At 37.9% G+C, this 57,671-nt stretch carries 52 protein-coding genes (1 of these 52 running past the window's edge); 35 read left to right on the top strand and 17 right to left on the bottom strand.

Features of this window, described 5'->3' with window-relative positions:
- Positions 1–154 precede the first annotated feature (154 nt).
- From ACVCDT_RS14230 to prsT, 3 genes are all read right to left on the bottom strand, one after another.
- Positions 155–844, bottom strand: coding sequence for a PEP-CTERM sorting domain-containing protein (locus tag ACVCDT_RS14230; RefSeq protein ID WP_447133456.1), 690 nt, complete (start codon positions 842–844; stop codon positions 155–157).
- A 363-nt stretch (positions 845–1,207) separates the two neighbouring features.
- Positions 1,208–1,897, bottom strand: a complete 690-nt coding sequence (locus tag ACVCDT_RS14235) for a PEP-CTERM sorting domain-containing protein (RefSeq protein ID WP_447133457.1) — start codon at positions 1,895–1,897, stop codon at positions 1,208–1,210.
- Positions 1,898–2,139: 242 nt separating this feature from the next.
- Positions 2,140–4,893, bottom strand: coding sequence for an XrtA/PEP-CTERM system TPR-repeat protein PrsT (gene prsT, locus ACVCDT_RS14240; protein WP_447133458.1), 2,754 nt, complete (start codon positions 4,891–4,893; stop codon positions 2,140–2,142).
- A gap of 263 nt (positions 4,894–5,156) precedes the next feature.
- Between prsT and ACVCDT_RS14245 the strand changes: the two genes are divergently transcribed.
- Genes ACVCDT_RS14245 through ACVCDT_RS14295 form a run of 11 tightly spaced genes read left to right on the top strand, consistent with a single transcriptional unit; the run spans position 5,157 to position 19,761 of the window.
- A complete protein-coding gene (locus ACVCDT_RS14245; protein WP_447133459.1) occupies positions 5,157–6,305 on the top strand; it encodes a GNAT family N-acetyltransferase in 1,149 nt (382 codons plus the stop codon).
- The gene (locus ACVCDT_RS14250; RefSeq protein ID WP_447133460.1) at positions 6,298–8,886 is read left to right on the top strand and encodes a hypothetical protein; all 2,589 of its coding nucleotides are present in this window, start codon (positions 6,298–6,300) and stop codon (positions 8,884–8,886) included. Before ACVCDT_RS14245 ends, ACVCDT_RS14250 begins: the two co-directional genes overlap by 8 nt.
- Before the next feature lie 29 nt (positions 8,887–8,915).
- Positions 8,916–9,872 carry a glycosyltransferase family 2 protein gene (locus ACVCDT_RS14255; RefSeq protein ID WP_447133461.1) on the top strand — a complete coding sequence of 319 codons (957 nt, stop codon included), beginning with the start codon at positions 8,916–8,918 and terminating at the stop codon, positions 9,870–9,872.
- Between the two features lie 8 nt (positions 9,873–9,880).
- Positions 9,881–10,999: a glycosyltransferase gene (locus ACVCDT_RS14260; RefSeq protein WP_447133462.1), complete on the top strand. Its 1,119-nt coding sequence runs from the start codon at positions 9,881–9,883 to the stop codon at positions 10,997–10,999.
- Complete coding sequence (locus tag ACVCDT_RS14265; protein WP_447133463.1) at positions 10,996–12,003, top strand: polysaccharide deacetylase family protein; 1,008 nt, start codon at positions 10,996–10,998, stop codon at positions 12,001–12,003. The genes ACVCDT_RS14260 and ACVCDT_RS14265 overlap by 4 nt, the downstream gene beginning before the upstream one ends.
- Positions 12,003–13,043: a FemAB family XrtA/PEP-CTERM system-associated protein gene (locus ACVCDT_RS14270; RefSeq protein WP_447133464.1), complete on the top strand. Its 1,041-nt coding sequence runs from the start codon at positions 12,003–12,005 to the stop codon at positions 13,041–13,043. Before ACVCDT_RS14265 ends, ACVCDT_RS14270 begins: the two co-directional genes overlap by 1 nt.
- 50 nt (positions 13,044–13,093) lie before the next feature.
- Positions 13,094–14,974, top strand: coding sequence for an asparagine synthase (glutamine-hydrolyzing) (gene asnB / locus ACVCDT_RS14275; protein WP_447133465.1), 1,881 nt, complete (start codon positions 13,094–13,096; stop codon positions 14,972–14,974).
- A gap of 24 nt (positions 14,975–14,998) precedes the next feature.
- Positions 14,999–16,075: an acyltransferase family protein gene (locus tag ACVCDT_RS14280; protein WP_447133466.1), complete on the top strand. Its 1,077-nt coding sequence runs from the start codon at positions 14,999–15,001 to the stop codon at positions 16,073–16,075.
- Position 16,076: 1 nt separating this feature from the next.
- Positions 16,077–17,240: a glycosyltransferase gene (locus tag ACVCDT_RS14285; RefSeq protein WP_447133467.1), complete on the top strand. Its 1,164-nt coding sequence runs from the start codon at positions 16,077–16,079 to the stop codon at positions 17,238–17,240.
- A gap of 6 nt (positions 17,241–17,246) precedes the next feature.
- A complete protein-coding gene (locus tag ACVCDT_RS14290) occupies positions 17,247–18,296 on the top strand; it encodes a sulfotransferase family protein (RefSeq protein ID WP_447133468.1) in 1,050 nt (349 codons plus the stop codon).
- 1 nt (position 18,297) lies between these two features.
- The gene (locus ACVCDT_RS14295; RefSeq protein WP_447133469.1) at positions 18,298–19,761 is read left to right on the top strand and encodes a lipopolysaccharide biosynthesis protein; all 1,464 of its coding nucleotides are present in this window, start codon (positions 18,298–18,300) and stop codon (positions 19,759–19,761) included.
- Positions 19,762–19,776: 15 nt separating this feature from the next.
- Here the strand turns inward: ACVCDT_RS14295 and ACVCDT_RS14300 are convergent, their stop codons facing one another.
- Positions 19,777–21,108 (bottom strand): O-antigen ligase family protein, encoded by a 1,332-nt coding sequence (locus tag ACVCDT_RS14300; RefSeq protein WP_447133470.1) that lies wholly within the window; start codon positions 21,106–21,108, stop codon positions 19,777–19,779.
- Positions 21,109–21,269: 161 nt separating this feature from the next.
- Between ACVCDT_RS14300 and ACVCDT_RS14305 the strand changes: the two genes are divergently transcribed.
- Positions 21,270–22,484 (top strand): hypothetical protein, encoded by a 1,215-nt coding sequence (locus ACVCDT_RS14305; RefSeq protein WP_447133471.1) that lies wholly within the window; start codon positions 21,270–21,272, stop codon positions 22,482–22,484.
- 4 nt (positions 22,485–22,488) lie between these two features.
- Here the strand turns inward: ACVCDT_RS14305 and ACVCDT_RS14310 are convergent, their stop codons facing one another.
- Positions 22,489–24,027 carry a hypothetical protein gene (locus ACVCDT_RS14310; protein ID WP_447133472.1) on the bottom strand — a complete coding sequence of 513 codons (1,539 nt, stop codon included), beginning with the start codon at positions 24,025–24,027 and terminating at the stop codon, positions 22,489–22,491.
- 157 nt (positions 24,028–24,184) lie between these two features.
- Between ACVCDT_RS14310 and ACVCDT_RS14315 the strand changes: the two genes are divergently transcribed.
- From ACVCDT_RS14315 to ACVCDT_RS14410, 20 genes are all read left to right on the top strand, one after another.
- Positions 24,185–25,204 (top strand): glycosyltransferase family 4 protein, encoded by a 1,020-nt coding sequence (locus ACVCDT_RS14315; protein ID WP_447133473.1) that lies wholly within the window; start codon positions 24,185–24,187, stop codon positions 25,202–25,204.
- Positions 25,205–25,350: 146 nt separating this feature from the next.
- On the top strand, positions 25,351–25,647 hold the full coding sequence (locus ACVCDT_RS14320; RefSeq protein ID WP_447133474.1) for a hypothetical protein: 297 nt from the start codon (positions 25,351–25,353) through the stop codon (positions 25,645–25,647).
- A gap of 1 nt (position 25,648) precedes the next feature.
- Positions 25,649–26,350 carry an SDR family NAD(P)-dependent oxidoreductase gene (locus tag ACVCDT_RS14325; RefSeq protein ID WP_447133475.1) on the top strand — a complete coding sequence of 234 codons (702 nt, stop codon included), beginning with the start codon at positions 25,649–25,651 and terminating at the stop codon, positions 26,348–26,350.
- Positions 26,347–27,693 carry an ANL family adenylate-forming protein gene (locus tag ACVCDT_RS14330; protein ID WP_447133476.1) on the top strand — a complete coding sequence of 449 codons (1,347 nt, stop codon included), beginning with the start codon at positions 26,347–26,349 and terminating at the stop codon, positions 27,691–27,693. Before ACVCDT_RS14325 ends, ACVCDT_RS14330 begins: the two co-directional genes overlap by 4 nt.
- A gap of 36 nt (positions 27,694–27,729) precedes the next feature.
- Positions 27,730–28,392, top strand: a complete 663-nt coding sequence (locus ACVCDT_RS14335) for an acyltransferase (protein ID WP_447133477.1) — start codon at positions 27,730–27,732, stop codon at positions 28,390–28,392.
- Positions 28,376–29,416, top strand: a complete 1,041-nt coding sequence (locus ACVCDT_RS14340; RefSeq protein WP_447133478.1) for an acyltransferase family protein — start codon at positions 28,376–28,378, stop codon at positions 29,414–29,416. Before ACVCDT_RS14335 ends, ACVCDT_RS14340 begins: the two co-directional genes overlap by 17 nt.
- Before the next feature lie 169 nt (positions 29,417–29,585).
- Complete coding sequence (locus ACVCDT_RS14345) at positions 29,586–30,179, top strand: DUF8692 domain-containing protein (RefSeq protein ID WP_447133479.1); 594 nt, start codon at positions 29,586–29,588, stop codon at positions 30,177–30,179.
- A gap of 144 nt (positions 30,180–30,323) precedes the next feature.
- Complete coding sequence (gene rfbA / locus ACVCDT_RS14350) at positions 30,324–31,205, top strand: glucose-1-phosphate thymidylyltransferase RfbA (RefSeq protein ID WP_447133480.1); 882 nt, start codon at positions 30,324–30,326, stop codon at positions 31,203–31,205.
- 433 nt (positions 31,206–31,638) lie between these two features.
- Complete coding sequence (locus ACVCDT_RS14355) at positions 31,639–32,169, top strand: dTDP-4-dehydrorhamnose 3,5-epimerase family protein (protein ID WP_447133481.1); 531 nt, start codon at positions 31,639–31,641, stop codon at positions 32,167–32,169.
- Positions 32,162–33,094, top strand: a complete 933-nt coding sequence (locus tag ACVCDT_RS14360; protein ID WP_447133482.1) for a Gfo/Idh/MocA family protein — start codon at positions 32,162–32,164, stop codon at positions 33,092–33,094. Before ACVCDT_RS14355 ends, ACVCDT_RS14360 begins: the two co-directional genes overlap by 8 nt.
- Positions 33,095–33,100: 6 nt before the next feature.
- On the top strand, positions 33,101–33,925 hold the full coding sequence (locus ACVCDT_RS14365; RefSeq protein WP_447133483.1) for a glycosyltransferase family 2 protein: 825 nt from the start codon (positions 33,101–33,103) through the stop codon (positions 33,923–33,925).
- A 174-nt stretch (positions 33,926–34,099) separates the two neighbouring features.
- The gene (locus ACVCDT_RS14370) at positions 34,100–34,525 is read left to right on the top strand and encodes a sugar 3,4-ketoisomerase (RefSeq protein WP_447133484.1); all 426 of its coding nucleotides are present in this window, start codon (positions 34,100–34,102) and stop codon (positions 34,523–34,525) included.
- The gene (locus ACVCDT_RS14375; RefSeq protein WP_447133485.1) at positions 34,506–34,955 is read left to right on the top strand and encodes an acyltransferase; all 450 of its coding nucleotides are present in this window, start codon (positions 34,506–34,508) and stop codon (positions 34,953–34,955) included. The genes ACVCDT_RS14370 and ACVCDT_RS14375 overlap by 20 nt, the downstream gene beginning before the upstream one ends.
- Complete coding sequence (locus ACVCDT_RS14380; protein WP_447133486.1) at positions 34,952–36,055, top strand: DegT/DnrJ/EryC1/StrS family aminotransferase; 1,104 nt, start codon at positions 34,952–34,954, stop codon at positions 36,053–36,055. The genes ACVCDT_RS14375 and ACVCDT_RS14380 overlap by 4 nt, the downstream gene beginning before the upstream one ends.
- A 138-nt stretch (positions 36,056–36,193) precedes the next feature.
- On the top strand, positions 36,194–37,417 hold the full coding sequence (locus ACVCDT_RS14385) for an O-antigen translocase (protein ID WP_447133487.1): 1,224 nt from the start codon (positions 36,194–36,196) through the stop codon (positions 37,415–37,417).
- A gap of 76 nt (positions 37,418–37,493) precedes the next feature.
- Positions 37,494–37,913 carry a glycosyltransferase family A protein gene (locus ACVCDT_RS14390; RefSeq protein ID WP_447133550.1) on the top strand — a complete coding sequence of 140 codons (420 nt, stop codon included), beginning with the start codon at positions 37,494–37,496 and terminating at the stop codon, positions 37,911–37,913.
- Between the two features lie 31 nt (positions 37,914–37,944).
- Positions 37,945–38,151, top strand: a complete 207-nt coding sequence (locus tag ACVCDT_RS14395; protein ID WP_447133488.1) for a hypothetical protein — start codon at positions 37,945–37,947, stop codon at positions 38,149–38,151.
- Positions 38,141–39,586, top strand: coding sequence for a lipopolysaccharide biosynthesis protein (locus tag ACVCDT_RS14400; RefSeq protein ID WP_447133489.1), 1,446 nt, complete (start codon positions 38,141–38,143; stop codon positions 39,584–39,586). Before ACVCDT_RS14395 ends, ACVCDT_RS14400 begins: the two co-directional genes overlap by 11 nt.
- 168 nt (positions 39,587–39,754) lie before the next feature.
- A complete protein-coding gene (locus tag ACVCDT_RS14405) occupies positions 39,755–40,537 on the top strand; it encodes a glycosyltransferase (RefSeq protein ID WP_447133490.1) in 783 nt (260 codons plus the stop codon).
- Positions 40,538–40,599: 62 nt separating this feature from the next.
- On the top strand, positions 40,600–41,520 hold the full coding sequence (locus ACVCDT_RS14410; protein ID WP_447133491.1) for a sulfotransferase: 921 nt from the start codon (positions 40,600–40,602) through the stop codon (positions 41,518–41,520).
- A 73-nt stretch (positions 41,521–41,593) separates the two neighbouring features.
- On the opposite strand, the gene ACVCDT_RS14415 is transcribed toward ACVCDT_RS14410, so the two are convergent.
- From ACVCDT_RS14415 to ACVCDT_RS14445, 7 genes are all read right to left on the bottom strand, one after another.
- Positions 41,594–42,382 (bottom strand): glycosyltransferase family 2 protein, encoded by a 789-nt coding sequence (locus ACVCDT_RS14415; RefSeq protein ID WP_447133492.1) that lies wholly within the window; start codon positions 42,380–42,382, stop codon positions 41,594–41,596.
- On the bottom strand, positions 42,369–43,262 hold the full coding sequence (locus ACVCDT_RS14420) for a polysaccharide pyruvyl transferase family protein (protein ID WP_447133493.1): 894 nt from the start codon (positions 43,260–43,262) through the stop codon (positions 42,369–42,371). Before ACVCDT_RS14420 ends, ACVCDT_RS14415 begins: the two co-directional genes overlap by 14 nt.
- Before the next feature lie 76 nt (positions 43,263–43,338).
- Complete coding sequence (locus ACVCDT_RS14425; RefSeq protein WP_447133494.1) at positions 43,339–44,271, bottom strand: glycosyltransferase family 2 protein; 933 nt, start codon at positions 44,269–44,271, stop codon at positions 43,339–43,341.
- Complete coding sequence (locus tag ACVCDT_RS14430; protein ID WP_447133495.1) at positions 44,271–45,377, bottom strand: glycosyltransferase family 4 protein; 1,107 nt, start codon at positions 45,375–45,377, stop codon at positions 44,271–44,273. Before ACVCDT_RS14430 ends, ACVCDT_RS14425 begins: the two co-directional genes overlap by 1 nt.
- Positions 45,378–45,404: 27 nt before the next feature.
- Positions 45,405–46,526 carry a glycosyltransferase gene (locus tag ACVCDT_RS14435; protein WP_447133496.1) on the bottom strand — a complete coding sequence of 374 codons (1,122 nt, stop codon included), beginning with the start codon at positions 46,524–46,526 and terminating at the stop codon, positions 45,405–45,407.
- A 54-nt stretch (positions 46,527–46,580) separates the two neighbouring features.
- Positions 46,581–47,537 carry a glycosyltransferase family 2 protein gene (locus tag ACVCDT_RS14440; protein WP_447133497.1) on the bottom strand — a complete coding sequence of 319 codons (957 nt, stop codon included), beginning with the start codon at positions 47,535–47,537 and terminating at the stop codon, positions 46,581–46,583.
- Positions 47,538–47,792: 255 nt separating this feature from the next.
- Entirely contained in the window at positions 47,793–49,145 is a 1,353-nt protein-coding gene (locus tag ACVCDT_RS14445; protein ID WP_447133498.1) for a hypothetical protein, read from the bottom strand.
- Between the two features lie 427 nt (positions 49,146–49,572).
- Between ACVCDT_RS14445 and ACVCDT_RS14450 the strand changes: the two genes are divergently transcribed.
- Genes ACVCDT_RS14450 through ACVCDT_RS14460 form a run of 3 tightly spaced genes read left to right on the top strand, consistent with a single transcriptional unit; the run spans position 49,573 to position 52,440 of the window.
- Positions 49,573–50,787, top strand: coding sequence for a TIGR03087 family PEP-CTERM/XrtA system glycosyltransferase (locus ACVCDT_RS14450; RefSeq protein ID WP_447133499.1), 1,215 nt, complete (start codon positions 49,573–49,575; stop codon positions 50,785–50,787).
- Positions 50,784–51,374, top strand: coding sequence for an acyltransferase (locus ACVCDT_RS14455; RefSeq protein WP_447133500.1), 591 nt, complete (start codon positions 50,784–50,786; stop codon positions 51,372–51,374). Before ACVCDT_RS14450 ends, ACVCDT_RS14455 begins: the two co-directional genes overlap by 4 nt.
- Positions 51,367–52,440 carry a right-handed parallel beta-helix repeat-containing protein gene (locus ACVCDT_RS14460; protein WP_447133501.1) on the top strand — a complete coding sequence of 358 codons (1,074 nt, stop codon included), beginning with the start codon at positions 51,367–51,369 and terminating at the stop codon, positions 52,438–52,440. The genes ACVCDT_RS14455 and ACVCDT_RS14460 overlap by 8 nt, the downstream gene beginning before the upstream one ends.
- Here the strand turns inward: ACVCDT_RS14460 and ACVCDT_RS14465 are convergent.
- The 5 genes from ACVCDT_RS14465 to ACVCDT_RS14485 all read right to left on the bottom strand — a co-directional run.
- The gene (locus ACVCDT_RS14465; protein WP_447133502.1) at positions 52,424–53,875 is read right to left on the bottom strand and encodes an oligosaccharide flippase family protein; all 1,452 of its coding nucleotides are present in this window, start codon (positions 53,873–53,875) and stop codon (positions 52,424–52,426) included. The two genes, ACVCDT_RS14460 and ACVCDT_RS14465, sit on opposite strands and share 17 nt — an antisense overlap.
- On the bottom strand, positions 53,869–55,026 hold the full coding sequence (locus ACVCDT_RS14470) for a glycosyltransferase family 4 protein (RefSeq protein WP_447133503.1): 1,158 nt from the start codon (positions 55,024–55,026) through the stop codon (positions 53,869–53,871). Before ACVCDT_RS14470 ends, ACVCDT_RS14465 begins: the two co-directional genes overlap by 7 nt.
- Before the next feature lie 70 nt (positions 55,027–55,096).
- Positions 55,097–55,999, bottom strand: coding sequence for an FkbM family methyltransferase (locus ACVCDT_RS14475; RefSeq protein ID WP_447133504.1), 903 nt, complete (start codon positions 55,997–55,999; stop codon positions 55,097–55,099).
- Entirely contained in the window at positions 55,986–57,461 is a 1,476-nt protein-coding gene (gene xrtA, locus ACVCDT_RS14480) for an exosortase A (RefSeq protein ID WP_447133505.1), read from the bottom strand. The genes ACVCDT_RS14475 and xrtA overlap by 14 nt, the downstream gene beginning before the upstream one ends.
- 61 nt (positions 57,462–57,522) lie before the next feature.
- A protein-coding gene (locus ACVCDT_RS14485; protein WP_447133551.1) for an XrtA system polysaccharide deacetylase crosses the window boundary here: on the bottom strand, positions 57,523–57,671 show its 3' portion. The gene runs 694 nt beyond the window's last position; 149 of the gene's 843 nt are visible here — the last part of the coding sequence; its start codon lies off the right edge, out of view; it ends in the stop codon at positions 57,523–57,525.

A 57,671-nucleotide genomic window follows, 5' to 3' on the forward strand; every position in this document is an offset into this window, starting at 1 on the left:
TTGAAAGCAGACGCGAACCTTTGGTGTTGGCTTGCGTTGCTACTTCTAGTTTGAACTCTCTACTGTATGCAGACATAAAACCCCCAGTAATTGGTATGTCCAACTATTGGGGGTCACTTCATACAAGCGGGCTTTTTAATGTCTATTTAGAAAATTAAACTAACTTTCTACGACGTAGACCTAAACCTACTAAACCTAAGCCTAACAAAGCTAGAGCAGAAGGCTCTGGTACTAGACCAACCTCTGCAAGTGAGAAATCATCCCCAGTGCCCAATGAAGTAATGAAAGTAGAGGCACCTGCAACTAAAGCAAAATCGAAGTCGGCATAATCTGGATCAGCCATCATGTCATTAAAATTAGCCATATAAATACCAACAGAAGTAACATTATATGATGCACTAATTTGAGTTCCGTCACTGTCCGTTAGGGTAATTAATATATCAAACCCACCACTTCCATCTATATTTAAAATATCAAAGTAAAATGCATCATATCCAGTAAAATCAAGGGTATTAAACGGTGCTGGAAAGGGTAAAGAGTAATCAATCAATAACGAACCATCTGCCTGAGAATCTTCGTTATAATTTAAATTACCTGCTCCAAACACATTACCATCAACTTTGTCTGCACCAGTGCCACTCAAATAGGTAAGGGTATATACAGCACTTGCACCAGTTTCTATTGAAGTAACAGTATCAGTATCGGTTGCCGGACCTAGACTTGATACTTCAAGATCAAGAGGCGGATCATAATTAAAGCTATCTAATACTAATTTACCTGCATTGGCAGCGCCTAGCGTTAGCATTGATAAAGCACCTATTAATACTTGTAATTTTTTCATCATGTCTTCCTTTTAAAGTATATTTAGAGTTTCAACATAGCTACAGCAAGTGCATTATTTACCCTTTCCTAAGGTTAAATAACGCTGCTAATGTCATCATTTTAAATACTGCATAAATAAGGCCAAAAATATTTTTTGCATATATTTCAAATAGTTAATTTTTTCGATCAAATCAGTGTTTTAGGATTTGTAAAAAATACCGACACTCAAACAAGCAATATCCCTAAGTATCCTAGGCAATATCAAGCTAGGTATAAGGTGAGTATCATGTTCTTTTGTTATTTACAGTAGAGCGTTAAAGCAATTTACGTTAATTCAGGCACAAAAAAGCCCGCTTAACGCGGGCTTCGAAATCGGATTAGTTAATTAAACTAATTTTCTGCGACGTAGACCAAGTCCAACCAAACCCAAGCCTAATAACGCTAGAGCAGAAGGCTCGGGAACTAAACCTACCTCAGCAAGAGAGAAATCATCTCCTGTACCGTCAGACGTAATACTAGTCGACGCTTTAGTTACCAAAGACCAATCAAAATCAGCATAGTCTGGGTCAGACGTCATACTACTAAAAGTGGCCATAAAAGTACCTGGAGTAGTAATAGTATAAGTAGCTGAAATTTCAGTACCATCAGAATCAGTAAGAGTTAACAAGATATCAAAACCACCACTTCCATCAATCGCTAAGATGTCGAAGTAAAAGGCATCATACCCAGTAAAGTCTAAGGTGTTGAATGGAGTAGGCGCGTCAATGGTATATTCAATTAGAAGAGAACCATTAGCTAACGAATCTTCATTGTAGCTCAATACACCAGCGCTAAACACGTTACCATTTACAGCATCTGCACCAGTACCACCTTCAAAGGTAAGAGTGTAGTTAGCTGTTGCACCACTTTCTGCAGAAATAACTGAGTCAGAAGCAGTTGACGCTCCATTACTAGCTACTGTTAAAGCCAAAGATGGATTGTAGTTAAAGCTATCTAACACTAAGGTGCTTGCATTTGATGCACCAAGCGTAAGCATTGATAAAGCACCAAGTAATACTTTTAATTTTTTCATCATCTACTTCCTATAAGCATAATTAGAATTTAAACACTACACAGCTAAAGCATACCTAAACTTGTTTATTATCTATTAACGGCGCTAATGTCTTCTCAAACAATAAAGCACGAACAGTGCCAACTTTTAAAAAACCTTTACAATCAATAACTTAAAATCTCAAAAAATAACAAGCAAATAGCAAATGTAAAAATACCCGACACTTATTTGCCTACATAGCCTCTAACTTTACAGCTATAACAACCTCATATTTCAGACTGCAATCGTTGTATTGCGACTTGAGTAGCAGGATCTTTGGGTTGTAGACTACTTAAGAGCTGGGCTGCTTTATCATGTTCTTTGGCTGCAATTAACGCTTCAGCATATCGAATCGCTAATTCAACATTGGCTTTATCTAAGCTATAAGCTTTGGCATAGACTTGAGCTGCCTTAGAAAACATGCCTGATTTGTGCAAAGTAGTGCCGTAAGTATCTAAAATAGGCTGATAATCGGGTTTTAAAGCCGCAGCACGCTCTGCATACTGTAATGCTCTTTGGTAATTACCTTGGTCTACTAATATATAAGCCAAGTTATTTAATGCTCGAGTATTGTTTGGCTCTACATCCAGTACCAATAAATATTGATCAATAGCCAATTGATAGTTGCCAGACACTATAGCTAATTCTGCAATTTGCACGTCATTTGTAACAGACTCCCCTTGATACTTTTTATGACCTTGCAAAAAGGTTATTGCTTGTGAATATAACTTAAGCTCTTTCAGAGCCTTAGCTACTAAAGTTGCGTTTCGTTGGTTGGTTTTTTGTTCATAAAAGGCTTTCAGTTTAGGTAATGCAGATTTGGCATCACCTTTTTCTAACATAATTTGCCCTCTTAAACCTTGCCCTGCCACGCTATTTCTTACTTCGTCAGAAAGCCCAGAATAGACAGACTCGGCAGCCTTAATATCATTAGTCACTATATAGAAATAGATAGTAAGCAGGGTAAATTGTGGATCATCAGAAAATTTAAGTTTGGCACTTTTTGTGGTTTCTAGTGCATTCTCAAATTGTTTAAACAAATCTTGCAGTGCTATCAAGCGTAAGTAAGCAGATTTGTTATTTGGTTCTTGAGATAACCAAGTTTCGGTAACATTTAAGGCCTTTTCTCTTTGTTTGTTATAATAATAGGCATTGCCTAATACTACCCAATAGGCATCAGGCAGTTTCGCATCAGGCTCTACACTTTCTAACACCCCAATACACTCGCTGTATTTACCTACAGTCAATAATGCTTGCGAAAATAACAATCTAAATTGAAATTTATCATTAGCTCGATTAAACGCCGACTCTATTGGTCTGATGGCTTCTTTGTCATTGCCTAACTCGTGTTGCAATACAAAATGTTTTCTTAAACTTGACGTATGCTCTGGATAAGCCCCAATAATTTTAGCTAAAAAACTAATGGCCAGGGTTTTGTCACCTGCGGCTTCGGCTTTGTCTGCATAATAAGTATTTGCGGCAATATTATTAGGGTCAAAAGACAAAGCTTTATTAAACATTTGTTCGGCTAGTGCGGCTTTTTTCATGTTGTCGTAGCTAATAGCCGCCAGCACATAACCATAAACCTCTTGAGGTTTTTGCTCTATCCATTTCTGACTAAGCTCTAAAGCTTTTTCGTACAAACCATTATTAACGTAAGCTCTTGCTAGAGCTGTGTTTACTAAATCTTGGTCTGGATCTAAAGACAACGCCTGTTCTAAGTCGGCCAATCCATCTATATCATCTAATGACAACCTCAACATACCTTTTTGAGCAATACGTAAAGGGTCGTTAAACTCGATAGTGTCTACTTTGTCTAAAATAGTTCGTAATTGAGAGGTATTACCTTCACGCATTAATTGCGCACTGGCGGCAGACAATAAAATGATGTCATCTTCCGATAGCCCATCCAAGCTAGTTAAAGTTTCTCCAGCATCTACACTATTGCCTAATTTCAATTCTAATATGGCTAACATTTTAAATATCGGATGCCCTGCTGGTAACTGACCTTTAATCGAATTTAAATATTCGTAGGCCAGTTCATGCGAACCTAATTGAAAAGAGCTCACACCCGCTATTATTTTATTTGGTAAATTGGCCGAACCATTATGAATGGCTTTTTCGATATGCAATTTAGCATTTTCAAAATCTTGAGCTTGAAAACGAATCGCTCCTTTCAACTGATTAACAAATGGTTGCTCAGGGTTAACCTGCAATAAAATATCTACTTCTTTTTCAGCTTCTTCGTATTGCTTATTTTTTAAATAGGCATTGGCTAGCAACACTCTAGATTGGTAGGTTTTTGGTAAGAGCGCTTTATATTTTTCGTAACTCTCAACTGCAGCTTGAGTATTATTTGCAGCAGTAGTTAATTGTCCTTTTAATAAATGCGCATCTGCAAAGTCTGGGCGCTCTTTAAGAATTTGTTCAATTTTTTCTAGTGAAGTGTCAATTTGTTTGTTACTAAAATCAACATAAGCATTACCTAATTTACTATATAAAGAGTCCGCATTAATTTCGTTTGCATCGGCAATTGCTCTTTTGGCTTTATAAGGTTGACCTAACTGAAAATGCGCCAAGGCTTTGTATAACAATAACGAGGTCGACACTTCTGGCGCTAAATTTCTCGCATCTTCCACCAGCTTAATAATTTCATTGTGTTTAAATTGCAAACTATACACATTGGCCAAAACAGGTAAGACTTCGTTAGGCTCGTAACCTAAATCTAATGCGCGGGTTAATTCTTTTTCTGCTGCGGCACTACTACCTTGCTGGGCGTACAAATCCCCTAACAAAAAACGTGCGCGAGCATCTCTTGGATTCACTCCTATAGCATTCTTTAATTCTATAATGGCTGTAGCATTATCGTTTTGCTGAATTTGTGCTTCTGCTAATGCAATATATTCTTCAGAAGTTTTCTCTGTACAGCCAGTAATTCCAATTAAAAGGCCAAAAATAAGTGCGGGGTAATACTTTGTCATTATTCTTTCCAAGTTGAATGATTAACTGCTCAATATCTTACCTCTTGAGCCACAAAAAACACTAATCTTTTGTTTAGTGATACTTTTTGTGATTACTATATAGGCAGACCTTAGTTAAATACACTGTACTAAAGTAAGCGGCAATTTTAAATTTACAGGCTTTTTTTATGTGATTTAAACGCACTTTCAGTTAGCCTTAACACACTGAATTATCATTAAATTTATGTTGGAAACTAAACTAGTCGCAAATGGAAAAGCACAACATGCCAACTACAGCATTTAACACTAGCACCTATTATGTGCTCAACGAGCATCTGCCCGAATTGCAGCAAAAGTGGCAGGGGTTACAAGAGCAGGCTCAGCATTCAGCCTTTACTAGTTGGTTTTGGATTAATCAATGGCTGGCTCAAAAAGATTTGTCTGGCCAAAATTGCCTTTGCATCGAAGTCACTTACAATCAAACAACAGTTGGCTTAGCACTATTTGGTATCAAAACCCAGAAAGTCTTGGGTTGTATTAACATATGTCAGTTTTTTTTACACAAAAGTGGGAATAAAAAAGAAGACCAGATCTGGATTGAGCACAATAAGTTTCTTTGCCATAACAACTACCAAGCTCAAGTCACACAACAGATTTGCCAGCAATTAAGTCAAATACGCCCCCTACACGATATTAAAATTGGCTTAAGCTCGCCACGTTTTAATGACAGTTTAAATATTCTGGGGTTTAAACGCCGAACCGAATTAACCTCAACGGGTTATTTGGCTAACTTGGCAGGAATGGACAATCTCGATGACTATTTAGCTAGCCTGTCAAAAAACACTCGCTCACATATAAAACGCGCATTTAAGTTATTAAACCAGCAAAGTCCTATCCATTTAGAGCTAGCCACCAGCACCGACGAAAAAATTCAAACCCTAGCTAACATAGCCGAATTACATCGCAGAAAATGGCGCACTACTGTTTACGGGAGTGGCTTCGACAATCCCATTTTTTATGATTTCCACCAAAACCTCATTACCCAAGATCAAGATAATCAACACTGCCGACTTTATACTTTGTATCAAAACCACAAAGCTTTGGGTTATGTATATTTATTCACCCACCAAGATACCTGGAGCTTTTACCTTTCTGCTTTGCAATTTAACTCAGATAACCGCATTAAAGTTGGCTTAGTTATGCATAGTTTAGTGATTGAACAAGCCATTTTACATGGCGTAAAGGTGTACGACTTTTTGGCTGGAGAAGCCCAATATAAAGCGTCATTGTCAAACGCTTTACCCTATGCACAAAATATCTACGTGTATTATCGACAAACCCCAATATTGAAGTTACGCGAGTTTTTAAGAAAGTGGAAACGCAAACTTCTTGGCAAAATGTTTTCAAATTTATGGATGAAGCTGCATGACTAAGTCTCAATCCAATGTCATGGTGCCAATAACATCCCCACAAGAACAAGGCGCTTATTGTGAGCTTGCGCTTCCTTTTCCACAATCAAAGGTTTTTAGCCTTGATCAGCTCTCAATACAATCTTTGTCTACCGAACAAAAAGTGCAGGCTGTTTGCCAAGTCATAGCCTTATGGTCAGATAACAGCATTAAATGGGCAAAATTTATTTATGTGCCTCTAAACGACACTCAATTAGCGCTAAACATTGCCCCCCACGAGGCGCAACAACAAAACCAGCAGGTGTCACAATTTACACCTCTAGGACGACAATTTAGTTACCCTAACTCTCAGGAGCAAGGCTTAAAATTAGCCCTCGACTTAGACGCACAGCAGCTTAATATTGTTAATCAACAAGCTTTGCAAGTCTTAAGCTTTGGCGCCAATGATATAAAGCTTACTAACCAGTTTAACCACCCGATTGCCGCACATTTTACTCACGCTAGTGTAATGCCCTTAGTCAGTCTAGCGGCTAATCAAACCGATGCCATAGCGTTACAAATAACCGGTAAATTTTTGCATACTCAGGTTGAATTCAGTTTACAGCTCGACTGGCTGGTGCCCTTTGACCTAATTAAATTCGACATGCAAATCCACAACACCAACAGAGCAATACATCAGGGCGGCAAGTGGGATTTAGGTGATGCTGGCTCTTATTATTTTCACGAGTTGAATATAGAGTTTAATACCGCAAGCGACAGTCAAGCCCAGCTAACTAATGTGTTACTCGATCTCAACAACCAAACTCGCATAGAAGGCCAACACTTTGAGTGCCAACAATATGCTAGTGGTGGCGAAAATTGGCAAAGTCCAGTACACGTTAATCAAAATAACCAAGTTGAACTTGAGCAGAATGGCTTCGAAATAAAAGTTGATGGTTTTGATAACAACACACAGGCAATCTCAGGTTTGCGCTGTGAGCCAGTTGTGCAATTAAAAAGCAATATTGCCCTGCGCTTTGATAAGTTTTGGCAAAATTTTCCAAAAAGTCTCAAGGTACATAATCAGCTGGCTGTATGGGGGCTGTTTCCTGCTCGAACTTATCAATACGAATTACAAGGTGGCGAAAAGAAAACCCATTCTATGATGCTGTCGCTCGATAGCAGCCAACAAGGGTTAACAGAATCAAACCTAGTCAGCCGCGCGAGCGTCGATTGGCAGTGGCTTAATCAATGTCATTTGTACCCTTTTATACAAACCAACCCAGCCCAAAGCTGTGCGCTACAACCCATAATAAATTTAGGTTTAGAGCAAAATCACGGTTTTGTGGCTAAGCGCGAAGCACTAGACGAATATGGGTGGCGAAACTTTGGCGAACTCTACGCCGATCATGAAACCGCTGGTTATAGCGGCAAGGATATTTTTGTCTCCCATTACAATAACCAATACGACCCCATTTATGGGTTTTTACGCCAGTATTTACTGAGCGGCGATACCCAGTGGTTTACTTTGGCCGACGACTTAGCAAAACATGTAAAAGATATTGACATCTATCACACCCAGCTAGATAAAAACGAATACAACGGCGGCTTGTTTTGGCACACAGATCACTACTTACAAGCCTATACCTCTAGCCACCGCTCTTATTCTAAGCATCAATCTAGCAATGCTTATCAAGATCATGCAGGTGGCGGCGGCCCAGGAGGTCAGCATTGTTACACTACTGGCCTATACCTACATTATTGTTTAACTGGGCAGCTCAGCTCTAAACAGGCTGTATTAACACTCACCAATTGGATCACCCATGTTTACGAAGGCTCAGGCACATGCCTTGAATTGTTATTGGCCTTTAAAAACCGAAATGTACCAGGCATTAAAAATCACTTTACTGGCCAGTACCCCTTAGATAGAGGCATAGCCAACTATATTAACGCGCTACTCGATAGTTATGCACTCACCCAAAGCCAACATTATTTAGCTCAGGCTGAGCACATTTTGCGGCACACCCTGCATCCAAATGAAGATGTTAGCCTACGCAACTTAGATAATGTTGAAGGCACTTGGTTTTATACCGTTCTGTTACAAGCGCTTTGCCGCTATTTACAAGTAAAAGAACAACAACAAGCTTTTGACCAAGACTTTTACTATTGCCGTGATAGTTTACTCAATTACGCCGACTGGATGCTCGAGCACGAATATCCTTATTTAGAAAAACCCGACATTTTAGAATACCCAAACGAAACTTGGACCGCGCAAGATCTACGTAAAACCCATGTATTAGCAGCGGCTGAATATTACAGCCCAGAGAAAAAAAATCACTATATGCAAAAAGCAGAGTTTTTTCAGCAGTATGTAGCTGATAAGCTAAGCCAAGCACCAACTAAAACCTACACCCGCATTTTAGTGTTATTAATGCAAAACCAAGGTGCCATAGATAGCTTTAAACTAACGACTACAAATACAAATTTAGCACCAAGAAAAACCTGGCCACCCGCCAGTTATCAACAACAAACAGAACGCCAAGGGTTAGTAAAACTATTAACGGCTCGAATTCGCAAATTATCGCCCAAAGCCGAAATCGACTGGATAAAAAGACGTTTAAACTAAGCTCACCATGACAGGAAAAAATTAAAATAATGCAGGTATCTTTTATAATTCCCCACAAGGGAAGATTCGAAATGTTAATTCAAACACTTCAATCTATTAGCCAGCAAACCTGTCACTTGTCCGACCTAGAGGTTATTGTTGTTAGCCAAACCCCCGACATTCAACAGCAAAAGTTGTTAGACAACCCAGATGTTAAACTCAATGTGATTATTCGGCCCACAACAGACACTATTTCAGCGCTGCGCAACTATGGCGTAACTCAGGCTAAGGGAGAGTATCTGGCGTTTTTAGATGCCGATATTGGGCTATCTGCAAACTGGGTAACCCAAATGTTAGCTGAGCTAAATGCAGATCCACAAAGAGTTATTACTAGTGCCATGCAAATTTGTGACGACAAAGCCCCACCCTTAGAACAAATACGCACCAGCTTAAGTAACGCCGAAATCGATACAAACGTGGCTTTTTTACCCGGTAGAAATCTATTTTTAAGCCAAGCAACCTTTGCAAAAATAGGCGGGTTTCCCGAGCATTTAGTAACTTGCGAAGATTATTACTTTACCGACAAGGCCGCTAAATTAGGCAAACTCTACTACACCTCTAAAGCAACCTATGTGCATATAGGTGAAGACAAAGCCTTTGGCGCCATGTTCAAAAAAGAAATCTGGCGTGGGCAATCAAATTTACAATCCATAGCTGGTAGAGCAATTCCATTGCGCGAATGGCCTAGCTTTATTGCACCTTTGGCTATCATGCTGATGTTAATGCTCACCCTAGTATTAGTGCTGTTAGGCGAGCATACCCTAGCCTTATGGGCTTTTTTAGTAGCAGCTCTGCCGCTTTTTGTATACAGTTTGCGTTTGTATATGGTCGCGAAAAAAAGCGTTTCGCTAATACAAATCGTAAAATTTTATATTTTTTACTTTCCGGCCAGAGCCATTGGAACAGTATTAGGTTTGTTTAAATCTATAGGCGTAAAAACACATTAAGGAATTACATGACTCAAACAGTTAATGTGCTGCAGTTTATTTGCTCTACCGGATTTTATGGGGCCGAGCGTTGGGTGTTAGCCCTAGCCAAACATCTGGATCCTAAAAAAGTACGTTGTGATTTAGCCGTCACTATGGAGCCAGGTCAAGCCCCCTTAGAATTAGTAAAAGAATATCAAAAGCTTGATTTACCTTGTCATACCATAAATATGAGCAGCAAGTTTGATTGGTCGGCAGTAACCCAAATGGTAGCCTTAATCAAACAGCACAATATTCATATAGTGCACACACACGGCTATAAATCAGACATCATAGGGGTTATTGCTGCTAAAAAAGCCGGTATTCCTGTGGTAGTTACCCCCCATGGCTTCGAAAACGCCAAAGACATCAAGCTTCGCACTTTTATTTGGTTAGGCTGCCAAGCCATGAAATTCGCCACTAAAGTTGTGCCCTTGTCGCAACAATTGTTACGCGATTGCCAAAGAATGGGGGTAAAAGACGCTAAAACCCTTTATATTCAAAATGGCGTAGATTTATCAGAAGTAGAAGCCACGCCTGTACCTACTCGCGACAAGCCAGAAGAAAAACGCATTGGTTTTGTTGGGCAAATGATCAGCCGTAAAAACATCTACGATATTTTAGATATCTTTGACCAACTCCATGCCCAACACCCTAACACTCGGTTAGTTTTACTAGGTGATGGTGATGCCCGAGCCGAACTAGAGGCCCATGCCCAAACCTTGGCTAGTGTCAGTCATATTGAGTTTTTAGGCTTTAGAGACGACCGACTCTCACTATTAAAATCTTTTGATTTGTTTGTTATGACCTCGACTCTCGAAGGGATTCCACGTTGCTTAATGGAAGCCACAGCCGCCAATATACCTGTTGCTGCCTACAATATTGCCGGCATCGATCAACTTATTGAGCATGAAAAAACTGGGCTATTAGCGCCTTTAGGTCAAAAACAAGAGTTACTAGGTTATTGGCAAAAGCTCTTGTTTGAGCCAGACTACGCAGCCAACTTAGCGGCCAATGCCAAAGATTTTGTCTATCAGCATTATTCAGCCAACAGAATGGCCCAAGAATACAGTGATTTATTCGAAAAACTGGCAACGGAGGCCAAGTGAGCAAAGCAGCAGATAAGCCAGCAATTCTATTTGTTCTAACCATAGACACCGAAGAAGAGTGGGATTGGTCGGGGCCTTTTCCTCAGCAAGTGGCCGAGGTAGACAACATTGCAAAATTACCTGCTTTTCATCAGTTATGCGCCAATTTGGGGATTAAACCCACTTATTTTATTGATTTTGCCGTAGCCAATAATCCACAAGCAGTTGCTCATATGCGCAGCTTTACCGATCAAGGCCAATGCGAAGTCGGGGCGCATTTACATCCTTGGTGTAACCCTCCTTATTTTGGTGAAGTGGGCGAAGCCGAATCTCATGTTATTAATTTACCGGTAGAACAAGTCGAACAAAAACTCCAAGCCCTAGTCACTCAAATAGAAAATAGCTTTGCGGTTAAGCCTAAATCTTTTAGAACAGGCCGTTGGGGAATAGACAGCAAGGTTATGCAATTATTAATAAAAAGCGGCATTAATGTAGACTCAAGCGTGTACCCTTTTTATGCCAACGAATATTTTCATTGTAACGGAGCCCCAACCTTACCCTATTGGCCCGATCTAAATAACCCTTTGCAAGCTGGCTCGCAAAACGACATATACGAATTTCCGGTTACTGTAGGATTTAACCAAGGCAATTTTAATCTGGCCAATAAAATACACACGGCTTTTGCTAAACCGCCTTTAAGTTACACCCGTTTTAATGGCTTTGCTTGGCATACCAAGTTAATCCGTAAAACCTATCTATGCCCAGAATTATCTGCCCCTAGCGACATGCTAACCCTGTGTCACAATGTTATTGAAAAAGGTTACCCAGTGCTGCACATGTACATGCACAGCTCGAGTTTATTCGACAATCAAGAAGGATTATTGGGTTGTCAGAAAAACCCCTTTGACTTTATTAGCGATGCCGTTAGCCAGGTGGTCACTGAATTAAAGCAACACTATACAATAGAGTTTTGCACCATATCTCAAGCGGCAGACTTGCTACAAAAGCGTAATGCAGGTAATTAATGGAACTAAGAACTGTGGTCGCCAGCGACCAGGCACAATGGGACAACTACGTAAGCCAACATCAAGATAGCTCGCCCTATCATAGGTTTGCTTGGTTACAAAGCATAGAACAAGCCTACCAGCATCCAAACAGTAGTGTGATTGCCATAGATCAAGGTGAAGTAGTGGGTGTATTACCTTGTGTTGCAATGCAAAAACCTTGGGCTAAAGTAAGTTATTGTTCATTACCCTACTGCGATCTAGGTCATGCGTTGGCCAACAACCCTAGCATTGTACAAGGTTTACAGCACTTTGCTTTAGCCCAACTGGCGCAGAAAAATGGCCAAAGTTTTGAATACAGAGACACCCATAATCACTTACCAGATGGTGATTTAACTGGGCAAAAAGTGCGCATGTTACTTACTTTGCCCGATACTGCCGACGATCTCATGGCAAGTTTTAAATCAAAGCTACGAAGTCAAATTCGTAAAGCTGAAAAAAACGGCCTGCATTATCAAATTGCCACCAGCCCAGAAAAAATACACGACTTTTACCAAATATTTGCCATTAACATGCGTAAGTTAGGCTCACCTGTTCACAGCAAAGCCTGGTTTGAAGCACTATTAGAACATTACGCAGAGCACATTATTTTATCTGTGGTATACAAAGACAGCACTCCAGTAGGCGCTGGCATTGTGTTATTAAATGGCAAAAAGGCCGCTATTCCGTGGGCCTCTACCGTTGCCCAGTACAATAAGCTAGCCCCCAATATGCTGTTATATTGGTCGCTACTCGAATACGTGATTCAACAGGGTTATAGTGAATTTGACTTTGGTCGCTCAACATATAATGAGGGCACCTATAAGTTTAAACGCCAATGGGGCGCCGAGCCTATGCCATTGGCATGGTCAAACTTAGTTGCAGAGCAACCAGAATTAGATAAAAATACCTCACTCAAGGTCAGTAAAATACGCACCTTAGTGGAAAAGGCATGGGCTAAATTGCCGCTGGGCATTACCACCCATTTAGGCCCCAAAATTCGAAAACATATTAGTCTGTAACACGCTAATTTTCTAAATTAAGCAATAGATGCAAAACAGGAAGTAATAACATGTGTGGCATAGCTGGCTTTACCCACTTTAAAGGAAACATGGGAGACAAGCGCACCCTAAAAGCTATGGGTGACAGTATTTTCCATCGTGGGCCCGATGCTGGCGGCGAGTACCTAGATCAACAGGTAGGCCTAGCTCATAGACGTTTAGCCATTATTGATTTGTCTGAAGCTGGGGTACAACCCATGACGTCACACGATGGCCGCTACATAATAGTGTTTAATGGCGAAATCTATAACTTTCAAAGTTTAAGAGACGAATTAAGCGCCCAAGGTTATCCTTTTAAAACCCATACCGACACTGAAGTCATTTTGGCTCTGTATGCCCAAGAAGGCGAAAAGCTGTTAGACAAAATCAATGGTATGTTTGCTTTTGCACTTTGGGATACCATCAAAGAGTCGCTTTTTATTGCCCGCGATCGCATGGGTAAAAAACCACTTTATTACTTACAAACCGATACCCAGTTTGCCTTTGCCTCAGAAATCAAAGCTATTTTAACCTTGCCTAATGTACCTAAAGACATCAGGCTAGATGCGGTGTACGACTTTTTTGCCTACCAATACGTGCCCGACCCTAAAAGTATTTTCACCCATATTCATAAATTGCCACCCGCGCACTTTATGACGGTCAATGCCCAAGGTATCACGATTAAACAGTACTGGGACGTATCCTTTAAACACACTAGCAATGCCAACGAAAGTGACTTAACTCAACAACTTAGAGAGCTCGCCACCCACTGTACAAAACAGCGCATGGTTAGTGATGTACCTCTAGGGGCATTTTTAAGTGGAGGGGTAGACTCAAGTGGCGTAGTGGCCATGATGGCCAAAAACAGCGACACCCCAGTTAAAACCTGTTCTATTGGTTTTGACGACAAAAAATTCAACGAAACCGAATTTGCCCAAGAAGTCGCAAACAAATACCACACTGAACACCACGAATTTACCGTACACCAAAATGTGGCAGACAACCTCGAAAAAATCGTCAGTTATTTTGACGAACCTTTTGCCGACCCCTCTTTAGTGCCTACATTTTTTGTATCTGAATTGGCTCGCCAACAAGTAACGGTAGCCATAGCAGGCGACGGTGGTGACGAAGTCTTTGCGGGCTACGAAAAATACACCACAGATGCCACCGAAAACCGATTGCGCAATAAGTTTCCTAAAGCCCTACGCAAACACCTGTTTCCCAAGCTTGCAGACTTTTTAGCCCTTAGCAATGCCACTATCTGGCGCAAGGGTAAGTCTTTACTAACAAGCTTAAGTCAAGAGCCAGCTATGGGGTTTTATACCACTAACTCACAAATAGATGATCGCCAATGGCACAAGCTAATTAAACCAGAGATTAAAAACCAACTCGGTGACTACCATCCATCTAAGATCACCATAGACGCCTATAAAAAATCCGATGGCCCCGATCACCTAGCTAAAATTCTGTACACAGACATGAAAACCTATTTACCAGGCGGCATTTTGGTAAAAGTAGACAGAATGAGCATGGCCAACTCCTTAGAAGTTAGAGCCCCACTGCTCGACAAAGAAGTAGTAGAATTTGCCGCCACCCTGCCCTCAGAACTAAAGTTTAAAAACGGCGAGAAAAAGCACATACTCAAAGAAGCCTTTAAACCTATGTTACCCGACGGCATTTTATACCGTAAAAAGATGGGCTTCTCTGTGCCACTGGCCAGTTGGTTTAGACACGAAATTAAAGACTTAGCGCAAAAGCACCTAATAGACCAAGCCGAGGGTCTAAAAAGTCTGTTTAATCACACATACATCCAAACCCTCTGGCAAGAACACCAAGCCAAAGAAGCCGACCACGGCGCATTATTATGGAGTATGTTAATGTTTGAGATGTGGTGGAAGAAGTATGCTCAATAATAGACTTTTTTGGGTAGCTGCATTGTGAGTCATAGACTTCCCTACTTAGACTACTTAAGAAGTATCGCTATATTGATGGTCTTATTATCTCATAGTGTTTTAAGTTACGGCCCAGATTATTGGTTATTTCCACTTCAAACTGGGGGAGTTGGTGTAGACTTATTTTTTGTTCTGTCTGGCTGGCTCATAGGTAATCAATTATTTAAAGAGTTAAAAAAAGATAACACTATAGATTTAAAACGATTTTGGTTAAGAAGGTGGCTCAGAACCCTTCCAGCCTATTATGCAGTGTTATGTTTCAGCATTATTTATTTATACTTAACCTCAAACGATTTTAAATTTCCCTTTAGTTATTTCATCTTCATACAAAACTATCAATTTCCCCTTTCATTTTTCACTATAAGTTGGTCTTTATGCGTTGAAGAGCAGTTTTATTTATTCATAGCGCCTTTTTTACTTTTTAGTAAAACATTAAACAAACATATTAAATTAGGGCTTATTTTAACCTTATTAATATTGCCCTCAATATTTCGATTCTACTATTTATACGGACATATAGACGAAACACATGTAGCCTGGGACTGTTGCATAATGGGCGTGTTGCTAGCTTTTATACGCCATAACTACGAACAAGTTTGGCAAACCTTTACTCAGGCCAATAAAACATTTATCTACTTTAGTGTTTTCTGTTTTTTAACTGTTGTTTTATCAAAATACACCACAGACTTTTGGATCACTACCCCTTCTAGATTTTGGTTGGCAATAATATTTGGCTCTTGGGTTATTTGGGCTAATACGGTAAAAACCCAAACAAGGTTAATAGACAATCCAACCCTAACACAATGGGGTAATTATATTGCCACCCGCTCATACGCTATGTATCTTGTTCATCCAGACGTATTAGCACTTTGCAAAAAGTTTATAAGCCAAGTTCCATTTATTATTTACTTTGCCGTTGCTTTTATTTTAGTCATGTTTGTATCTGAAGTTTTATATCGTTTAGTAGAGCTGCCATTTATGAATGCCCGAGAGCGTTTCTCTGTAACTCGCTCTATTTCTCAACCACAAGTTAGCAATACCAGTCAAAGTTCAACCAATTAATATGAATAAACCATTACAAGAACTAAAACTAAAAATAACTCATATCACATTTGATATGAGGATTGGCGGCACAGAAATGGTAATAAAGAATTTAATTGAAGGTTCGGACTCTAATCTATTTGAAATGTCGATATTTTGTATTGAAGAACCGCTAGGCCCATGGGGAATAGATTTACAAAAAAGTGGCATACCCATTACCAGCAAAGCGCGCAAGTCAGGTTTTGACACCTCTCTAATATCGGCAATTCGCCAACACATAAAAACCAACAACATAGATATAATTCATTGCCATCAATATACCCCTTGGGTGTACGGCGTTTTAGCAGCACTAGGCACTAAAACCAAAGTAATATTTACCGAACATGGGCGCTTTTATCCCGACACTAGCAGTTGGAAACGCAAGCTGATTAACCCTTGGTTAGCAAAAATCACAGATGGTATTACAGCGATATCTCAGGCTACTAAACAGGCTTTAATCGACTTTGAAAATATTAAAGAAAGCGCTATTCAAGTTGTTTATAACGGTATATTTGGCGTAGCAGTCGATCCTACTGTTCGCGATGAACTGGCTATAAAACTTGCTATACCCGATGGCACACTTTGCCTTGGAACAATTGCAAGACTAGACCCAATAAAAAATCATACTATGATGCTAAAAGCTTTTAAACGCGTCTTAGATGCTGGCATAAAGTGTAAACTTTTAATTGTTGGTGATGGCGAGCAAATGCCAGTGTTATTAACTTTAATAGATGAATTAAATATTAAGGATCAGGTTATTTTAACTGGGTATGAACCAAGCCCACAAAATCACTTAGCATTGATGGATATTTTCTTATTGCCTTCTTTGAGTGAAGGAACATCAATGACACTGCTAGAAGCAATGTCTATTGGCAAGCCTTGCATAGTCACGCATGCTGGAGGCAACCCAGAAATAGTTCTACATCAAGTAACCGGCATAGTGACACCTAATAATGACGAAACTGCATTTGTAAAAGCAATTGTAGAGCTTGCTAACAACTTCAAACTACAAGAACAATTTTCTCGTGCAGCAAAATTACGATTTGAGCAAGGCTTTAGTATTCCCAATATGGCTAAAGCATATCAATCTATTTACCTAAATACTTTACCTAAAAGTAACGGTTTAAAAATTCAAAATAATGGGTGAGCAGTAATGAAAGCATTGCTAAAAGCTAAGGCTATTAAAATATTTTCTAAGTTTATAAGTCAAGATGAAATACAGAAAAGACTAGAAGATAAAATACAATGCGCTAGTCAAACTTTGCCAGATCTTAATAATCTAAAATCACCTTACTCTACAGCAGGTTTTAGTCAGGCTACATCTACGTCAGAGCGCGATGACATTGTTTTTATTACTAGCAGATTTCGCAGTGGTTCCACTTTGTTATGGAATCTTTTTAGGCAAACAAATGACTGTACATCTTATTACGAACCTTTTAATGAAAGACAATGGTTTAACCCTAATTTAAGAGGAAACACTGTAGATAATACTCATAGAGGAGTTGATGATTATTCAGCAGAATACGATGGGCTAGAATTCCTTGAGTCACTTTATAACGAAAGCTGGATCAACAAAAACCTCTTAATGACCCAAGCAAGTTGGGCTCCCAACATGAAAGCTTATATCGAAAAGTTGATTGAGCATGCTAAAGGCCGCCCAGTTTTACAGTTTAATCGCATTGACTTTAGGCTACCTTGGATAAAAACCCATTTTCCAAATGCAAAAATCATTCATTTATATCGGCACCCAAGGGATCAATGGTGTTCATTTTTAACTGATAAAAAGTTGATGAATAAAAACGATGTAGCGCAAACTTATCGCGATGCATTTTACCTAGATGTGTGGTGCAACGATTTAGCGCAACAATACCCTGTATTGGATAAACGCCACACCCCTCACCCATACCAACGATTCTATTATCTATGGAAATTGTCTTATTTGCATGGAGTGAAATATTCAGACCATAATTTGAGTTTTGAACAATTAACGCAAAAGCCTAAAGAGGAAATTAGCAACCTATACAATCTATTGGATTTGCCTAAAGAGCAAATAGAATCCCTTTGCAGCGTAATTCAACCGCCTCAAACAGACCAATGGAAACAGTATGCTGATGAAAACTGGTTTAGCGTACTAGAAGCAGAGTGCGAAAAAAACCTAACTATTTATTTAAACAATTTATTTGCTTCAAAAAGCGTGAATTGAAGTGTCTAGTATTCGAAAAGCCATATTATTTTCTGCAGGCTCTCAATATTTAATTAAATTTATCGGCTTTTTATCTGTAATCATATTTGCAAGAATTATGACGCCAGAAGAGCTTGGTATATTCGCAATAGCATCTTCTGTGGTTATGCTTGCAACCGAATTTCGATTGTTGGGTACAACCAACTATTTAATTCGCCAAGAAGTAATTAATAAAGAACTAATTCAATCCGGTGTAGGGCTTACAGTAATTATTTGCTGGTCACTCGGTGCAGTAGTTTTTGTAACCGCTTCAACAATAGGCGACTTTTATAAAATTTCAGCTTTAAACGACATATTTAAAATACTTTCGATAAGTTTCTTTTTTGCCCCATTTATTAGCGTAACAAGCGCTCTCCTCACTCGAGAAATGAAGTTCGCAGAGTTAATGTATGTAAATATAACAGCGCAAGGATTAAAACTAATTTTTAGTATTGGTTTAGTGTTAGCTGGCTACAGCTTTTACGGCCTAGCTTGGGGTGTTGTATTAGGCACTATTGTTGAGCTAATTTGCCTTTATTATTTCAAACCAGAGATCGTAAGTTGGCTTCCAAGATTTAAAGGACTTAAGCCAATTGCAAAATTTGGTATTGTTATTTCAATCAATAATATAATGGCTCGCTTCGAAACCGCTGCGCCAGACATAATCATAGGTAAAGTAGGAACCCCAGTAGACGTAGCTATTTACTCACGAGGAATGGGTTTTTTAACTTTTATTAGTGAAATAATAAGTTCAGGCGTTATCCAAGTTGCACTACCACATTTATCTAAAGTCAAAAGAGAAAAGGGGAATTTAAGTAAAGCATATGTTAAAGCAACACTTTTACTTGGTTCTGTAGTCTGGCCTGTGTTAGCCGTAGCGGGTATAGCCAGTACTCCCGCAATTTTATTAATGTTTGGCGACCAATGGACCGCAGCTATTCCGATTGTGACTATTTTAACAGGCTGGGCAATATTTAAGTCGATTCATAGTTTAAGCACCAATTTATTATATTCCTCCGGGCATGAATCTTTATTACTTCTAAAGCAGTTTATAATGTTCATAGCCACTATTATTACTTTGTTATTTTCCGTCCGTTTTGGACTAGAAATTTTATCATGGGGAATGGTTGGGATTGGTATTTTTGAATATGTTTTATGTTCGATTGTCCTTAAAAAGGCAATTAACCTATCCCCTTGGAGGTTTATAAAAGCTATGACTCCAAACCTTTTACTAATTAGCAGTTGTAGTATTGCCGCTTACCTCATAAACCTAGGAATAAACTTTAACCAAGCACCACCCATTCATAGTTTCGCACTATTAGCAGCTATTATGCCTATAATTTGGTTGATAACCGTGTGGTTAATTAAACATCCTATTTACTTTGAAATAATGCCTATACTTCAGTCAATTTTTGCAAAAAAAAAGAGAAATAAAAACAATTCATAAACAAGAATATTTTGCTTATTTCTTTTCTATAACCTCAAATGAATTAAGGCTCTTACTCGTAAAGTGCTTTAATACATAGATATTGTAGGCACAGGCTGAGTACAATACACACCAGTACAAAACATCGGCTCTTAAGCGGTTAATAAAGGTCATAGAAATAATAAATGCAATTAAAGCAGCTTCTATTGCCCTAACTTTAAAAAATTCGTCTATTTGGTTTTTGTCTTTTAATACTTTTCGAGTCTTTGACATAGTTGAAAAGCAAGAAATCATCATAGCTATAAATGCTATAAATCCGAGATACCCAAGTTCAGACAGGGCTTCAAACCAGGTTGAATGCACTGCCCTATTTCTGGACCTCCCAGTATTAATATTCTCGTCAATATATTGAGGGGCAAAAAACTGGAACCCAGCAACTCCAACTCCCATTGGATGATCTTTCGCCATATCCCATGCCGCCATCCAAAAAACAGTTCTTGTGGCTCCTGTTTCTTTGTCTTCAGAAACCTCCTGTTTAGTAATTGTCGCCATTCGCTCAATAAAACTAGAGTCAACCAACACAGAAGCACCAAGTAGCCCACAAACAACTAAAACTATTACTGTAGCCTTTTGGTTTTTTCTTTGAAATTTAGAAAAGTACATGTGAAAAACAAAATACGCCATTGATACAGCAACGCCTAAAAAAGCACCTCTACTATTAATCAATACAATTGCGTTAGCTATAAACACTCCGGCAATTGCTAATGCCGCTTTAGCAAGCTTATTCTCTGTAGCCCAAAAATAATAAAAAGCTAACACTAAAGACGGGGCTATTGACGCTGCGGTACCGTTAGCATCAGGGGAATCAACAGCACCAATACCTTCTACTCGATCACCAGCATTTCGCCCCAGTTGATAGGCCATAAATGATATATACCAACTTCCAAAGATATACCCCCATATCGCAATGTTCAGTTCACGATCGCCAAGTACTAGTTTATAGGCAATTGACATTATGATGACCAATTTTAAAAAGTTTGTTAATGCCTCGTTGTGTATAGTTGGATAAACAGCATAGAAAGATGTCACACCAAACAAAATTAGAATGACAAATAACCATCTAAATTGCGGAACAGCAAATAGCTTATTTTGAAACGAGTCTTTAAAACAAATAAGAAGGCCTAATGCCATTAAAACAACGGTATAAAAAGAGTAAGGTAGATTTGGCACCATATCCCCCCACCAACGATTTTGTGGGTAAAAGAAATAAACGACTTGATAAAGTGCAAATGCAAAAATCGGGGTGGATGCAAATGTAAGAATTGCACCACCTAAAAATGTTGATAAAAACATTAAAACATTAAGCAATGAAAGTCCTTTATAATTAAAAATGAATACAATAGAAAGCTAACACCCAATTTTTTTACTTGGTAAACTAAAGGTGTTTAAGGCTAATATTTACAAAGCATAACTCAAACATAAAAGCTCTGGAACTATAAAATGTTATTAATAAAAGTAGTGGTAATGGTATGAAGAAAATTGCATTAGTATTTTTCTTTTTGTTGGGCTACCTCCCCATTTCAGATTCAAAAGAATCAAGTCAAGATTTGTTCCCTAGCCACTCTGAGTTTAATTTCGAATATAAAGGCGCTTTTAAGTTTTCAACTAAACCATTCGGAAGCTCTAGAATGCCATATGCAAATGGTACTTTTGCTATTAACCCAAATGGACAAACTCTTTTTGCTGTCGGACACAACCAACACCAATCTATTGCAGAATTTGAGATCCCAGAATTACGAAAATCAAACAACACTAAAGATTTATTAATAGCTAAGAATATTCAACCCTTTACTTCATTTTTAAGAAATAGTAATCGCTTAAACAATCCAGAAAAGTTAGACCGAATCTCTGGAATGGAAGTAATCGAAGGCGAATTATTTGTAAATGCAGTAGAGTTTTATGATGCTCCGGCAAATAACAAAAATACTACTTTCATAATCAGAGACATTAATAGCTTAGCTAATTCGAAAGTAGATGGCTTTTTTTCTATGAAGGGGGCAGCTCATTCTGCAGGTTGGATTAGTAAACTACCGCCCAAATGGCGTAAAACTTTCTCTGCTAGTTTTCTAAATGGTTATGCAGGCAATTACGCTATTAACTCAAGACTAAGCATGGGACCAACTGCATTTGTATCTTACATAGATGCGTTTGCTGGTATTGATGAATCCAATGGTTTAATTCCAACACGAAAGCTAATGGACTTTTCGATAAAAAATCCAATGGTCAAAGATTTATATAATAAGTCGGGAAACAATAAAATTTGGACGGAAGTATCTAATGCCTATTATGGATTTATCGTACCTGAAACAGACTTATATTTAGTTATTGGCAACTCTGGTGGTCACGAAAGTAAAATCGGATACAAAGCCAAACAAACCAATGGAAAAACATGTGCTGGCCCATGTGCGTATGATCCTAATGACTACTACAACTTTTTTTGGATATTCGATGTAAATGATTTCATTCGCGTACAAGAAGGTAAAAAGAAGCCATACGAATTACTACCTAAAACCTATGGTAAATTATCTTTACCATTCGCACCAAAAAACAACACAGATAACATTATAGGCGCAGACTTTGATGAGAAAAGAAACCTCTTATACTTATTACTCAAAGAAGCCGATCGTTCACAAAGTCAATTTGAATTAGCGCCAGTAATGTTGGTTTATAAGCTAAAAACTTAAAAGACTACTTAAATTTAGCGCACTCAGCGGCTCTTTTAGCTTTCAGCTCTTCATTAAAAGCGTCAATTTTTTCAGGTGTTAAAGATTCAAGATATGCATTATCAGACTCTGAGTAATGAAATGTAGGCAGCAATTTCGATGTTACAGGGCCATCGTTAATATAATAATCTTCATATAAGGCCAAATATAATTGATATGCTATTCCCAAACTTCCAAGCGTTATTACCAATAATTTAATAGTCGAATTTATAACATGACTATATTTAAACCAGCAATATAGAACACTAGCCAACAATGGTGGCCATAAAGTAACAACATACCTATGTGATATAGTTGGGTACATTAGCTGAAAAATTGCCCCGGCACTAAAACAAAGAAATGCGATTAATAACAAACGATTTGTGACCTGACGTAATCCTTTTAAAAATGTAAAGAGCAAAAATACCATAGTAGACACAGGCAAAGCCCATAGCACTAATAGTGGAACCACTGGCAATTCTACTCGACCATAACCAGTGGAAAACAATCGAATTAAACTCCAATGGCTTTGCCAATCTCCACTGAGGTATATGTAGCCATTTACAAGAATACGATAAAATTTATAAAAATAAGCATGAGGTATAACACTGCAGACTCTTTCAGAAAGCCCCTCAAAAAATCTGAATCCGTAATTCTTGCCCATAAAGCTAAACACATCACCATATTTGACATAGTTTAGCCATAAAATACTTACCCCAAACGCACCCAAAACTAAGATAGACGGCCAATGTTGGGTAATTGACTGAACAATTAATCTATAAAAATTAGGTTTTACATTGTGTTCTAATTGAGAACGATAGGTCTGAACTAAAATAATTATTCCGGTAACTAAATAAAGAGCCAATGCACTGGGCATCCGGGCATGTATACATAAGCCTGCCACTACGGAGAAGGGTATCAAATTTACTTTTCGATAATCTCCAGTGAAAAAATCGTTTTTAACAAGCAGAGCTAAAAACAAGTTAACTAGGCAAAGACTGGCTGCATATGGTTCATGATAAAGGGTCGCATTTTGAGAAATAATAAAGCAACCTGAGCCAATCCAAACAATAGCACTCACCACGATAAAAAGCGCTAAACTTGGCGTATGCTTTGACTTTGAACCTTGCGATAACTTCAAAGACATATACTTTGCTAATAAACTATATTGTAAAACTGAATTTCCTAAAATTGTGAAAAACAAAACAACAAAGTAACTTACTGGAACCTGTGTTAAATCAACAAATGGAAAAAGCAACAATCTTGGAACCGTGGGTAAAATCCCATAATACATATAGGCTTTACCGTTAATAAAGCTACCTTCTTTTCCAATTGCAAAAGCAGGTACATCTAACCGCCCATCAATTAGACTCAAAAAATAATGGTTGTAAGCTTTCCATAAAAAACTTGGCTGAAATAAGTTAAATGTTCCATTTGTGGCTAGATAACTAATTGCTAGTCCACAGACAAAAGCAATGAAACACGTATAAAAAAAAGCGCGTTGGTTTATTTTTAAATCAGTCATTAATAAATAGGCAATCTGGTATTATCGTCAGTTTGAGTTTACACATAATTGTTTAACATCCCCATTAGTAATTTGAAATAATTTATTATCAAGATTGTTGTTAATCAAACAGTTAGGGTATCTTTTAACTTAACACTAGAAAATATTGCGAAATTAAATGTTATATGAATTTAAAGAGAATACACAAAATGTATGGCGCTATCTTTGCAATACATTGAATTACAAACCCTCTAACTCAAATATTAAAATTGGTTTTATTTGTGGCTTCCACGGTAAAACAGGTGGCCCTATAGCAATTGCAGGCATTGCCAACGGCTTATCCAAAACCTTTGATGTTAGCTTCGAAGTCTCACCTTTAAGTTTTTTTAATCGACTTTTGGCTCCTTCTGTAAAGCCAGTTAAGAATTTAGACTTAGACAAAGATATATACTTCTTTGATCTTAGTGCCGATGTTAAACAAGTTGAAAAAGTTAAAAGTAAAAAGAAGAAGTGCATATTAACCATTCATGGTTTACGTTATTCTGCTCATAGTTTATTGAGTAAGCACATTGATGAGATGCTTTCTTTAGCTGACGCGGTACATTTTGTTGGTCAAGTACAACAAAAATCCTATCAATTGCATGAAAATGACTATTTTATAATTCCAAATTCTGCTACTCCAGTTTTAAAATCAACTTCAACTCGCAACATCGGTGTTGTAGGTAACCTAGATATTCCTCAAAAAAACGCAGCGTTAAGTATAAAAGTCGGGCTAAAATCTCAATGTGATCAAATTCAGCTTTGGTCTACAGAACAACAATATTCAGCAAACCCACGTGTAGTGCACCATACTTGGGAAAGTAATCGCAATATCATTTTTGATAGTTTTGATATATTGGTCTTTTTAAGTGAGCAGGAAACCTTTGGATTAGTTGTAGCCGAAGCACTTTCTGCGGGAATCCCTTGCATTTTATCTGACATTGAAGGCTTTGAACAATTTAAAGATTGCCCTGGCGTAGTTTTGGTTAAAGAAAACGATATCGACAATGCACATTTGCATGTAAACCGACTATTGTTAGAAAAAGAAAAGTTAAATCCAGCTATTAAAGCTTTTTATCAACAAAGATTTTCGCCAGAACATATTGACGGTCTATGGCAAGCCAAAATAGATGAATTGATATCCTGCCAAAAAATTTAGAAATTTAGCTTTCTTACAAAAGGTTTTAGAAAATCAAATCTGGCCATTGTTAAATAAAATACTCTGTGTATATTATTTAACCGAGCACGCAGTATGTTGTTCAAGGAAGTAGCAAATAAACAAAACGGCTTAATACGGATGGTTATATGGACGTGAACGCAACAAAACAGATCGTTATTCTGGCACTAGAGTTATCAAACCAATCTAGAAGTGACGATTCGCAAATTCCCATTTCAGACAACACCATACTTTTTGGCCAAAACGGGCATTTAGATTCAATGGCGCTGGTGGCGCTGTTAATGGACATTGAAGACGCTTTACAAGATCAGGGAATAGAAGTATCACTCAGCGACGAAAAAGCCATGTCTTTATCGCGCTCGCCCTTTAAAGATATTCCAAGCATTACCCAATATATTCAAACTGTACTCACTGCGCAGGTTTAACATGGCAGCTCGTACCATTTTGATCACCGGGACCAGCCGTGGCATTGGCCTAGCCTTAGTGCAGCACTTTTTAGCTTTGGGCGACACTGTTATTGGTGTGGCTCGTTCTGAGTCAGAACTATCTGCAGATAACTATTTTCACTATTTAGCAGACGTAGCTAGCGAAGAAGATGCCAAGCAAGTGTTTGCCAAAGTAAAACGTGAACACGGCGCATTAGATGTATTAATTAATAATGCTGGCATTGCCAGAATGAATGCTTTTGCCTTAACCCCTATTAGTAACACCCAAGACATTATAAATACTAATTTTATGGGCACCTTTATCTTTTGCCAAAAGGCCATTAATTTACTCAGAAAATCGGCCAATGCGCGCATCATTAACTTAAGCACTGTGGCCGTGCCCTTAAATTTAGCCGGTGAAGCGGCTTATGCTGCATCTAAAAGTGCAGTAGAAACGCTCACCCGTATCGTCGCCAAAGAAATTGGTAGTTTTGGCATAACCTGTAATGCCATTGGCCCCTCGCCTATTGCCACACAGTTAATAAGCGGAGTGGGCGATGAAAAAATCAATACCCTTATTCAGCAACAAGCCATAAAACAAATGGCTGCGGTTGAAGACGTGATCAATATTGTCGATTTTTATCTTTTACCACAAAGCAAAATGGTCACTGGCCAAGTGTTATATTTAGGAGGCATAGCATGAGCGTAGCGTTTCTAAAAAACAAACTACATGAAGCCGGTAACGCCGATGCAGTAGCAATTGGCCAAGAATGCATTAGTTATGCGCAGCTTTACGATCGCCTTAATCATTGGCAAGAATTTTTAAAGCAATCCAACATGCCAGCTGGGGCGGTAGTAGCCATAAAAGGAGATTATTCAGCCGATGCCATAGCCTTATTTTTAGCTTTGGCCGATTACCAAGCCATAATTATTCCTTTATCCAATGACTCATCAACCCAGTTTGATGAATTTAGCCAAATCGGCCAAGTAGAATACGAATTTGTTGCCAGCAACCAGCAATACCAGTTACACCGCACGCAAACCACTGCCGACCATCCTATTTATCAACAAATTCGCCAACGTAACACGCCTGGCTTAGTGTTGTTTTCGTCTGGCTCTACTGGCAAAAGCAAAGCCATAGTGCACGACCTAGCCGCACTTTTGGCAAAATTTACCGTGCCGCGCAACACTATGCGTACAGTATTATTTTTGCAGTTTGACCACATTGGCGGCATTAACACTTTACTCTACACCTTAGCCAATAAAGGCATGGCTATCATTCCACAAAACCGACGACCGCTAACGGTTTGCCAGGCAATAGAAACACACAAAGGCGAAGTGTTACCCACCTCACCTACCTTTTTAAATTTGCTGTTGTTATCGGGCGCAGCTCACGAATGCGATTTAAGCTCACTTAAATTAGTCACTTATGGCACCGAGCCTATGCCACAAAGCACCCTAGACGCCATGAATAAAGACTTTCCTAATATTCGTATGCTGCAAACTTACGGGCTATCAGAAGTGGGAATATTGCGCTCTAAGTCGCGCGACTCAGACTCGTTGTGGGTAAAAGTAGGCGGCGAAGATTATCAAACCAAAATTGTCGATGGCAAACTTTGCATTAAAAGTAAGTCTGCTATGTTGGGCTACCTTAATGCACCTTTGCCCTTTGATGAAGACGGCTACATGCATACGGGCGATCAGGTAGAGCAAGACGGCGAATGGATTAAAATACTGGGGCGCGAAAGCGAAGTGATAAACGTGGGCGGTGAAAAAGTCTACCCTGCCGAGGTCGAAAGCGTGGTGTTACAACTACAAGGTGTAGAAGATGTAGCTGTATATAGCTTAAAACACCCTATTACTGGCATGGCGGTAGCCGCCGAAATAAAGCTCACCACAGACGAATCCCTAAGTGAGTTTAAAGTAAGGCTACGCAAACACTGCGCTGCACTTATGCCTGCTTTTAAAATTCCCAGTAAAATTAGCTTAATCGAGCACCATACTCATAATGCTAGATTTAAACGAATGCGCAAACGTACCGCCTAACCAAGGCAAAATACCCAAAGCGCGAAGGAAAACGCTATGCGATACCTAATAAAACTCATTATTAATCGGCTGTCTCAATTGATAGCTTTGCCCTTTGTGCTTACTTGTTGGCTTGAATCGTTAATGAGTAAAAAAGTAGAAGTGATCTTTGTATTTTGGACCAATATTTTTGCACTCTTACCCGGCTTACCTGGGGTATTTTTACGTCGTGGGTTTTATTCGTTAACCTTAGATCAATGCTCATTAGACAGTCACATTGGCTTTGGCTCGTTATTCAGCCACCGCAATTCCGTTATCGAAAACAACGTATACATAGGTAATTATTGCACCATAGGTTCGGCGCACATTGGCGAGAACAGCCTTATAGGTAGCCGTTCAAGCTTATTAAGTGGTAGTGGCCAACATATTCACAACGACGAAACTGGCACATGGGGCGCTTTTTCACCCGACAACATTAAACAAATTCGCATAGGTAAAAACGTGTGGCTAGGTGAAGCTGCCATAGTCATGGCCGACATTGGCGAAGGTTGCCAAATTGCCGCTGGTACTGTGATTTCGAGCGATACCAAAAGTTATGTGATGTTAGCAGGTAATCCTGCACGCTTTATCAAACGCTTGCCTTTACCCTCTTTGTTACATACGCAAGAGAGCATCATTTCAACTCCATTAAACGAAGTGCCAAATGAAAAACAGAGTTGATTTTGTCGATTGGCTAAAAGCCGTGGGCATGTTTTTAATAGTATTTGGCCACTATTTTGGCGATCCTTTTGATCAATTCACCCAACCCATTTACCCCAAACAACTTGGCGTGGCATTTTTTGTATTTGTTATGGGCTGGGGCTTAGCCAGCGAAACCCGACCCAAATGGCAAGTAGTGTATAACCGCTTGTTCCCCATGTATTTTTGGGGGCTAGCCATAGCGTTATTTATTAGCGCAATATTTATGCTAACCAAAGGGCACCCTGCTATCACTAACTACCTGCCGTTTTTTGCGGGTATTAACGTGCTAGGTGATTTTTTCCCATCTAATCCCACCACTTGGTATATAGGCACTTATCTACATATTTTACTGTTTTGGGCTTTGGTCATGCGCAAGGTAACACTCAGCTTACCTTTGCTTTTGCTGGTATGCCTGAGCGAAATTGCCATACGCAGTGTATTTATCGATATTGACCGCTTGTTTACTGGCTACATGTTAATTTCTAACTGGTTAACTGTGTTTTGTTTGGGCATGTACATGCACCAGCAACAAGACAACCACAACCCTATTAAAGCCCTGAGCTTTATCACCCTATGGGCAGTAGTGCTGGTTGTATGGGACAGTGTATTAAACCCACTAAACTTAACCAAAAGCTTTCCCTTTAGGTTACCTTTAGATCACGCAAGTTTACTCACCAGCATTGGCATAGCAGTGGCCATTTCAGTGGTGTATTTATCGAATACCTGGCTTGCAGTTAAGTGTTTTAGCGCTATACCTGCCAATCGCGTGGTACGCTTTTTCTCGCGCAATACCATCATAATTTTTATCGGCCATATGCCGCTATACGACGTAGCCGAACCCATTGCCAGACTCTTTATAGAAAGTGGCTGGGGCAAACGCGCCATTATAGTGTTTATTATGTATGTGGGTTTGGCTTGGGTGTCTGAGGGGTTGCAAAAGGTTGTTGAACTTCACAAGCTAAGCCCATTTTTTTACAAAAAGCTGACAGCACTGTTTAAATAACCCCCTCCCATATACTCTGACAGTAAAAAACTTTCTTTCTGAAAAGCAGAATTTCTATTGTTTACAATAACCTAGCTAATATATGACAAATATATTACAGTTAATTTATTAGCCATAAATTAATTAAATTGATAATTCAATATTTATTCCAACTGAAGGAACAGAACCTATGTTAAACATTGCAAGGTTAGCAAAACTCTTTTCATTACCCTTTGTATTTTACGCTCTGTTTATTGCCATAAGGATTTCGGGGGCGCAACCAACCATGGAAAGTGAGTTAGGTGACTTTATCACCTCAATTTACTTTTTATTTGGAGCCTTTGTTTCTTATTTTATATATGTTCTTAAGATTGAAGCACCACAAATAATTAAGCAAAATCAAGCAATGTGGTGGTGGCTGATGTGTTTGTTACTGGTTGTTTTAGCATTAGACGAGTTATACATGATCCACGAATTTTTAGGTGAGCAACTAAAAATAAAAGACACCTTTATCTTTCTGTTTTATGCATTATTGCTTGGTTTGTTATTACTATGTCGTTTAGCCGACACTTTCACAAAAAATACTTTTGTGTTTTTAATTCTATTTACTATTTGCACCGTTCTTTCGCAGTTGGCCGACTTTTTATACAACGAAGGCACGGTAGTACTGTTTAATAGAGACATTAGCTACGAGCAGTTTTTAGAATCATTTGGTGCCTTGTTTTTAAGCTGCGCAGTAGCAACTATCGCTATAAGAGAAGTAACCAATAGAGAAGAACAATAACCATTTTTGCCAGTAAGCAATTTAAATCAAAAATATAAAAAGTGCGTTTTGACATTTAAATGTTTAGAATTTTTAGCGATTAAATACAAAGCATCACGTAGAACAAATATTAAATAATTTAATAAATTAACAAGGAAAGCTGTCATGGCACGTAAAGGTATTATATTAGCTGGAGGATCTGGCACGCGATTACACCCAATCACTATGGGCGTATCAAAACAGTTATTGCCTATTTACGACAAACCTATGATTTATTATCCGTTATCGGTATTAATGTTAGCCGGGATTAAAGAAGTATTAATTATTAGCACGCCAGAAGACCTACCTAATTTCGAAAAGCTACTCGGCACCGGTGAACAATTTGGTATGCAATTATCTTATGCCGAACAACCTAGCCCAGATGGTTTAGCCCAAGCCTTTATCATTGGTGAGGAATTTATTGGCGATGACTCTGTTTGTTTAGTGTTAGGCGACAATATTTTTCATGGTCAACATTTTACTGGTGCATTAAAAAACGCCAATGCTCAAACAGTAGGTGGTACCGTTTTTGGCTACTTAGTTAACGACCCTGAACGCTTTGGTGTAGTGGAGTTCGATAGAGAAGGCAAAGCTATTTCTATTGAAGAAAAACCTGCTGTAGCTAAATCGAATTATGCAGTAACTGGCTTGTACTTTTATGATAATGACGTGGTTGAAATTGCTAAGTCAATCAAACCATCATCTCGCGGCGAACTAGAAATTACCAGTGTTAACAACGAGTACTTACAACGTGGCACATTGCAAGTTGAGTGTTTTGGGCGAGGTTTTGCTTGGCTAGATACAGGCACACACGACAGCTTAATTGAAGCATCACAATATGTACAAACTGTTGAACATCGACAAGGGCTGAAAGTGGCTTGTCTTGAAGAGATTGCCTTTAATAATGGCTGGATTAACACCACAGAGTTAAAAATACAGGCCAAAAAATTTGCCAAAACAGGTTATGGCCAGTATTTATTAAAACTTCTTAAAGAAGCCGATATTTAATACAAGCTACACCATTAGCCATTTGGGATGTGGTAGTTTTTGAATCCAAAATATTTGATGTGGTCGAAGATATTAGCAATGAATTCCAGACTATTGTTCATTGGATAGGTTAAAGACTAGCAGACTAGAACTATTAGCGAATATAGATACTCGAAAGCTTTGCTCAAGGCTTTGTTGTGCTTAGTAACATTGCACAATGTTTTATATTAAACACCCAATTATTTTGCGTCTTAATTTGAATGATGTATTGCTTGGGATGTTCCTAATCTAGCAATTATTCAGCAGTTAGGTAAGATTAAATCTCCATCGCTTTCAGCAAAAGATAAAATGAGAGTAGATTTTACTAAAAGCGAATACTATTAATAAAAATAATTAATAGTTTTTATTAGAGTTATAAGATTCTGAATTTTTATGAATCTAATTGAGGTTGTAGATGTTAAGTGCGATAGATTGTATAGAATTCAAAAAACTCAATTTATTTAAAGATAGCCGTGGAGAATTGACAGAACTGTTTAATACAAAAACAGATAAGTATTCACTGGCCCAGTTGAATTATGTAAGCTCATTAAAAAATTCTTTTAGAGGCATGCATTTACATTCAACCCATAGCGACTACCTAGTTGTGTTGTCGGGAACTATGCTCCTAGCGTTAAAAGATTGCCGTAAACACTCCAATACATTTGGTGTTACAGAATTGCACACACTAAATATGCAGCAGCCCTGCATTGCATGCATTTCTCCAGGAGTTGCACATGGCTTTTATTTCCCAGAAGATACTATTTATTGCTATGGTCTCTCTCATCCTTGGGATGTTTCAGAGAAGTTAGGTTTTCGATGGAACGCTCCAGATACAGGCTTTGATTGGCCAATGACTAACCCTGAAGTATCAGAGCGTGATGCCCATGCAAGCACTTTTTCGGAACTAATGCAGAAACTAGATGAAATAGGCTTAACCTATGAATAATCAACCCAAAACAATTGGCTTAATAGGATGTGGGCGTTGGGGTAAATTTATTTTACGCGACTTAAATTCCATAGGATGCAATGTAGTTGTTTTATCTTTGTCAGATAAAACCGCCAAAACGGCTAAGGATGAACACGCAAATAAAATCGTTTCAAGTTATTCTGCTCTTTTCGACACTTCTTGTGATGGTTATGTTATTGCTTCACCAACAAATACTCATTTACAAGTGATCAAAGAGTTGATGGTTACTGGTAAGCCAATATTTACAGAAAAGTCGCTAAGCAATAACGTAAATGGAACAAAGGAGTTGTTAAACGAAAACGCTGACTATCCACTATACGTTATGGATAAATGGAAATATCACAATGGAATTCTCAAACTTGCTGAACTTATCAATAGTGGTAAATACGGGAAAGTTACCCAACTAACGTTAAGACGAACTCAGTGGCGTTCACCTCATCAAGATGTAGATCCCGTATGGATATTAATTCCCCATGATATATCCATCGCTCAGCTGTTATTGGGAAAAACCCCAAAAGCCCTTTATGCAACCGGCAATAAAGTCAGCGAAGATTTTATTCATTCTCTACATGCAATATTACAAGTTGAAAAAAGCAAGGTGATTATTGAAGTTTCTGGCGATTCGGTTAGCGTGGAACGCTCGGTGCATGTTGTATGTGAACATGCGAGTTTTCATTTAGAAAATGCTTATACTGACAAAATTCAGATGATGGAAAATAACCTTAACCAATTTGGCGATAAGCCAACTGACATACCATTTGAAGTGAATATGCCGCTGTTAGCAGAACTTCGAACTTTTGTAGATTTTCTTAACGATCCTGATGTGCCTTTGCAATCATCCTTTACTCATGGCTATGAAACAATTGAGTTAATTGACCAATTACGAAGTATGGTGAGTGAATAAACCAAAATGTTCACAATCATTATCCCAACATACAACCATGAAGATACGATTAAGTACGCAATTAGTAGTGTGCTAAAACAAACCTATCAAAACTTTGAAATCTTTGTTGTAGGAGATGGCGCAACTGAGCGAACCAAAGCAATAGTCGAAGATTTATCAAAACAAGATAACAGAATTACTTATTTTGAAAATCCTAAAGGTGAAGGGCATGGCGAACTATATCGCGCTAAGGCGATAGAACAAGCAAATGGTGAGTATATTGCTTATTTAGGCGACGATGATATTTGGCTACCAAATCACTTAGAAACACTAATGCCGTATTTAAACGATTACGACTTTGTTCAATCGGCACAAGCTACAATATATAAAGACGATAATTGGCATGTACATGCAGGTGATCTAAATCACCCAAAAGTTCGCAAACGAATGCTAACTGAGCGCTACAACTTTTTTGGACCAACAACAGTGGCGCATCGGTTAGATTGTTATAAGTCCCTACCTTTTGGTTGGCGAGTTAAACCTAAAAAAACCCCAAGCGATCTTCATATGTGGCGACAATGGTTAAGGCATGAACCGGCTAGATTTAAAAGCTTGTTTCAAGTAACTTCATTGCACTTAGCCTCGCTGACTAGACCAAATATGACAATAAACGAACGATGCGAAGAAATGCAAACTTGGATGAGTAAAATTGATGAAGATGTAACTACATTTTATCAATTCGCTCAATCTCAACTTTTAAAAAGCTGGAATAAGCAAATAGGTGATAAAGTTTTATTAATTAAAACATTAAATATCATTTTAGATAAAATTTATTTTTTTCTATTTCGTTAATTTATTGCTTTTAACACCGTCGATATTTAAGGAAAACCAAATAAAAACATCCAACAAACGCACGAATTTTGAATTCCTACTGTTATTTAGAATCGCATTAGTTTAATTTGCGAATTAAATATGTAGAAACGATTAAATTTATAGTGTTGGTGTTTAATTTTAAGAAAGGAAAGTATGTCAAACTTACCCAAAGTAGAGATGCTACAGTTTAACGTCTGTGGTGATGAAAGAGGCTCTTTAGTTGCCATTGAAGACGGATTAAATATTCCGTTCAAAATAAAAAGAGTGTATTACCTCTACGACACAAAAAATGGTGTAAGTCGCGGCTTTCACGCACACAAAAACTTAAAACAAGTGGCGTTTGCAGTAAAGGGGTCGTGTAATATGATCTTAGATAACGGAAAAAAACGCACCACAGTAAAATTAGATAGCGCTGAGCAAGGATTGTTAATTGAAGGGTTAATTTGGAGAGAAATGACCGACTTTTCAGATGATTGTGTGCTGTTAGTGCTGGCAAGTGAACACTACGATGAAGCTGACTATATTCGCGACTATGATACATTTTTGGAATTAGTAAATAATGATCCATCCCTTAGCTGATGTACAATCTGCGACTATTGCAGATAACACCAATGTTTGGCAATTTTGTGTTGTACTACCTAAAGCTGTCGTAGGCCAAAATTGCAATATTTGTTCACATTGTTTAATAGAAAACGATGTAGTCATAGGTAACAACGTAACCATTAAAAGTGGTGTGCAAATATGGGATGGTATTACGATTGAAGACAATGTGTTTATTGGCCCAAATGTTACTTTTACCAATGACAAATCTCCTCGGTCAAAACAATACCCCGAAGTGTTTCTTAGAACCCTAATTAAAAAAAATGCTTCTATTGGTGCTAACGCAACAGTTTTACCTGGTATAACCGTAGGCGAGTTTGCCATGGTTGGTGCAGGCTCTGTAGTGACAAAAGATGTAGCGCCGCATGCCACTGTTGTTGGAAACCCCGCTAGAGAAATTATTAAATGATCCCATTTTTAGACTTAAAAAAAATCAATGCACAATATCAAAATGAGTTAAAAGAAGCCTGTGCCCGTGTAATAGATTCAGGCTGGTATATATTAGGCAATGAAGTAGCAGAATTTGAAAAAGAGTTTGCGGCCTTTTGCGAAAGTGAACATTGTTTAGGTGTTGCCAACGGTCTAGATGCTTTAATACTGATATTAAGAGCTTACATTGAGCGTGGTGTTATGCAGCCTGGTGATGAAGTGATTGTGCCGTCAAATACCTATATTGCTTCTATTTTAGCCATTTCAGAAAATGGCTTAACGCCAGTATTAGTAGAGCCTGAGATTAATACCTTCAACTTAGACCCTAATTTAATTGAACAAGCCATTACCCCAAAAACCAAAGCAATTTTAACCGTACATCTTTATGGTCAGGTGTCGGGTATGGATGAAATTAATACGATTGCTAAAACCCATCGACTTAAAGTCATCGAGGACTGTGCTCAAGCTCATGGCGCCCTATATAAAGGTAAAAAAGTGGGTTCTCTGGGTGATGCTGCGGGCTTTAGTTTCTATCCAGGTAAAAATTTAGGTGCTTTAGGTGATGGTGGCGCGGTAACCACTAACGACAAAGCGTTAGCCAATACCATTGCAGCCCTAAGAAATTATGGTTCTCACGAAAAATACAAAAATCTATATAAAGGTATGAACAGCCGCCTAGATGAAATTCAAGCTGCTATGTTGAGGGTTAAATTGGCTTACCTCGATAAAGAGATAAAAGCCCGCCAAACGGTTGCAAAGACATATCTAGAAGAAATCAACAATCCAGCGATAGAGTTACCAATTGTCGAAGACCCAGACGCTCACGTTTGGCATCTATTTGTTATTAAAACTGATCAGCGTGAAAAACTTGCTAATTATTTGGCTGAAAATGGCGTGCAATCTTTAATCCATTATCCAATACCGCCACACAAACAGCAGGCTTATTTAGAATATAGCCGCCAATCATTACCAATTACTGATTTAATTCACCACCAAGTGTTGTCAATGCCAATTAGTCCAACAATGTTAGAAAGCGAGATTCGGGAAGTTATCGCAATAGTTAATGGATTTAAAATTTGAGAAAGTTTTATCTAATACACTTTCAATTGTTAAAAAATAAGAACTCAGAAAGTGAAACTATATCTACCTTTGCTCATTTAAATATTACAATTCTCAAAATGCGCTCTATATAAATTTATGAATTTGTTCAAGACATCAATGCTTTCAGGTGTTGCCACAGTAATCAGAATTATCTGTGGTCTGATAATAACAAAGGTTGTTGCACTTTTTGCTGGTCCTGCGGGTTTAGCTGTTATTGGTCAACTACAAAATGTTGTAAATTTAATAATGTTAGTCACTGGTGATTTTTTAAAGACCGCAATAACAAAATTTACCGCAGAGTATCAAGAAGCTGCGAACAAAAAATATAGGATATGGTCTAGTGCTGTTAAAATTATAATAGGTTTAAACATCCTAGTAATTTTTACATTCTTTTTACTATCCGAAGAAATATCATTATTTTTTTTAAGAAGTACTGAATACGGATACATATTTAAGGTATTTTCGGTTAGTTTGCCCTTTTTTGTTTTTAATTCATTTTTGTTAGCCATTCTTAATGGCGAGAGAGAGATCAAAGATTACATAACCTTGAACATTGCACTTAGCATTGTTTCATTAATATTAGTTTGCGTATTGAGTTGGAAGTTTGGTTTAACTGGGGCATTGATAGCTAATGTAACAAATCAATCAATTGTTTTTTTAATCACTTTTGTTTTTTTAAAAAATCGAACATGGTTCAAGATAAAATACTTCTTCTATAAAACTGAATTTACTCATTACAAAAAACTGTTCGGCTTTGCATTAATTACTTTTGTATCGATAATGGCCTCAAACGGTTCAACGGTTTACATTCGCAGTTATTTAATAGAGAACCTCTCTGCAACTGTGGCTGGAAATTGGCAGGCAATGTGGGCAATATCTCAAATTTCGTTATCTTTGATTACAACTTCCTTAGCTACCTATCTATTACCCAAATTGTCTCAGCTTAAAGATAAAAAATTAATTCGATTAGAACTGATTGCAGCTTATAAGCTCATTATTCCAATTACTGTTTTTATTTCAGTTACTATGTATTTTATGCGGGATTTCATAATATTGGTTTTATATACAAAAGAGTTTAACGCTATGAGAGACTTATTTTTTTGGCAATTAATAGGTAATCTAATCAAAGTGTGTGGCTGGCTATTTGGCTATGTGTTGGTTGCTAAAGGGCTAGTAAAATACACTGTATCAACTGAATTAACATTTGCATTTAGCTGGTGTATTTTGACTTCATCGTTAGTCGATTCATTTGGATTAATTGGTGCGATATATGCTTTTGCGATTAATTCTTTCTTGTATTTCATTACGGTGTTTCTAATATATAAATTCAAGGTTCAATAGACATGCCTCTGTCAGCATCATTATCCATACTTGTAATAATGGGCGAGAGTTTATCGAAGATACAATTCAGCCGTGAATAAAACAAAGTTACCAATACATAGAGATTTTTGTAATAGATGATGGCTTAACCGACGGCACCCGCGAACTATTACTAGCATTTAAAGATAAAGTCACACTGGTGTTTAACGAAAAAAACTTAGGTATTGTTAAAAACATCAATCAAGCAGTTGATAAAATCAATAGTGATTATTTTATCTTCTTGGGCCACGATGATTTGTTAGCTAAAGACCATATTAAAATTATGGTGGACGAATTTGAACCAGATGTAGTAGCTGTGCATTGTAACAGCATGCAAATTAACGAGCGTGGCGAAGAAATCGAGCTGTACTGTGATGATAAAAAGCAAATAGCTAAAACATACAATATGGACGTGTTAGTTTTGATTCGACATCCAGCCGCTTTTTGCTCAAGTTTAATTAAAAAACTGGCGTTTTAACTTCATTCATTTTCTAGATCAACCATTATTAATGCGTGATTATCAAAATGTTTATGAAAAAGGTTTCACCACTGAAGAAATCGAAAATTTTATTGTAAATAGCGTTATAAAAGAAATAGATAGCAAGGAAATCTTAAGACAAAATTTTATAAAAAAATATTTACTTCATTATACAATGTTACCATCTGATTTGATTATTCAACATTTGGGAACTGCATTAATAAACAATGACCATTAACTTAAAGCACAAGGCAATAAAAGGCATTGTTTGGAGCTTCTTAGATAAAGTAATCAACCAAGCTGGTAATTTTGTTTTATTAATCTATCTGTCCAGAGTGTTATCGCCTTCAGATTTTGGTTTGATAGCTATGTTGACGATATTTTTAGCTATTTCTCAATCTTTGATAGATTCAGGTTTTTCCCAAGCATTAATTCAAAAAAGTCATAACGTTACTAAAGAAGACTTATCAACGGTATTTTACGTAAATCTATTAGTATCTGTTTTCTTATATTTGTTACTTTACATTTCAGCACCTTCAATCGCAGCCTTTTACGATCAGCCAAATTTAATCGACTTATCTAGAGTGCTATTTATAATTGTTATAATTAATGCTTTAGCATTAGTCCCAAAAGCTAAGTTGATAATAGCAGTAGACTTTAAAAGCCAAGGACTAATTAATAGTGCTGCAATGGTTATTAGCGCTGCAGTGGCAGTTTATATGGTGCGTAATGATTATGGTTATTGGGCATTAGTAGGTTTGAATTTAACCAAAGCGCTGATCAATACAACATTACTAATTATCTGTTCTAGGTGGATACCTGCTTGGCTTTTCTGTTTCAAGTCATTCAAAAAGATGTTTGCCTTTGGGTCTAATTTACTGCTTGCAGGACTTGTTGCTACTACTGTTCAAAATCTTTATTCAGTTTTAATTGGGCGGCATTTTAATGCGGCTCAACTCGGTTATTTTCAACAGAGCGCTAACTATACCAATATTGTAGCTACAACACTTTCTTCAATAATTCAGGGCGTAACTTACCCAATTATGACATCGATACAAGAAGATAAAGAGCGTTTAGTTCAAGTATACGTAAAGGTAATGGGCATGGTTACATTGGTTACGTTTCCTGTTTTTGTTGGCTTTGCTGCTGTATCAGAAGAGTTTGTCTTAATGTTTTTAGGGGAAAAATGGCGGCCTATCATCCCAATTGTTTTAATTCTGTGTTTTGCTAGGCTTATCACTCCAATTAGTGCTTTGAACCTAAATATACTCAATGCAAGAGGTCGTTCAGATCTTTATTTAAAAACTGATTTAAGCAAATTGCCCATGACTATTGCAGCGCTTTTCATTGCCATTCCATATGGAATATTAGCCGTCGCAGTGGCTCAATTAATCACCACATTCATTTCTTTTTTTATTAATACTTATTATCCTGGAAAACTTTTTGGATTTGGTGCTAAAGAGCAATTTAAGCAAATTATTCCAGTTGCTACCGCATCAATGGTAATGTACTTGAGTATCACTTTTATTACTAACGATAGCCTTGCTATCCAAATGATAATAAAGGTTTTAGTAGGTAGCATTGTATATATTGGAATGTGTAGGTATTTAAAAATCACAGCATTTTTGGATGTTACAAAAATAATTTTTGAGCGTTGTAATAAGCAAACATAGTGCTTTTAGCTTGAAAAATAATATGTATTAATTTTTAGAAACTTATAATTAATTAAGTTATTGCAGGATAAAATTTGGGCTTAATTATGCGAGCTCTATGCCTCTACTATTAATTTACTATTACAATGTCATACTTTTAATAATGTTTAAATTTAAGGCCCAATAGACATGCCTCAGTCAGTCAGCATCATTATCCCTACTTATAATGGGCGAGAGTTTATTGAAGAAACAATTCAGTCGTGCATAAAACAAAGTTACCAATACATAGAGATTTTTGTAATAGATGATGGCTCAACCGACGGCACCCGCGAACTATTACTAGCTTTTAAAGATAAAGTCACACTGGTGTTCAATGACAAAAATTTAGGTATTGTTAAAAACATCAATCAAGCAGTTGATAAAATCAATAGTGATTATTTTATCTTCTTGGGCCACGATGATTTGTTAGCTAAAGACCATATTAAAATTATGGTGGACGAATTTGAACCAGATGTAGTAGCTGTGCATTGTAACAGCATGCAAATTAACGAGCGTGGCGAAGAAATCGAGCTGTACTGTGATGATAAAAAGCAAATAGCTAAAACATCTCAAGCTTTGTTTGAACTGTCATTAAATAACTTTGTAAGCAGCTGCGGCCTACTTTGCAGAACAAGTGTATTTAAATCGGTTGGCGGTTGGGATGAATCTTACCTCCATTATGGAGAGTGGCTTTATTATGTTAAAGCGCTACAACACGGCAAACTAAAATATACCACCAAAACCTATGCATTTTACCGTCGACACGACACCAATATTACTAACACTTTTACTGATAAAGATGTAATGCTGAAACTGAAAAGTTATTACAATGCTTGTAGAACGCTAGCCCATAAGACACACCACAATTCAATAAGTGAATGGATAAGGTTTTATGCCAGTAAGTTAAAAAGAGCCTTTAAAAACGAACTTTAACTCGAGTCAACACTCTTGTATAACGATCTTGTTGAACGCAAGTGAAATGGGGTAGTACTTAAATGGAATACAAAAAGCCGATATTAGTTACTGGTTCTCATCGCTCTGGTTCTACTTGGGCTGGCGAGATTTTAGCTAAGGCGCCAAATACTGGCTATATCCACGAACCTTTTAACATAGACATAAAATGTAGCGTTTTTGATAATCCTTTTAAGTACTCTTTTAAATTTATATGTAACGATAACTCTAGTGATATAAAACCATTACTAAATGATGTAATAAGGTTTAAATACCCTTTAGTAAGCAACATTGCCAAAATTCATACTTCTAAACACTTAGCCAAAGTGGTCAGAGATCAAAGTCTGTTTTGGTTTCATTCGATAAAAAACGATACGCCAATTGTTAAAGATCCTATTGCTGTATTTTCAGCTGAATGGCTGGCTAACACATTCAACATGAATGTGTTAGTTTTGATCCGGCATCCAGCCGCTTTTTGCTCAAGTTTAATTAAAAAAAACTGGCGATTTAACTTCAATCATTTTCTAGATCAACCATTATTAATGCGTGAGTATCTAAATGTTTTTGAGAAAGAGATACAAGAATTTGCTAACAATGAAAAAGATATTCTTGACCAAGCAATATTGCTTTGGAATTGTATTCACCACACTATCTATGTTTACCGGCAACGTCATCCTGAATGGTTATTTGTAAAGCACGAAACGCTATCTGCTGAGCCACTAAAGCAGTTTAAGGCTATTTACCAAGCCTTTGAGTTAGAAATGACTACAAAGGCAACATCAGCCATTTTAAAAAGCTCTGGGGGACACAATCCTACCGAACAAATTGCCGGAAACGAATTCATTCGTAATAGTAAAGCAAACATTTTAAATTGGAAAAGAAGGCTTAGCGAAGAAGAAATTAAAAAAATAAGAAAGGCTACTCAAGAAGTTTCACATTTATTTTACTCTGACCAAGAGTGGTAATCAGTTTCAGTTATCATGACCAACTGATTGTAAAGTTACTTTGAATACCTTTACAAATATGAATAGTGTTAATTTAGCTGTTAAAGACAAAAAGTTTTACATTCAATTTTAATAAAATTAACTGCTTTTTTATGTATAACATTAACAAAAGTAAATAGTACTGACGAAATTTACTGTTTGCCATCATTTCTTTAATAACTAACAACTCGCTTTTTCGCATAGTAATATCACTTTTTGACGAATTAGAGTCATGGATCGTTACCGAACAAAGTACATTAGATATGTAACCCACTTTTTTATTAAAGGTCGCAAATAGCCAGTACTTCCAGTCTTCCTGTAGTCGTTTACTAACATCAAACCGAACGTCTGTCTTTCTAAACAACATAGTATGAATAGGTATAAAATTACCTTTTATAAGTTTTTTAGTAATTAAGCCATTGTGGGGTGCATCTGCATAATGGGTGATATTTCCATATATATTTTTATAAGCTGATTGGCAGCGTACAGCAAAAAAATCATCATTGGCTAACAAGAAATTCACCTGAGTTTCAATTTTATTTGGATAGATTTCATCATCTGCGTCTAAAAATTGAATATAGTCACCCTGTGCTTTATCTAAGCCATTATTTCTAGCGGTAGAGCGTTCTCTATTCTCCTGAAAATAATATTTTACTTCTCCAGACGAAATATAATCTGCAATACACTCTCTTGAACTATCAGTAGACCCATCATCGATTATTATTATCTCAACATTTTTGTATGTTTGTTTTATGCACGACTCAACACATGACCTAATATACTTTTCACAATTAAACACTGGAATAATAATACTTACTAGTTTACCTTGCTCATGAGAGCTCATGTTTAACTTCCTTTTGAAAATATTTTTCAAATTGTTTTAACAAAGCTTGTGCATTTTTATTTGTATCGTGCAGTGTCGTTGTCGCTACCCCTTCACTTAAGTTTATAACTTTAGTTGGTGCATATGTTGGAACAGCGTCAGCCCCAACTGAAAAATAATAATCTTTAAACTTAAAATCTCCCCCTATGACATTGTCACTTAACAATAACCAAGCAGCTGGTATTTGGTAAGCGTGCGCTACGATAAGTCCATGTAATGAACTAGAGAGGATGTAATCAACTTCACATATTTTATCAATGACGCTTTCAACATTATCTTCAATATTGATTATATTGAACGTAAAATCACCGCGTTCAATCTCTAGTTTGTCTAAGATATTTTTATCTGCGTAATGCGGGATAATTCCAACATTAAATAGTTTTTTATAATTATTTCTTGGGTAGTAAAACGGTAACAATAAGGCAGGATCACAATAAACCTCAGGACACGAAAGCCCTTGTTTTAACGCAATCTGTCTAGACAACGGCCCTCGAACCGCTAAAATTTCTTTGGGTGCTCTCCTAAAGCGAGAATTCTCTTTTTGAAATCCGGCACCGCACACAATGGCATTTTTTTCTTTTGAGTTATCTAAAATTGAGCCAATAAAATAGAAAACAGGCTTGTTAGTAAAGTTTAAAACATTTTTTACACTAACAACCTGCCCATTACTAACTTTAGAAAACAATAATGGATTCAACGCGTCACCAAAGTTATTTTTATTAAACTGGTCATCACTCCATCGCAGAATGTGTTTACTTGAAGATAAAGCTCGAATGGTATCCTTCAAACTTATCAGCATTAATTGCCATAATAAGTTTCTACATTTTTCAAAAAAATTCACTAAATTCTCCTGCAAAATCTATCGTTCATATAATTAAAACAATAGTTTTTCTAAATAAGTCTCATTGAAAACAGATTTAAACATTACTTTTCATTCGTTTAATTCCATGAATAAAACCACGTAAAAAAGCGAAAGTTAAGTTTGGCCGTTGTCTGTAAAAAGTAAAAACAATTATCGAGCCGGGGAGCTTTATTAGGGTAGTAAACAACAAGTAATATATAAACGCTCCTATTGGCGCCCATTTATATAAAAACCACAATCTATTTCTAGAGAAATAGTAAATGTAGTTTTCACTTTGAAAGCCTGTGGTACTAGATGCCGTATGAATAATTTCTGATTTAGGTACATAGGCTATTTGCCAACCTTTATTTAAAAAGGCCTCACAATAATCTGCATCTTCAAAGTATAAGAAATATCGCTCATCCATAAGTCCAACATTTTCTATCGCCTTAACTCGCAACAACATGCAGCACCCAGACATAAATGGCACATTAATTGGTTGGCCTTGAAGTTTTAAAGAATCGTCAACAACGTGTTTAGAGCCTCCTTTAAGCCAATTAATGGTACTACCTGCCATCCATAATTTTTCACGAGGATTTTCGTAATAAATAGTTGGCCCAGCCATACCTAACTTGCTGTTGTGTTTAAACGCATTAAGCATTGGCGACAAAAAATCTTGTTCTGTGTAGGTATCTGGATTTAGCAACATTATAAATTCGGCGCTGCGTTCAATTGCATGCTCTATTCCAATATTACAACCAGCAGCAAAACCATCGTTTCGTTTAGCTTTTAATATAACTGACGTAGGGAAACGCACTTCTATTTTATCAGTATCAACTCGTGGACTGTTATCAACAACTACAACTTTAAACGGCCTAGCTATATGCGACTCTAAGGATTCGATACACCTGCAAACTAAATCTTGGCTGTTAAAGTTAACAATAATTATCCAAACTGGAGAATCACCATTTATTTTCTCAACTTTATTGGTTTTCGATTCTGCTTGCACTAAACAGACTCCAACACATTAAGAATACCTTGAGCCGTTTTTTCCCAAGTAAATTCGTTAGCTCTTAGAATGCCTTTTTGCCGCAAGTCATCAGCATACTGTTTATTTAGCAATACTTTTTCTAACCCGCGAGCAATATCTTGTTCACTATAAGGGTCAATTAACTCTGCTGCATCTCCAGCCACTTCTTCAAGCGAAGAGCCTAGCGAGGTAACAACTGGAGCTCCTTGTGCCATCGCTTCTATTACTGGTAAACCGAAACCTTCGTAGATAGATGGATAAACAAAAGCACTACAATTTTTATAAAGTTTGTTTAATAACTCATCAGAAACTCTACCGAGAAATTGAACCTCATCATCTAACTGTAATTTTTTTATTAGGCCATCTATTTCATCATTGCCCCAACGCTTGGCACCAGCAATCATCAGTTTATGTGGGATTTTATTGTTCTTTTTAAGAAGACCAAAAGCTTGAATTAGCCGTTTAACATTTTTTCTTGGGTGAATGGCGCCTACATACAAGAGATAGGGAGAGTTTAAATACTCAGGATCGTCATTATCACTAAGATTTATAGTCGCAGGGTTTTCTAAAGGGGCTAAAGGAACAACTACAACTTTTTCATCATTTACATTTAATAATCGGCAAATATCGTTTTTAGAATTTTGAGAAACTGTAATGATTTTACTCGCATTTTTAGCCGCTAATTTAAAATACCAACGTTGGTAACGGCCATGAAATCTTTTGAATGAATCAGGGATGACGAATGGAGTCATGTCATGAATAGTGACTACGTAAGGTGTCGTACAAGAAATTGGAACAATGTTGTTGGTGAAGTGAACAACATCAAGCTTTAATTTATTAATTTGATTTGGTACAGCCACGTGAGGGAATAAAAACTGGTCCCAAATAGTTTGAGGTACGCCAAACGGCGAACGCAAAACCGTAGACGTTAAATTTGGCGCACTACAATCACTTAAGTTTTCGTTTGTAAACGAATGAAATTGATAATCTCGACGTAATTTACACATTTCTGCAAGAGTATTGAACGCCACCCTCCTTGCTCCACCAGCTTTATGTGACCAACCAATTTCTATTCCAATTTTCATATTTACTTCTTATTTTAAATTAAAGTATTACCCTGCAGCATGACCAATAATTTTGACTAAGTTTTTCCCTAATTTTTTTGGTTCAATTTCTTCAACTAAGTTTCTATGCAAAGGTCTTTGAAGTGTAGCTATTTCTTTTAATAACGATTTTATCTCAATATATAAACTCATAGGTTCACCAGGGGTTGCTAATTTTATCCCAGGTTGATTTTCAGGGAGCAATTCTCTTATCGCTGGTGAGTCCATAGTAATAATTGGCACACCAGCCATTACTAGTTGAAAAACTTTATTCGGTATTACCCTAGCCGCTTTTTCAGATTCTCCAAAAATTCCTAAACAGATATCAGCGTCATGAATTTCTTTAATTAAATTTTTATACTCGATCCAAGGGATCCACCTCAGTAGCGGTAATGGCTCTTCATCCAATAATGATTGAATTTTTTCCCTTTCTTGACCTGTTCCGATGATTATCCAACTTAAATTATCATTCTTTGCTAGTCTCGCCGCTCGAATAATTGTTTCTATTCCATGTAATGGAATAAATTGCCCGTAAAATAAAATTTTAGCGTTTTCTTTATTTGCACAATACCCACTTTTAGCGGCAGGAAAGCTTTCTGGTTCTGCACCAACAAATACTGAATTGACCTTGCATTCTGGCAAATTAAATTTATTGACAAAATAAAGGCCATGGCTTGCTGTATCTAGAATAATAGTATCAGCCGACTTACAAGCTAACCATTCCCAAAAATAAAGTCCCCACGCCAAAGGATTATATTTACTGATTAATTTTCTATCCTCAACTACAGTGTTGTACAAAGATAAAAATGCATCCCATATAATTGGAGTGCCCCTTAGCTTTGCAAAAATGAATATAATCAGAATGTCTAATTGCCCCATGTAGCAAATTAGAACTGCATCATGTTTTGGCAATTTGCAGTATGACCAAATCAATTGCGGATAACTTATAAGCCATTTACCTATTTTAAAAAGCTTTTGCTTTAAACCTTTTATTTGGCTTTTGTCCTCTACATCTCCCCAAATATCCTTATGACATTCAATAACCTCAACATCATTTAATCGCAAGCCATTTAGCAAGATGCGCACTCGAGGTTTACCAATATCGTAAGTGCCCCAAGCTACTACACGCATTTCTGTATTGCTCTTGAAAAATTTAATAAAAGCGATGCGTATTGATGAATAGCTTTATTTATCTTGATCATTAATTTTTAACTCTATCCGCCTTACTTTCTCTAGCGTTTGCTCAATTAACTGCCGATTAAAATTCATTAAATCTGCAAGCAAAGCAATTAGAAAAGAAATAAATCCAAGAATAGTAAGCACCCCTCCTAAAACTAAAGACTGTAAGTGCCCGCCACCATCTCCGGTAAAATAAAAATATAAAAAGCGAATAATAGGTATGGAACCCAAAATAGATAGCGTAAGACCAATATAAAAGAACACTTTTAACGGCTGATACATAGCGTACATGCGCACTATGGTAGTGAGTTGACGCTCTATAAATTTGGGAATGCTGCTAAATAATCTAGACTCGCGAGTTTTAGCGTTGGTTTCTACTGGCACCGAGGTAACGGCCATGTGCTTTTTGCCTGATTGAATTAAGGCTTCGATGGTATAACTAAAGGGCGAGACAATATTAAGCTGTAAAGCAGCATCGCGGCTGTAGGCTCTAAAGCCACTCACTGCGTCTGGTACTTGTACCCCAGAAAGGGTTTTTACTACGTAACTGCCAAGGCGTTGTAACAGTTTTTTAAGAGGAGAAAAATGCGCGACTTTAGAGGTGTTTCTATCACCTACTACTACATCGGCTTTGCCGTCTAAAATTGGCTGAATGAGTTTAGGAATGTCCCAACCGGCATATTGATTGTCGCCGTCTGTATTAACTATTATGTCTGCGCCTAACTTTAAACATTCGTTTAGACCAGTTCTAAAAGTACGTGCTAATCCGCGGTTATTTTTATTAACCACAATGTGATCTACACCTAACTCTTTAGCTACACCAATTGTATTGTCGCTAGAGCCATCATCGATGATCATAATTTCGACTTTATCTATCCCGTCTATTTGCTTAGGGATGTCGTTGTAGGTAGCCGGTAGCGTGTGTTCTTCGTTATAACATGGAATTTGGACAATTAACTTCATTTACTTAGGTGACTTCCTTGATTAATTGGTCTTTGTTTTAGCTAAACATAGTTAACTGCTACCTATGCTTATTAGCGCACCAGTACAAGTATTGCATTGATAACTTTAAAGTTCTAGCAGTTGTTTGGCTTAGGTTTTAGATGTTTTAGCTTTAGCTACTATCGCTTCAAGAAACTAACTAAAAGTTAAACCACATTGAATGACCTCAAAAAACTTAATCTAATTAGTTTGGCTAAAACCAATAACTAGGCCTAGTTATGACTTGGCGGTAATTTGATAGCTTAGAATTAGAGGCGCAGTGTCGTAGGTTCCAGTTTGACCTGCTTTTTCTAAAGATAAATAAAGTGTATTTGTGTTTTCATCAAAAGCTCCACCTAAAATCCCTCTTACACCTGCACGATCATAAGGATGGCTCCACTTACCATAACTTACAGGGCTGACATTCCAAGGGTCGTCTGCATTTAACATGTCGTTAATATCAAAAATCCAAAAGTAGTTGTAATTATCACTAACTTCGTATGCACAAGGACCACCGCACAATCTGCCGTTGTCTTGTGTGATTTTATACCCGATTCCGCTATGGATTCCTGAATGTTTACCTACAGCTAAAAAATATGATGTACCAGGAACGATAAAACCGTATTGAGCATTGGTAACTGGTCCCCAAATAGGAGAAATATTTTTGCTATATTCATCAGAGCCAGCAACTAATTGTTTATCTTTTTCAAATGGAAAAACCATTAGTGCATTAGTATCAATGGCTCGATCTACAGTGACTACTGCATCTATAGCTTGTTGAGGGTCAAACCTATACAAACTAGGACCATGAGAATAGCGAGAAACTATTGCGTTATTGGTTGCCCACCCTGTCAGGTATTCTGCACCGATTTTATCTTGCCATTCACTGGGTACTTTAAACATATAACCTGCGGCTTTTGCTTCACCTTTTAGTTGTAACATTCCTTTGTAATCTGACGAACGAATGTCATGGGCATTAGAAAAAACTTGCAAGTTATCTTTATTATTTGCTTTTCCGTCATACCAAATTTCAGAGCTTACTAGTAAATTATCTTTGTAATATAACAAGCCGCTAATTTTATCTGTTTGGTTTCCTTTTTCTTTTTTGTTTAAAACTTTGACATAATTTTGAAGTACTGGGGCAAGCTCAATATCATTTGCGTTTTCGGCAAAAGATAAAGTAGTTGGAATTTCAAACTCAGCAATAGCATTGTGATGAGCATGGCCAGCCAAATACAGACTTTGACTATCTGGATTAAATCCTAATCGACCTACCGCATAATCAGAATTCGATTCTCCTCCGGCCTCAACCCTAAATGCCCCTGTGTATTCAATATCAAAAGCGGCCTCTAATCCTAAAGGCAAATTAATATCATTGGGCTTGGATTGGCGAATGTCTTTGGCAATGTCTTGCTCAAAAAGCAATTGGATTTTTTGTTCTTGAACAGGCACTGGAGCAGGTTGAGTTGTAGCGGTGGTTCTAATAGTGTTGTTAGTTGGTTCTGCATCTCCACCCGAACCACAGGCAAATAAAACTAGGCTGAGTGCGAGTGTAAAAGTTGTGTGTTTAAGCGTATTTAAAAATGCCATGACCTAGGTGCTCAAATTGCCTGTGTAAATCTTGTACTCTTATTTTAAACCTAAGGTTTAAAATAAAGAGCGCTCTAACTGTACTTGAGTATAAAAAAAAATACCTAAAAGCTGTAAAACTATATCCTAAAGCCACTAGATTTATAAGGTAATTACCTGCTAAACCACTGTTTTATATAAGATAGATTAATCTCAATTAGCCTTTAGTTTAAGGGCTGTTTAGGTATAAATTTATATTCGTCTGAAACGAAATTTTAGATGCTAATATAGAATTGGCTAAGCCGGTAGGCTAGCAAATCAAAAAACTACTCTCACGAGTAAATAAAAGCTCGTTATTGAACTAGCTAAAGACTGTAAACCAAACCTAATTAACGTTATGCTATTACTTTGTTTTTTAATCTAAATCAAGGGCTTGGGCTACATCACTGTGAATATTCTTATCCTTTCTCACCGCGTTCCTTTCCCGCCTAATAAAGGTGAAAAAATTCGCACCTTTCACCAAATAGAATATTTAAGTGAACTGGGTCATCAGATCCATTTATTTTCGCCTTATGAGGATGAAACTGAGTTAGCTTATTTTGATGCGCTCAACCAAGAGTATTGTAAAACCGTCACTGCCATTCCTTTAAAAACCAAAGCCATTCGATTATTAACTGGGCTAATAAAAGGCCAACCTATGAGTGTGGCGAATTTTTATACCAAGGCACTGCAACATAAGTTTGACCATTTTTTATTAACCAACAAAGTCGATGCCATACTATGTAGCGCATCTAGCATGGCCGAATATGTATTTAGTAGCACCGAGCTTAGCAAATTAGCTAAACAGCCTATGTTGATCATGGACTTTATGGATGTAGATTCAGACAAGTGGGGGCAGTACCAAGCTAAAAGCGCCTTCCCTATGAATATTGTGTATGCCAGAGAGCAGCGCCTATTGGCAAAATACGAAAGCCGCGTAGCTCAACAATTTGATGCTAGCTACTTAATTGCCCAAGCCGAGGTGAATTTATTTAATCAAACTGTATTTAAAACTAAAAAAGTGCAGGTTATGGGCAATGGACTCGACACTAGTACATTTTACCCTCCGGCCAATAAACCGCTTAATTCAGGCCCTGTATTTTTATTTACTGGTGTGATGGATTACAAACCTAACGAAGATGCAGTGATCTGGTTTGTGTCTGAATGCTGGCCGCAAATTATAAAGCAGCATCCTCAGGCTAAATTTATTATTGCGGGCATGAACCCTAGCCAAGACATACTGCAACTTGCCAATATTAGTAACATTGAAGTCACTGGCTTTGTAGAAGACATTTTGCCTTATTATCATCAAGCCAACATCTTTGTGGCGCCTTTTAGGTTAGCAAGAGGGGTACAAAACAAAGTGTTGCAGGCTTTTGCTTGTGGATTACCTGTTATTGCTACGCCTATGGGGGCTGAGGGTATTTTGTGCCAAGACCAACAAGATGTAGTGTTGGCCAATACCCCAGAAGAATTTATTGCTCAGGCCAATGCATTAATTGCAAATCCGCAATATGCACATACTCTTGGACAAAATGCCTTGCAGCTTATTCAACAGCATTATTCTTGGCCGAGTCAGTTGCAGCCCTTGGTTTTGTGCCTAGCCAATAAGGACACTCAATGAAATCTAAGCTAAAAAAGTTATGTTTTATTCTTAGTGCCATTTTGGTTGCACCTATTACTCTGTTGTATTTTTTATGCGCTTTGTTATTTAACCAAGACACAGTCTTAACCACTTTTAGTCAGTTACTTAGCTTACTGCCTGGTAAAATTGGGGTATACCTAAGATCTGGTTTTTTCCGTTTTGTTTTTACACACTGCAGCCCAGATGTAGTTATTTCGTTTTTAGTGCAATTTTCGCAGCAAGATACCGAATTAGCCGCTGGTGTATACATAGGCGCTCAATCTAATATTGGCCGTTGTCGTATAGGCAAAGACACCTTATTAGGCAGTGGTGTACATGTTATGAGCGGCAAAGAGCAACACAAGTTTGACGATTTACACACCCCCATTCGTGAACAAGGCGGCACCTTTGAAAAAATATCCATAGGCGAAAATTGCTGGTTAGGTAATGGCGCTCTAGTTATGGCTAACATAGGCAACGGCTGCATAGTTGGCGCGGGCTCTGTGGTGATAAACGATATTCCCGACAATTCAATAGTGGCGGGCAATCCTGCCAAAGTATTAAAAAGCCGAGTGAAAGATGAATAAATTTGCTGCTTTTTGCTTAATAAGCTGGATATATTGGCTACAAATTCCCCTCACCTATGCCAACGACCATTATGCCAAACGTATTTATGTCAGCACCCCTAACGAGCTTTACCACGCGGTACAAAAAGCCAACCGCGAAAAATTAGGCACCCATATTTTACTCAATAACGGCCACTACCAACTAAATCGCCGCATTCAACTTAGTGGTTCAAATATTAAACTAAGCTCAATTTCGAACGACCCCAGCACTGTAGTGTTGTCGGGCAAGGGCATGAAAAAATCAAACACAGCAGAAGTGTTAATAGATGTTAGCGGATCGTTTATTAGTTTGTCTGGTATTACCCTCGAACAATCGGCCAATCATTTAATTCAGGTACGAGCCGAAAAAAATGCCGACTACTTCTCTCTGAGTCACTGTGTGTTGCGCGATGCCTACCAGCAATTATTAAAAGTCTCGTCTGCCCCCCACAGCCAAGACTATGCAGACGGCGGCAATATCAGCAACTGTTTATTCGAATACACTGCCGGCATTGGGCCTCAATATTATATTGGCGGTATAGATGCACACAGATCGCGCAATTGGAGTATTCACAATAATCGCTTTAAAAATATTGCTAGCCCTAACACCCAACAGGCTCAACACGCCATTCACTTTTGGCGACAAAGTGAAAATATAGCGGTAACCAATAACAGCATAGAAAACTGCGATAGGGGCATAGGTTTTGGATTAGGCGATGATAAAAAGAACCATACATCTGGAGGAATTATTGCAAACAACAGCATTAGTCATAGTAACCCCAAGCACAAATTTGCGGATGCTGGCATTATTTTAGAAGGCAGCCCTAATACTCAAATATTGAATAATGTGATACAGATGAATTCGGCCTACCCTAATGCCATAGAGTACCGCTTTAGGGCCACACAGAATGTGTTAATAAAGGGCAATATCACTAACAAAGCTATTACCGCACGCGATGGTGCCCAAGCTAAATTAGTTGATAACACTCAATCAAGTAGCTTAGAAAACATTAAAAACCAGCTAGAGCATTTTATGCAAGGTTTTTAACCCCTAGCTGTTTACTTAGTTCTTTAATACTTAGCCCTAACCCCAAAGTAACAAACCCCCACACTAAAACTAAATAGCCAGCCACAAATACACTACCAGCCAACAAGAACTCACTGATAGCCCCCAATGTTAAGATGGCCATTAAGCTTTGAGTTAGGGCAATAGCAAGCAGCGCAAACACCAGAGCCACTAACATCATGCCTATGATTTTAAGCAAACTTAGCGGGGCAAATTGGTGTAGAAATAAAGTGATGCAAAATGTAGAACCAATGCCAATAGCAACCCTTAGCCATAAGAGAGTGTGTAGGTCGTTGTTTTGTTGTAAATAGCTTAATAACAAGGCCACTATAGCCACTAAACTGACAAGATCAAACATAAATATGGCTTTGACTTTGCCTATAGCAGTTAACGCGCTTTCTATTACTAATAAAAAACAATAATAAAAAAACAGCCAAGCCATAATCGCTAAAATATCCCCAGCTATTTGCCATTGTTCACCAAGTAACACCTCAATAATCAGTGCGGGGTAATACACCATAAACAAGGTAATAGGTATCACCACTAAGGCAACTATATACAAAACCTTGCTTATCCTTTGACCTAATTGCTGTGTATGCTTTTGATAATCTTTAAAGTCGGCGAGCAATGGCTCAATGGCAGGCCCAAGTAGGTTATGCCCTGGTAACATAGCCACATCGCGAGCCATATGATAGTTACCTAATTGTGTAGGAGTGAAAAACTTAGCCACCAAAACCGTGTCTACTTGTGAGCGTAAATACCCCACTATGCTTTTACCTAACAACCATTTAGAAAACAGCCATTGCTGGGATACATTGACTAAGCTAAAACGCGGCCTATAACTCTGCACCAAATAGGCACCTAAGCTGTACACCACAGCCCCCACTAAATCGGCTATCACAAAGGCCCAAAAGCTTTGCCAATATAAGGCCACAGCTAATACGGTAATAAAGCTGGCTAGCCTTTGCCACAAGGATAAATAAAACAACTTTTTATATTCTAAGGCTCGTTTAAGCAACAACAGCCCAGGGTTTTTTAAGGCATTAATAATAAGCGCAAAAGCGGCAACTTGAATGGCCAAACTTAGCTGGGCCTGAGTAAAAAAACCTGCAATAAAAGGCGCTAATCCCCACAATAACAGACACATTAACGATTTAAGTACTAGGTCTAAACTCCAAGCTGTGTTGAGATCATCATCTGATACCTGCGTTTTTTGTACTATGTATTGTTCGGCCCCAGAGTGCGACAAAATATCAAACAAGTGTAAAACAATGGCAATGATGGCGATCATGGCAAAATCGCTAGGGGTGAGAATACGAGCCAGTAATAAGGTACTAACTAGGCCTATTATTCGGCTTAAAAACTTTGCGCCGCTAGAAAATGCCGAGCTGGCTAATAAACCTTTGCTGGTTAGCACGAATGAAACAAAGCCTTAGCTTTTTCAACGTGGGCTTGCCAGTCGAGTTCGCTTTCAACGTGGCTACGCCCTTTAGCCCCCATAGCTTCGCGTTGTTCAGGGTTATCTAATAATTGGCTTACAGATTGGGCTATTACTTGGGCATTGGTACAATCGATCACATAACCACTTTCTTCTAGGCGCATGGTTTCTTTGGTGCCACCTGAATCTCCGGCAATTACAGGTTTTGCACAAGCCTGTGCTTCAACCAACACCATACCAAAGCCTTCTATGTCGTTGTCTATGGTACGGTTGGGTAGAATAAACAGATCGCATTGTTGATAGCATTGGATCATTTGTGCGTCTGTTACTTCGGTTAAAAGTTGCACATGCTCGGTTAAATTTAGCTCTTGGGTTAATTGCTCTAAGCTTTCGAAGCTTTCGCCACGCCCAATAACAGCATAAAGTGCATTGGGAAAACGCTCTTTAATTTGAGCCATAGCGCGGATCATCATGTCTTGACCTTTACGTGCTTGTAAACGCCCCACTGTGATAATCACTTGTTTATTCTGCCAGCCCATTTTTTGTTTAAATTTTTCATCGGGTTCGGCAGGTACAAACACACTTGCATCTACCCCAGGATGCAAGACTTGAATTTTGTTGTCTTGGGCATAACCTAGGCGTTTAACTATTTGGGCGCTATTGTGACTATTACAAATAAGTAGATCGGCCCCCTTACAAACTTGTTTAACCATTAGGTTATGTTCACCACTGGTTGCAGCGGTTTCTACGTCTTCTCCGTGTACGTAACATAAATAGGGTGTACCAGTTAAGCATTTAATTAACCAGGCGCTTACCCCTTCGTGTATAACTCGACCACAATGAATATGAGTAATTTTATGCTGCTTAATGATTTTGCGAATGTGTTTAACCATTCGCCAATAAAACTTAAGGCCGTGTAAACTTTTAAACCCCCATTCTGGTGAACTTAGCGGCATACGTAACACATTAAGGGAATGGCTGGCATCAAACTCTGCCGCACCTTGCACATTGTCAGCCAGTATTAGGTACGACTCTTTGGGTAAGCGCGAATATAGCTCCCAAAACCAACGTCCACTGCCCCCAGCAATAGGCGGAAAGTTTTCGGTGAGTACTAATACTTTTTTATTCATGCTTAACCCTAAGGTACTTATGGTTGTATTAACCGTCTTTTCGATCGCTGTGCACTATTTGTTAATTATGTTAGTGCGTGGCTTTTGACACCCCAATGATGTCGTATTGTGCTTCAGGTACTTGGTTAAATAAAGCCTGACTGCGATCTATTAGCTGATTATTGATTGCCGGTACTGACCATTCAAAGTCTCGTGTTTGTTCTGCCGCCTCAAACAAATCTTCTGGGGTTTGTTTGTTTCTAGCCAATACTTGTGGATGCACTTCGATTAAAATGACCACTAAATTGGCTTGGCGAATTAACTGCTGCGCCCCTTCTAACAAAGGGATTTCTTGCCCTTCTACATCTATTTTTAACACTATTGTAGATGCTAACGATAGGGTGTTTTTTTTCGCTAACCAGTGGTCGAGTGACATAACGCTGGTTTCACCTTGAGGGTCTTTTTCAATATAACCTTCGTGATCATTTAACCGCGATGCATCAGCATGAAAACTTGCTTGGCCTTGGAAATTGGAAATCGCCGTATTTAGCGCCTGATGCGGCAAATTTAATTGAGCTAAATTATGTTTGAGTACAGCATAGGCTTTGCTGTTAGGCTCAAAGGCCAAGACATTTTTTAACTTAGGGCAATGCTGAGCAACCAAAGAAGAAACTGTACCTATATCAGCACCTAAATCAAAAAAACTGAAGGTTTTATTTAAGCCATTTAGCTTTTCACAAAAAGGCAAAAACTCATCAAGGTAATAGTTTTCTGGGCCTTTTTCTAACCAAAAACACCACTCTGATACAGGTACACTAAAGTCTCTATTTTTAACTTTGTGGGTAATGACCTTGTGCCCATAGTGCTTACTTAACCATAGGTACAACCTATGTTTTCCGCGCCATTCATGTTTTTGTAGTTTGGCTAAAAGTCCATTTAACCAAGTAGAAAAAAACGCAGAAGGCGGCATCATGTCACCACTACTCAAAGGCAAAGTATTGATTTAACTTAGCTAAATTAGCTTGGGTTAACTCAATAAATTGCTCTATGTCGTGTGTTTGGCTGGCATTAGATGTGTGTGTTGAGATGGCAATTAGCCCACTGCCTTGATAACTACCCATTAAGATACGATAGATTTCGTAAAGTTTGGCTCGACTCTTATTGGTAAACACTTTGCCATCAATTAAATACCAGTAACTTAATAAGCGTTTTTTGCTTGGAGTAACAATTACAGAAAGTGTCATGCTTTGGCCTGTATCCATAATGTAGTTTTGGCTAGATTCTAAGGTCCAAGCTGTTTCGGGATACAAACGATTTAACGAGCTAATTAATTCACCTTGACCTTTAGGATACCAAACTAAGTAAAGATCTAAGGTTTGACCGTTTAACTGCTGGGCCAACTGGAAGGCTTGAAACGGCTGGTTAAACTCTGGTTGCCAATCACTCTTATGCTTTTCTGCTGCCTCTAGTTGCGCTGCTGATAACTGTAATTGCTGCAGATTAGCATCGAGCGGCGCATTAAGCTGATTATGAATAGCGTTGTACCACAAACTAAAAAGCAGCATAACCAACAATTGTGCGCTGGATAACTTAAGTACAGCACTACGGTTCACTGGCACTGTAGTGTTTTGTGATTGCGGCGCTTGGGTGATGGGCTGCTTTTCTCGTACCCATTCGCCAATAAATAATAAACACACTATGACCAAGGCAAAAAATACCCAACCATAAATTAGATGGTCGGCCCCTACTGCGTGTTCCATATCAGTTAAATAACCTGTCATTATGATGCCAAACACCCGAATTGCATTGGCAATAATCGGGAATAAAATGGCGATACCCATAAATAACACACGGCGCTTAACTGAATAAATATTTAAGTAAGAATACAAAGAGCCAATCACAATAGAGGCGATAAAAAAACTAATGCCCGAACAGGCTTCGGCCACTAAAAATTGCCCTTGTGGGATTTCGATATACAAGCCACTACGATAAACCGGTATACCACTCCAATTTAACATCAGCATAGACAGGTCGGCGGTGATTTCTTGTAGCGAAGGGACTAATTCTTCACCTACAGGAATACAAAATAAAATAAACACCAATGGGAATAAAATTTTGTAGGCCAATTTATGCCCGATAAATGCCCAAATACTTAAAGGTAAAAAGGTAAAGGTGGCCACATGCATAAAGAGTTGTACGTCGCCGGCCAAGCCTATGGCATATAAAGCTAAACTCCCACATGCAAAGAGCAATGCAAGATAACTGGGTTTAATCAGCGAAAGGTCCAGTTCGCGCCGTTTTAAATAAATTAAATAAAACGCTCCAGGGATAACAAACAAACAATGGTTAAAAACTTCTGAAATTAGCCAGATGTCGATAGCTGTGCTCAGACCTTGCCAAAATACCCACACCCAAGCCAAGATTAAGCCGACAAAACAGGTTAAAACTAGCTGCATATGACTCAGGGATTTATTCGTTAATGCGTTAATACTTCGGCCCCTTACTACAATAAATTAGTTATTTGGCAGGAATGTTGTAGACGTTTTGCATGGTATCCCAAGAAAAATCAATTAGCAGTTTTTCTAATTTTCCATAGGTTTTGTCTAGGTTCACATAGTGCCTAAACTTAGACTTCATGGGGGCATGACTTAATCGCGGCTGTTCGT

This window comes from Paraglaciecola aestuariivivens (assembly GCF_052983255.1).

Excerpts from the sequence above, each read along its gene's own strand:
- rfbA (WP_447133480.1), top strand. The coding sequence starts at position 30,324 with ATGGCACGTAAAGGTATTATATTAGCTGGAGGATCTGGCACGCGATTA.
- ACVCDT_RS14285 (WP_447133467.1), top strand. The coding sequence starts at position 16,077 with ATGAATAAACCATTACAAGAACTAAAACTAAAAATAACTCATATCACA.
- ACVCDT_RS14290 (WP_447133468.1), top strand. The coding sequence starts at position 17,247 with ATGAAAGCATTGCTAAAAGCTAAGGCTATTAAAATATTTTCTAAGTTT.
- ACVCDT_RS14320 (WP_447133474.1), top strand. The coding sequence starts at position 25,351 with ATGGACGTGAACGCAACAAAACAGATCGTTATTCTGGCACTAGAGTTA.
- ACVCDT_RS14410 (WP_447133491.1), top strand. The coding sequence starts at position 40,600 with ATGGAATACAAAAAGCCGATATTAGTTACTGGTTCTCATCGCTCTGGT.
- ACVCDT_RS14445 (WP_447133498.1), bottom strand. The coding sequence starts at position 49,145 with ATGGCATTTTTAAATACGCTTAAACACACAACTTTTACACTCGCACTC.
- xrtA (WP_447133505.1), bottom strand. The coding sequence starts at position 57,461 with ATGCAGCTAGTTTTAACCTGTTTTGTCGGCTTAATCTTGGCTTGGGTG.
- ACVCDT_RS14230 (WP_447133456.1), bottom strand. The coding sequence starts at position 844 with ATGATGAAAAAATTACAAGTATTAATAGGTGCTTTATCAATGCTAACG.
- ACVCDT_RS14415 (WP_447133492.1), bottom strand. The coding sequence starts at position 42,382 with ATGAGCTCTCATGAGCAAGGTAAACTAGTAAGTATTATTATTCCAGTG.
- ACVCDT_RS14405 (WP_447133490.1), top strand. The coding sequence starts at position 39,755 with ATGCCTCAGTCAGTCAGCATCATTATCCCTACTTATAATGGGCGAGAG.
- ACVCDT_RS14435 (WP_447133496.1), bottom strand. The coding sequence starts at position 46,526 with ATGCGTGTAGTAGCTTGGGGCACTTACGATATTGGTAAACCTCGAGTG.
- prsT (WP_447133458.1), bottom strand. The coding sequence starts at position 4,893 with ATGACAAAGTATTACCCCGCACTTATTTTTGGCCTTTTAATTGGAATT.
- ACVCDT_RS14365 (WP_447133483.1), top strand. The coding sequence starts at position 33,101 with ATGTTCACAATCATTATCCCAACATACAACCATGAAGATACGATTAAG.
- ACVCDT_RS14395 (WP_447133488.1), top strand. The coding sequence starts at position 37,945 with ATGCGTGATTATCAAAATGTTTATGAAAAAGGTTTCACCACTGAAGAA.
- ACVCDT_RS14235 (WP_447133457.1), bottom strand. The coding sequence starts at position 1,897 with ATGATGAAAAAATTAAAAGTATTACTTGGTGCTTTATCAATGCTTACG.
- ACVCDT_RS14430 (WP_447133495.1), bottom strand. The coding sequence starts at position 45,377 with ATGAAAATTGGAATAGAAATTGGTTGGTCACATAAAGCTGGTGGAGCA.
- ACVCDT_RS14455 (WP_447133500.1), top strand. The coding sequence starts at position 50,784 with ATGAAATCTAAGCTAAAAAAGTTATGTTTTATTCTTAGTGCCATTTTG.
- ACVCDT_RS14470 (WP_447133503.1), bottom strand. The coding sequence starts at position 55,026 with ATGAATAAAAAAGTATTAGTACTCACCGAAAACTTTCCGCCTATTGCT.
- asnB (WP_447133465.1), top strand. The coding sequence starts at position 13,094 with ATGTGTGGCATAGCTGGCTTTACCCACTTTAAAGGAAACATGGGAGAC.
- ACVCDT_RS14370 (WP_447133484.1), top strand. The coding sequence starts at position 34,100 with ATGTCAAACTTACCCAAAGTAGAGATGCTACAGTTTAACGTCTGTGGT.
- ACVCDT_RS14330 (WP_447133476.1), top strand. The coding sequence starts at position 26,347 with ATGAGCGTAGCGTTTCTAAAAAACAAACTACATGAAGCCGGTAACGCC.
- ACVCDT_RS14400 (WP_447133489.1), top strand. The coding sequence starts at position 38,141 with ATGACCATTAACTTAAAGCACAAGGCAATAAAAGGCATTGTTTGGAGC.
- ACVCDT_RS14315 (WP_447133473.1), top strand. The coding sequence starts at position 24,185 with ATGTTATATGAATTTAAAGAGAATACACAAAATGTATGGCGCTATCTT.
- ACVCDT_RS14355 (WP_447133481.1), top strand. The coding sequence starts at position 31,639 with ATGTTAAGTGCGATAGATTGTATAGAATTCAAAAAACTCAATTTATTT.
- ACVCDT_RS14270 (WP_447133464.1), top strand. The coding sequence starts at position 12,003 with ATGGAACTAAGAACTGTGGTCGCCAGCGACCAGGCACAATGGGACAAC.
- ACVCDT_RS14305 (WP_447133471.1), top strand. The coding sequence starts at position 21,270 with ATGAAGAAAATTGCATTAGTATTTTTCTTTTTGTTGGGCTACCTCCCC.
- ACVCDT_RS14380 (WP_447133486.1), top strand. The coding sequence starts at position 34,952 with ATGATCCCATTTTTAGACTTAAAAAAAATCAATGCACAATATCAAAAT.
- ACVCDT_RS14340 (WP_447133478.1), top strand. The coding sequence starts at position 28,376 with ATGAAAAACAGAGTTGATTTTGTCGATTGGCTAAAAGCCGTGGGCATG.
- ACVCDT_RS14245 (WP_447133459.1), top strand. The coding sequence starts at position 5,157 with ATGCCAACTACAGCATTTAACACTAGCACCTATTATGTGCTCAACGAG.
- ACVCDT_RS14310 (WP_447133472.1), bottom strand. The coding sequence starts at position 24,027 with ATGACTGATTTAAAAATAAACCAACGCGCTTTTTTTTATACGTGTTTC.
- ACVCDT_RS14260 (WP_447133462.1), top strand. The coding sequence starts at position 9,881 with ATGACTCAAACAGTTAATGTGCTGCAGTTTATTTGCTCTACCGGATTT.
- ACVCDT_RS14325 (WP_447133475.1), top strand. The coding sequence starts at position 25,649 with ATGGCAGCTCGTACCATTTTGATCACCGGGACCAGCCGTGGCATTGGC.
- ACVCDT_RS14460 (WP_447133501.1), top strand. The coding sequence starts at position 51,367 with ATGAATAAATTTGCTGCTTTTTGCTTAATAAGCTGGATATATTGGCTA.
- ACVCDT_RS14345 (WP_447133479.1), top strand. The coding sequence starts at position 29,586 with ATGTTAAACATTGCAAGGTTAGCAAAACTCTTTTCATTACCCTTTGTA.
- ACVCDT_RS14250 (WP_447133460.1), top strand. The coding sequence starts at position 6,298 with ATGACTAAGTCTCAATCCAATGTCATGGTGCCAATAACATCCCCACAA.
- ACVCDT_RS14360 (WP_447133482.1), top strand. The coding sequence starts at position 32,162 with ATGAATAATCAACCCAAAACAATTGGCTTAATAGGATGTGGGCGTTGG.
- ACVCDT_RS14385 (WP_447133487.1), top strand. The coding sequence starts at position 36,194 with ATGCTTTCAGGTGTTGCCACAGTAATCAGAATTATCTGTGGTCTGATA.
- ACVCDT_RS14440 (WP_447133497.1), bottom strand. The coding sequence starts at position 47,537 with ATGAAGTTAATTGTCCAAATTCCATGTTATAACGAAGAACACACGCTA.
- ACVCDT_RS14335 (WP_447133477.1), top strand. The coding sequence starts at position 27,730 with ATGCGATACCTAATAAAACTCATTATTAATCGGCTGTCTCAATTGATA.
- ACVCDT_RS14255 (WP_447133461.1), top strand. The coding sequence starts at position 8,916 with ATGCAGGTATCTTTTATAATTCCCCACAAGGGAAGATTCGAAATGTTA.
- ACVCDT_RS14375 (WP_447133485.1), top strand. The coding sequence starts at position 34,506 with ATGATCCATCCCTTAGCTGATGTACAATCTGCGACTATTGCAGATAAC.